This window comes from Haloprofundus halophilus (genome assembly GCF_003439925.1).
GTDB classification, from domain to species: domain Archaea; phylum Halobacteriota; class Halobacteria; order Halobacteriales; family Haloferacaceae; genus Haloprofundus; species Haloprofundus halophilus.
In genome coordinates this window covers 778,510-834,603 of sequence record NZ_QQRR01000001.1, presented here as the reverse complement: position 1 = coordinate 834,603, position 56,094 = coordinate 778,510, and the positions used below count along the sequence as shown (strand labels likewise).

Below are 56,094 nucleotides of genomic sequence, written 5' to 3'. Positions count from 1 at the left end.
TGGCCTCCTGGACGATTTCGGCGTGTCGCATCGCGTCCGAGGAGAAGGACTGCGCGATGAACGTCGCGCCCGCCGCCAGCGCCAGCGCCATCGGGTTGACCGGCGGCTGTTTCGGGCCTTCCGGCGTCGTGGACGTCTCGAAGTCTTCGCGCGAGGTCGGCGAGGCCTGCCCTTTGGTGAGGCCGTAGATGCGGTTGTCCATGACGACGTACGTCATGTCGACGTTCCGACGGACGGCGTGGACGAAATGGCCCGCGCCGATGGAGTAGCCGTCGCCGTCACCGCCCGCGACCATCACTTCGAGGTCGGGGTTGGCCATCTTCACGCCCGCGCCGACCGGGAGCGCGCGGCCGTGGACGCCGTGCATCGCGTAGCTGTGCATGTAGGTGCCTATCTTACCGGAACAGCCGATGCCGGCGACGACGAACGTGTTGTCGGGGTCGTTACCCGTGTTCGCCAGCGCCTTCATCATGCCGTTCATCGTGCCAAAGTCGCCGCACCCGGGGCACCACGTCGGCTGTTTGTCGGACTTGAAGTCGGTGAATCGAACGTCTGAGCTCATGCGGTAATCTCCTGTGAGAGCGTCTCTTTGATGTCTTCGGCCAGTTCGTCGGCTTTGAAGCGGACGCCGTTGTACTTGTTCACGCGCTTGACGCGGGTAAGCGCGTCGTGTTCGAGGATGTCCGCGAACTGCCCGGTGTTGTTACACTCGACGACGATGACGTCGTCGGCGTCCTTTATGACCTCCGAGAGGTCCGGACGCGGGAAGATGTACGGCACCGAGATGAAGCGGACGTCGACGCCGTCCTCTTCGAGGAACTCGATGGCCTCGACCATCGCGCCCTCGTTGGAACCCCACGAGATGACGAGGTTTCCAGAATCTGTATCGCCGAACTCGCGGTACTCCCACGGTTCGCGTTCCTGTGCCGTCTCGACCTTCCGGTTGCGCTTGTCGACCTGCTCGACGCGCATGTCGGTGTCCTCGGTCCGGCGACCGAGTTCGTCGTGTTCGAGGCCCGTCGACATGTGCGCGCCGCCGGTCGTCCCGGGGAACGAGCGCGGACTGACGCCGTCCTCGGTGAGCGCGTGGGGTCTGAACTGCCCTTTCTCGTTCTGCCACTCGCCGATGGTGTCGTCGTCGACGACCTTGCCGCGGTCGATCTCGACGGCGTCCATGTCGAACTCCTCGGGCGCAAACGTCTGCTCGGTGACCGCCATCGCGAGGTCGGCGGCGAGGTACACCGGAGTTTGGTACTTCTCGGCGAGGTTGAACGCCTCGACGGTCTTGTGGAAACACTCGGCGACGGTGGTCGGCGCGAGCGTGAAGCGCGGAATCTCGCCGTGACCGCCGTACACCATCTGGTTCAGGTCGCCCTGCTCCTGTTTGGTTGGCATCCCCGTCGAGGGACCCGAGCGCATCACGTCGACGATGACCAGCGGCGTCTCGCTCGTCGCGATGAGGCCGAACGTCTCGGTCATCAGGTCGATACCCGGACCGGACGTCGCGGTCATCGCGCGGGCGCCGGCGCGTGCGCCGCCGAGCGCGAGGTTGATAGCGGCGAGTTCGTCCTCCGCTTGGACGACGTGACCGCCGTACTGCTCGATGCGACCCGTCAGATACTCCATCACGTCGGTCGCGGGCGTGATGGGGTAGCCGGCGTAGAAGCGGCAACCGGCGGCGATGGCACCCATACCGATGGCCTCGTCGCCGTTGAGGAGAACGTAGTCGTTGTCGGTGGTCTCAAGGTCGTAGTCGAACTCGTGGTCGAAGTTCTCGTGGACGTAGTCGCGTCCGGCGCGGGCGGCCTCGCGGTTGTTGTCGACGATGGCCTGTCCCTTACCGCCGAAACGCTTCTCCAGCGAACTGTCGAGATGTTCGATGGGGAAGTCGGCGACGGCGCACGCCGCGCCGAGCGCGACGACGTTGCGCATGATTGCGCCGCCTTTCTCCTCGGCGATGCTCTGGAGGGGAACGTCCAGCCCGACCATTCCCTCCGGAATCTCGACGCCCTGCATCGTGGTGCGCTCGCCGTCGTAGACGATGACGCTCCCCTCGTGCAGTTCGTCGAGGTTCTCTTCGATGGTTCGCGGTGTGAGCGCGATGAGTACGTCGAGTCGGTCCACGACACTCTGCACTTGGTCGACCGAAGTCCGGACCTTGTACGCCGTGTATCCGCCGCGGATACGCGAAGCGAAGTCCTTCGAGGTGAACACGTGCCGGCCAGCCCGTGAGAGCGCCTGGGCGAAAATCTTCCCCGTGGAGTCGATGCCATCGCCAGCCTCTCCGCCGATGGCCCAGTTGAAGTCCGCAGGCATGCTAACCGGTGGTTCCCTCGGACGAATCAAAAGCCTTCTGAAAGGAGCGGGGTGTCTCCCTCTCGCATTCGGGCGTTTTTTCGCTCCTGAGCCCTCCAAAAGCCCTACTTTCGATGTGACTCTGTGACGGGTTTGCAATCGACCCCGCTCGAACTGTAAACCGTCTTATCTCACTCGCGTCTCATCGTGGTCTCGCACGCGCCGACGAGAGTGGGAAGCGACTTTGCGATGGCCTCCGAAACGGCCGCACATGGACGCAACCGTCGCCGTCACCGACGTCAGCTCGGTCGGCCCAAACACGGTCGCTATCGTTCTCGAATCGCCCGACGGGTTCGACGCACGCCCGGGGCAGTTCGTCAAACTCTCGGCCACCGTCGACGGCGAGGAGTACGCGCGCTTCTACACGCTCTCTTCGCCCGACGCCCACGACACGTTCGAGATAACCGTCGGCGTCGACCCCGAGGAGGCCGGACCGTTCAGCCGCCACCTCCTGGAGTTGGAGTCGGGCGACGAACTCGACATCTCCGGACCGTTCGGGAACGAGTACTACGAGGACGAAACCGCCGTCGTCGTCCTCGCCGGCGGACCGGGCGTCGGCGCGGCCGTCGGCCTCGGCGAGCGCGCACTCCGCGACGGCGGGTCGGTCGCACTCGTCTACAAGGACGATGCGCCCGCGCACGAGGAACGACTCGCGGACCTCCGCGAGCGCGGCGCGACGGTCGTCGTCACCGACGGCGAGCTCGGCGACCACGTCGCAGACGTCCACGACGGCGATGCGCAGGTGTTCGTCTACGGCTTCGCCGACTTCGTCCAGGAGGCCAGCGACGCCGTCGAGGCTGCCGGCGGCGACCCCGCGGACGCGAAGGTCGAGAACTTCGGATAGCCGGATTTCGTCGCGACTGTCGGGACAGATTCGACGACAGTTCGACGTCCCGCAACGAAAAAATACCACAGCGTACTATTGCGGACGATGGAAGAGGCCAATCACGAGTCCGCCGCGCGGGACGCGTCCGCGGAAGGTCGCGTCTCGACGGGCGTCGACGGGCTCGACAAGGTACTGGGCGGCGGCTTCGTTCCGAACCGAACCTACATGGTTCGGGGCGAACCCGGCGCCGGCAAGAGTATTCTCGGTATGCACTTTCTGCGTGCGGGGCTCGACGCGGGCGAGTCCGTCCTGTACATCAATCTCGAGGAATCGACCAAGAACGTCAAACAGAACGCGGCGTCGCTCGGAGTGGAGTTGGACGGTGTCGACTTCCTCGACCTGAGTCCCGACTCGGAGTACTTCGCGCAGAACCTCTCCTACGACATCTTCAGCCCCGACGAAGTCGAGGGCGGGTCGGTGACAGAGGAGATAACCTCGCGCGTCGAAGAACTGAACCCCGACCGTCTGTTCATCGACCCGCTGACGCAACTCCGGTATCTCGCGCCCGACGACTACCAGTTCCGCAAGCAGATCCTCTCGCTGATGCGGTTTTTCAACGTCCAGGGGTCGACCGTGTTGTTCACCGCGCAGGCGACCGAGTCCCGCCCGGACGACGACCTGCAGTTCATCTGCGACGGGACGCTCAACCTCGAACGGACCGACGAGCGGCGCGCGGTGACGGTGACGAAGTTCCGCGGGTCGGACTTCCAGAGCGGCCCGCACACGCTCACCATCGACCGGGGCGGCATCGAGGTGTTCTCCAACCGACTCCCGCAGGCGTCGGAGTACGAGTTCGAGTCCGAGACCATCTCGTCGGGCGTGCCCGAACTCGACCAGTTGCTCAACGGCGGCATCGAGCGGGGGACGGTGACGATAATCACCGGGCCGACCGGCGTCGGGAAGACGACGACGGGCATCCAGTTCATGAAAGAGGCCGCCGGACGCGGCGAGCGGTCCGTCGTCTACCTGTTCGAGGAGAACGAACGGACGCTCAGAGAGCGCAGCAACGCGGTCAACATTCCCATCGAGCAGATGCTCGACCGGGACGTGCTCTCGATAAACGAGACGGAGTCGCTGTCGCTGAGCGTCGACGAGTTCAACCAGCGGGTGCGCGAGGAGGTCGAAGAGAAGGGCGCGGAGATCGTGATGATAGACGGCATCGTCGGCTACAAGTTCGCGCTCCTCGGGGAGAACGACGAGCTCACGCACAACCTCCACACGCTCTGTAAGTACCTCCAGAACCGCGGCATTTCGGTCATCCTCATCAACGAGGTGCAGGATATCACCGGCGACTTCCAGGTGACCGACGAGGGTGGCTTAAGCTATCTGGCGGATAATATTTTGTTCCTCCAGCATCTCGAACTGAACGGAGAGATGCGGAAGGCGGTCGGTGTGCTGAAGAAGCGGACGAGCGACTTCGAGCGCCAGCTTCGGGAGTTCCGCATCACCGAGTACGGCGTGAAGATCGGCGAACCGCTGACCGGGCTCAGCGGCATCCTCAGCGGCCGTCCGGAGACGCCGAACGACGGTCCCGAACCATGAGACGGAAACGAAACCGGAGACGCGCGGGGCGGAGTAGGTCATGACCGACCGACTTCTCGTCGGACGGTCCGCGAGCGGTGCGACCCGACAGCAGGGGGCGCGGATTCTGCTCGCGGTCAGTCGCGACGAGAACCGGTCACTGCTCGCCGAGACGCTCGACTCGGACCACGAAATCGTCGACGCTCGGCCCGAGGACGTGCCGCCCGAGGAGGTCGACCTCTGTATCCTCGACCCGCAGGCGCTGGCGAGAGACGGCGAGGCGCTCGGCGCGTTGAAAGACCGGGCCGGACCGCTGCACCTGCCGTTTCTGCTCGTCGTCCCCGAGCGGAATCTGAACGGCGGCGACGTGTGGCGACAGATCACCGCACAGTTTCCGCCCGGCGTCGACGACCTGATTCGGACGCCGGTGTCGAAAGCGGAACTGCGCGGCCGCTTGCAGTCGCTGCTACGCGTGCGACGGCAGTCCGCCTCGCTGGGGGAACAGCGAGAGCGTCTCGACCGGCTCAACCGCGTCAACTCCGTCATCCGGGAGGCCAACGCCGCGCTGGTCGGCGCGAAGAGTCGCGACGAGGTCGAAGAGCGCGTCTGCACGCGGCTCTCGAACGCCGGGCCGTACTGTTACGTCCGCATCTGTGAGCCGCGTGCGACGCGCGACGCGCTCACCGTCAGCACGAAAGTCGGCGACCTCGTCGACCCGCCGGACCCGCAGCCGACGACGAACGGCGACCGGTCGCAGGCGACCGCCGCGTGGCGCTCGTTCACCGACCGGAAGACGCTCTCGACCGGACTGAATCCCGGAGACGGCACGGAGTTCGACGACGAGACCGCCGCGGCGTGGCGAGAGTGGGCCGACAGCGGCAGCGTCCGCGGTTTCGCTTGCGTGCCGATCAGGTATCGCGACACGGTGTACGGCGTGTTGGAGGTGTACACCCGCGAGACCGACGCCTTCGACGAGGAAGAACAGTCGGTGCTCGACGAACTCGGACAGACGATCGGTCACACCATCAACGCCGTCGAGAGCAAACGCCTACTGCTGACGAACGGAGCGACGGAGATCGAACTCCGAATCGCCGACGCCGACGATGCACTGCTCGGACTGGCCGCGGCAGCCGACGCCGAACTGCGACTGGAGGGGGTCACCGGGAGCGACCCGTCCGTCGAGTACTTCACGGTCCTCGACGGCGACGGGGACGACGTCGTCGAACGCGCGGCCGACTCGTCGGCGGTCGTCCGACAGCGGATCGTCCGAGAGGGCGACGACGGAACGCTGGTTCAGTTGGCGTTCGAGACGGAGTCCGTCGCCGAGGCGCTGACGGACCTCGGGACGACCGTCGACACGCTCGTCGTCGACGAACGCGGCGCGACCGCCGTCGCACTGCTACCGCGGGACGGCGACGTGGGGTCGTGCATGCGCGGGCTCCGCGAACGCTACGACGACGTGCAGCTCCGCTCGCGGCGGCAGGTCGAGCGCCGACCGCTGACCGACGAGGACTTCGTCACCGCCGTCGAATCGGATCTGACGGACCGACAGCGCAACGTCCTGAAGGCGGCGTACCTCGCCGGCTACTTCGACCAACCGCGGGAGAGTTCGGGCAAGGACGTGGCGACCTCGCTCGGAATCTCGTCGGCGACGTTTCACCAACACATCCGCGCGGGAGAGATGAAACTCGTCTCCAAACTGTTCGACAAAATTACGGTTGGCAGTACTACCTGATTATTTGGGTAGTCGTACTTTATATATCCCTCTCGTCGGTATAGGCCATGAGCTCACAAGACGTCGTAGCAGACGCCGCAACGCCCGAAACCGAAGAGACCGGAGCGTTGCTCGACGCGCTGACGAGTCCTCGTCGCCGGCACCTGATTCACGCGCTCTCGGCGCAACCGGGTCCGGTCGCGGTCGGGGAACTGGCCGAGGAGATTCACCGACGCGAAGCCGAGGCGGGAGAGACGACGCACCCCGACCAGATCGCCATCTCGCTGCACCACCTCCACCTCCCGAAGCTCGCAGCCCGAGAGTTCCTCGAGTACAACCCCTCGCGCAAGGAGGTCACGCCGACTTACGGGACGGACGAGGCGAGCTACGCGCTCGTATCCGCCGGATTCGCCGAGTAAAATCGAAGCCGTACGACTGCCGATTCTGAGAACCGCCCGAACCGTGAGAGCCGTCTGCGGTGACGAGGAGGCGGCCGAAAACTACTGTCCGACGGTGAGCGCCAGCAGCGCGAACGCGCCGCCGACGCTGGCAACGGTGACGCCGAGCGCTTTCACGAGCGCCGCGTCCGACGAGAGCGGCGGGGAGTCGGGATTTCGGTGCCGGGCGGGAAACAGGAGCGCGCGGAGCGAGGCGATACGAGTCGGTGCGACGGTGGCGACCGCTCCCAGACAGAGGAGCGTGAGGCCGAGTGAGACGTCCAACGTGGCGAGTTGCATCGTCGTCCGGCGAGGGGCCGCTGTCCGTTATAGGTCTTCTCGATTCGGTCCTCCGAGACCCGAATCCTTAGTAAGCTATCACGGCGTGAATGCCGTGACATTCAGCGTGGACTCCCGTTCTAACTGCTCAAGACAGTAGGCGAGTATTCGCCGTTCACGTTCATCACCCCGCTGTTCAAGCGCACGCCTACGGGTGCGCCTCCGCGGTCAGACTTTTGCCGATCGCGGAGATACTTCAGACCGATATTCTTTGCGGCGTTGTAGTCCGCGTGAACATCGTACCCACACTTCAGACACACGAACTCATCCTGCCCATTCGTCTTTGGCCTATTGTCCTCGTGGGTGAAGCCACACTTCGAGCACCGCTGACTCGTGTATGCAGGGTTAATCTGCTCAACTTCGAGACCCTCAGATTCGGCCTTGTACACAACGTTCTCGAACAACCTGTAAAACGCCCACTTCTGGACTGCTTTCGCATGCGGCAGACGCTCTCGAATACCTCTCAACTGCTCGAACACGATGTGAGTACACTTGTTCTTGAGAGCTTCTTCGACGAGTTGGCTAGAGACGGTGTGAAGAAACTGCTCAAACCGCCCAGTTTGCTTACGACCGACTCGCTGAACATTGATGTGCGCCCATCGAGTCCCAGTTTGTTGGAGTGAGCCACGGCGTTTCTCGTATTCGCGGTGCCAGTGAGTGAGTTCGCTACCGCTCCAAAACGTACCAGTTGAAGTGACTGCGAGGTTTGTAATGCCGAGGTCAACACCAAGGACGGAGACGTGCTTGGTGTCACCTTTATCAGCATTATCGTTCTCGACACACGGTTTTGTCCGCACATGAAGGTAGAAACAGTCCTCAACCGAATCGTAATGGAGTGTGGCTCCTTTCACATCGTAGTCGTCGTTGAACAAATACGCCGAGTGTGGCGTGTCACGAGACTCGTCTGGCAAGACAAACTTTGCGGCGACTCGCCCATCGATAGTAGCGAGTGTTGCGTGGTTGTCGTTGACGGTGACAGTTCGAGCGTCGTAGCTGGCGAACCGTGAGGTGAAGCGTGGCTTGGAGGCTTTCTTGCCTTCTTTCCACCGTTCGACACAGCCGTTGACTGCTTCTGCAGCACGGTTCCGTGCGGCTTGCACGAGGTTTGCCGGAAGCGGTGAGTCCTCGCGTACGTTGGAGTAGGTGAGGTTGTGAAGTTCCCTTTTACTCGTAATCTTCCAGTCTGGTTTCCACGCTACGTTTACGACGTAATTGGCGGCGTCGAGGAAGTGGTTCAGAGTCTGGTGGAGGAGGTCCGCGTCATTCTCGGCCACATCGAGTTTGATAGGTACGGTCCGAGTGGCTGAGTTCTCTTCCATCGACATCTCACATATGTGGTCGTTTACATATAACACATTGGAGTTGTCTCAGGAATAGTATTCAGATTAGGATTGCCGACTTGACTAGCCAAAGACGACTCAAAAGACCTGAGTCGCTAGAGTTGGAGGTAGCTTTGGAGGTGTTCCCACTTTCGGTGACTCATCTGAACACCGCCAATCTCGGGGGTCAGCCTGCTATCGATGGTGGTCTGACTCGGAGTTGCCGACTTCTGCTCACACCTGAAGGTGCGAGTTTCCACCTCGTAGCCTTTATGAATAATCGGGCAAATTTTACGCCATGTACGACGACGACGACCTCGCCGAGATACGGGAGGCGCACGAGGAGTGGGCCGAAGAGACCCGCGACCACGTGGTCGACCGGTTCGGCGAGCGCAAAGACCGGTTCGCGACCGTCTCGAACCTCGAAATCGACGACATCTACACGCCCGAGGACGTCGCGGACCTCGACTACGCCGAGGACCTCGGGTTCCCGGGCGAGAAGCCCTACACCCGCGGCGTCTACCCGACGATGTACCGCGGTCGGACGTGGACGATGCGGCAGTTCGCCGGTTTCGGCACCGCCGAGGAGACGAACGAGCGCTTCCACTACCTCATCGAGAACGGTCAGACCGGCCTGTCGACGGCGTTCGACATGCCCTCGTTGATGGGTAAGGACTCCGACGACCCGCTGTCGGACGGCGAGGTCGGAAAGGAGGGCGTCGCCGTCGACACGCTGCGCGACATGGAGGTGCTGTTCGACGGTATCGACATCGGCGAGGTCACCACGTCGTTCACCATCAACCCCTCCGCGCCCGTCGTCTACGCGATGTACGTCGCGCTCGCGGACGAACGCGGCGTCCCCCGCGACCAGATCGGGGGGACGTTCCAGAACGACATGCTCAAGGAGTTCATCGCGCAGAAGGAGTGGGTCATCCCGCCGGAGCCCTCCCTGGACCTCGTCACCGACACCGTCGAGTTCGCTGCCGAGGAGACGCCCCGCATCCGACCCATCTCCATCTCGGGCTACCACATCCGCGAGGCCGGGTCGACAGCCGTGCAGGAACTCGCGTTCACGCTCGCCGACGGCTTCGCCTACGTCGAAGCGGCGGTCGAGCGCGGCCTCGACGTCGACGAGTTCGCGCCGCAACTGTCGTTCTTCTTCAACTCGCACAACTCCATCTTCGAGGAAGTCGCGAAGTTCCGCGCCGCGCGCCGAATCTATGCACACGTGATGGAGGAGTGGTACGACGCCGAAGACGAGAAATCCAAACAGCTGAAGTTCCACACGCAGACGGCCGGGCAGTCGCTGACCGCCCAGCAGCCGCTGAACAACATCGTCCGCGTGACGATTCAGGCGCTCGCGGGCGTGATGGGCGGCACGCAGAGCCTCCACACCAACAGTTTCGACGAGGCGCTGGCGCTGCCCTCCGAGGAGGCGGTTCGCGTGGCGCTGCGCACTCAGCAGATAATCGCCGAGGAGTCCGGCGCGGCCGACAGCATCGACCCGCTCGCGGGGAGTTTCATGGTCGAGTCGCTCACCGACGAAGTCGAGGAGAAGGCGATGGCGTACATCGAGGAGATTCGGGAGATGGGCGACGGCTCCGTCCGCGACGGCGTGCTCCGCGGCATCGACGAGGGGTTCTTCCACCGCGAGATTCAGGACGCCTCCTACGAGTATCAGTCGCGCGTCGAAGACGGCGAGGAGGTCGTCGTCGGCGTCAACAAGTACGAAATGGAAGAGGACACGACGCTCGAACTGCTGCACGTCTCCGACGAGGTGCAGGAGCGACAGCTCAGTCGACTCGAAGAAGTGAAAGCCGAACGCGACGACGACGCCGTCGAGGAGGCGCTGGCGGAGCTCGAACGCGCCGTCGACGACGGCGAGAACGTGATGCCCGTGCTCGTCGACGCCGTGAAGGCGTACGTGACGATGGGCGAAATCATGCAGTTGTTCGAGTCGAAGTACGGCAGCTATCAGGAGAAAGTCGGACTGGCGTGACGAGCCGACAAGAGACGACGTGACGCCCGACCACGAACCGACGGCGTGACGAGCCGACAAGAGACGACGTGACGCCCGACCACGAACCGACGGCGTGACGAGCCGACAGGAGACGAAGTGACGCCCGACCACGAACCGACGGCGGAACCGGTTCCCGAGGGATGCTCGAACGCGCTCGTCTTCGCGCCGTCGCGGATTCTTTTTACGTTGTCACGTCCCGCTCGAAACGAGCGAAACCGACAGCAGTCGGTGACCTCACAGACTGCGTTCGGTGGTAACTCTTATGCCGATGCTGTGGGATGGTGACAGTGGACTATGACAGAAGACAATGTAGAACTCGAAGCGCGTCTCGCCGAGCAGGAGGAGTTCGAGCCGCCGGAGTCGTTCGTCGAGCAGGCGAACGTCTCCGACCCGGGAATCTACGAGGAGTTCGAGGAGAACTGGCCGGAGTGCTGGGAGGGCGCCGCCGACCTCGTCGAGTGGTACGAACAGTACGACCAGGTGCTCGACGACTCGAACGAACCGTTCTACAAGTGGTTCACCGACGGGAAACTGAACGCCTCCTACAACTGCGTGGACCGCCACGTCGAGGACGGCCGCGGCGACGAGGCCGCCCTCGAATGGATCGGCGAACCGACCGACGAGGAGAACCGGACCTACACCTACGCGGAACTCCAAAATGAAGTAAACGAGTTCGCCGCGGCGCTGCGCGAGGAGGGCGTCGGCGAGGACGACGTCGTCACTATCTACATGCCGATGATTCCGGAGGCGCCCATCGCGATGCTGGCGTGTGCCCGCATCGGCGCGCCGCACTCGGTCGTCTTCGCCGGCTTCTCCGCGGACGCGCTGGCGACGCGGATGAACGCCGCCGAATCCGAGTATCTCGTCACCTGCGACGGCTACTACCGCCGCGGCGACCCCCTCGACCACCTCGACAAGGCCAACCAAGGTCTCTCCGGCGTCGACCACGACACCACGACCGTCGTCGTCGAACGCCTCCGCGACGGCGACGGCTTCGGTCACGACCTCGACGAGGACCAGCACGCCTACGCCGACCTCGTGAGCGAGCAAGAGGGCGCAGAGGTCGACCCCGTCCGGCGCGACGCCGAGGACATGCTGTTCCTGATGTACACCTCCGGCACGACGGGACAGCCGAAGGGTGTCAAACACACCACGGGCGGCTATCTCGCGTGGGCGGCGTGGACCTCGCAGGCGGTGCTCGACATCAAACCCGAAGACACCTACTTCTGCTCTGCGGACATCGGCTGGATCACCGGCCACTCCTACATCGTCTACGGGCCGCTCACGCTCGGGACCACCTCCGTGATGTACGAGGGGACGCCCGACTACCCCGACCGCGACCGCCTCTGGGAGATAATCGAGGAGTACGAGTGCGACCAGCTGTACACCGCGCCGACGGCGATTCGAGCGTTCATGAAGTGGGGCAGCCAGTACCCCGAGGAGCACGATCTCTCCTCGCTGCGACTCCTCGGGACGGTGGGCGAACCCATCAACCCGCGCGCGTGGAAGTGGTACTACAAACACATCGGCGGCGAGGAGTGCCCCGTCGTCGACACGTGGTGGCAGACCGAGACCGGCGGGATGATGGTGACGACGCTGCCCGGCGTCAAGAAGATGAAACCCGGTTCCGCGGGACCGGCGCTGCCGGGCGTCGACGTGCGCATCGTCGACGCCGAGGGCGACCAAGTCGACGCCGGGAACGCGGGTTACCTCACGGTCCAGAAGCCGTGGCCGGGGATGCTCCGGACGCTGTACAACAACGACGACCGGTTCGTCAGCGAGTACTGGGAGGCGTACTCCGACCCCGACGAGGACCACTGGGTGTACTTCCCCGAAGACGGCGCGAAGATAGACGAGGACGATTACATCACCGTGCTCGGCCGCGTCGACGACGTCATCAACGTCTCGGGGCACCGGCTCGGGACGATGGAGATCGAGTCGGCCATCGTCGGCGTCGAGGGCGTCGCAGAGTCCGCTGTCGTCGGCGGGAGCCACGACGTGAAGGGCGAGGCCGTCTACGCCTACGTCATCACCGAGGACGGCTACGAGGAGAACGACGAGCTCCGAAGCCGAATCATCGAGGGCGTCGAGGACGCCATCGGCCCCATCGCGCGACCCGAACAGGTCGTCTTCACGCCGGAGCTGCCGAAGACGCGTTCGGGCAAGATAATGCGCCGCCTGCTGGAGAACATCGCCAACGGAGACGAACTCGGGGACACGTCGACGCTGCGTAACCCCGAAATCGTCGGCGACATCGAGGCCAAGGTCAGCGACGACTGAGCGGACCGTTCGGCGATCCGACCGCCGAACTTCAGTTCAATCCGTCCACTCTAGTTATGTGTTAATTCTCTCGAATCAGATAGTAGTGGCAACGACTTCGTGAGACAAAGCAACTATAACGAATGATAACGACAGAGCATCCGATGGTAGAGAGAAACACGCAAGATTCGTCCGTCGAGACCGACGGTGGGGCGGTCAGACAGGCCGCGCGGAGCCACCGAGAGACGAACTATCTCGACAGAGAAGTGAATCTCTTGAAGCCGAGTACGCCGTTCATGCGCGAACACCTGCGCGTCGTCTGGACCGGCTTCGTCCTGTGGGCGCTCATCGTCTTCGGGCCGGTGACGCTGACGTACGTCGCACCCGGCGTCATGACCACGCAGATGCCGGTGCTCGGCTTCCCGCTGCACTACTTCCTCGTCGCGATCGGCGCGCCGACGGGTGCGTTGCTGCTGTCGTTTTGGTACGCGCGAAAGCGTGACGCGCTCGACGCGAAGTACGGCATCGACCACTCCGTAGCGGAGACCGACGACGGCGATGCGACCGTCGCCGCCGACGGAGGGACGGACGAATGATTTCGGGGGTCGTACTCCAGAGCGGTCTGCTCCCGGAGGGGCTGAACGTCTCGTTCAAATTCGCGCCGGCGGTTCTCGTCGCCGCGATGCTGGCGCTGTTTCTGGGAATCGGCTACGCGTTCCGCGTCGCCGACACCGAGGAGATGTGGGTCGCCGGCCGGTCTATCGGGAACGTCGAAAACGGGATGGCTATCGGTGCGAACTGGATGTCCGCGGCGTCGTATCTCGGGATGGCGGCGCTCATCGCGCTGTCCGGGTTCTACGGCCTCGCGTTCGTCGTCGGCTGGTCGACCGGCTACTTCATCCTCCTCATCTTCCTGGCCGCGCAGATGCGCCGGTTCGGGAAGTACACCGCTCCCGACTTCGTCGGCGACCGCTTCAACTCCGACACCGCCCGCGCTATCGCGGCGGTGACGACGTTCCTCATCGGGTTCGTCTACGCTATCGGACAGGCCCGCGGGATGGGGCTGGTCGGGCTGTACATCTTCGGTGACATCGGCCTCCCCGGACTGAGCGGCTATCAGTCGATGGTCGTCCTGATGATGGCGATAACCGTGGGCTATCTGACGCTCTCGGGGATGCTCGGCGCGACGAAGAACATGGCCGTCCAGTACGTCATCCTCATCGTCGCGTTCCTCGCGGGGCTGTACGCCGTCGGCTTCTCGCAGGGCTACTCGACGGTGCTCCCGCAGATAGAGTACGGGACGATGATTGCCGAACTGAGTTCGGAGTTCAGCGAACCGTTCGTCAACGAGAGCTACTACCTGTGGATCGCGACGGCCTTTTCGCTCGTCGTCGGGACCTGCGGCCTGCCGCACGTCCTCGTCAGGTTCTACACGGTCGAAAACGAGCGAACCGCCCGCTGGTCGACGGTGTGGGGGCTGTTCTTCATCTGCCTGCTGTACCTGTCGGCTCCGGCGTTCGCGGCGTTCGGCACCGACATCTACGCGAACAACATCGGCCCGGTGTACGGCGACCCCGGGATGACGAGCGCCGCGGGCGACGTCATCGTCGTGTTGGCGGCGCAGTTGGCCGAGTTCCCGCAGTGGTTCGTCGGCTTCGTCGCCGCGGGCGGCATCGCCGCCGCAATCGCGACTACGGCCGGCCTGTTCATCGCCGGCTCGTCGGCCATCTCCCACGACATCTACGCGAACATCATCAACGAGGACGCGAGTCAGCGCCAGCAGGTGCTCGTCGGTCGACTGAGCATCGTCGCGCTCGGCGTCATCACGACGCTCGCGGCGCTGGACCCGGCGGCACCCATCGCCGCGCTGGTCTCGTACGCGTTCTCGCTGGCGGGTGCGGTGTTGTTCCCGATGTTCTTCCTCGGACTCTGGTGGGAGAACACGAACCGACAGGGCGCGCTCGCCGGGATGACGACCGGACTCGTCATCTGGCTGATTCCGATGATAAACGAGGTGCTGCCGACGTACATCGGCAACGGCGAGCCGTACTCGGCGACGCTGGCGGCGACGGTGCCCGCCATCGGGTCGGCGCTCGTCGCCGTCCCCATCGTGTTCGCCGTCACCATCGGCGTCTCGCTGGCGACGGACGAACCCGACCTGGCGACCAAGCGGATGGTCCGGCAGTGCCACAGCCCCGAACCGATGTCGCGGATGCAGTCCGCCGAGGACGTCGCCGCGACCGACGGCGGCGAACCCGTCTCGGAGGACTGAGCGTGTACGAACGCATCCTCGTCCCGACGGACGGAAGCGCCGTCGCGGAACTGGCGGTGAGCCACGCCGTCGACCTCGCCGAGCGCTACGGTGCCGAACTCCACGCGCTGTACGTCGTCGACATCGACGCGGTGAACCTCGGACTCGGCACCGAGCAGGTCGACCGGATTCGGCAAGGACACTTCAGCGAGATGGGGGAACTCGAGTCCAGAGCGACGGAGTCGACCGGCGTCGTCGCGGCCGCCGCCGGTGACCGCGGCATCGACGTCGTCGAAGAGATTCGCGTCGGTCGGCCGCACAAGGTCATCGCCAACTACGCCGAGAAGGAGGACGTCGACCTCGTCGTGATGGGAAGTCACGGACGCGCTGGCGTCAGCCGCGCGCTGCTCGGCAGCGTCACCGAACGAGTGCTCCGGTCGACGCACGTGCCCGTGCTCGTCGTCGACAGACAGGGTGCGGAGTGAGCCGTGGAGGTCGACCGTTCCCCCGCCGCGTCGCCGACGGGTCCGGAGGTGCCGCGTCGATGAGCCGACTCGAAGCCATCGGCGAACACGTCCAACAGCACCGTCGCGGCATGTTCGTCGACCTCGTCTTCGCCATGGCGTGGGTGACGGTCGTCACGCTTCTGTTCGACTTCCTGCAGGCCCCGCAGTGGGCGTACTACCTCGCCATGCTCTGCGGCGTGCTCGCCTACTACGGCTTCTTCTGGTCGCTCGAGGCCGCCAGAGAGACGTCGTAGCGCGGCGGCCGACGAGGTCGTCCCCCCGCTACGTCTCTTCGACCCACTCGCGAAGGCAACACTCGTCGCAGAGATACCGCCGAACGGCGTCGCCGAAGTCGTCTTCGACGAGCGTGACGAGCACGTGACGTTCGTGCAGCGACAGCGTCGACTCGCAGTTTGCGCAGGGTTCCGAGCGGGTTCCGTTCGGTTGCCAGTGGTGGTGTCGGACCGCTCGACCGATTCGAACTCCGCCGCTCGCGTCGCGCGGGTGGCGGCCGGTGTACTCAGAGAGCGTCATCGTCGAGAGCAAGCCGCCGACGGATAAACCACTTTTGTGGGTAGAGCTATAGAGCGATATTTAATCGCGAGAGACCGACGGTCCGGTCCCGAGACCACTCTGGCGCGAAGAAAGTCGCACGCGTCCGCTCGCGGAGCGATTTGAACGCGCCTCGAATCACCCGACCGCGCGGGCGGCGAACGTTTCCGCGCCCGTAATTTATATCATAATTGTTCACGAACGTCGAGCCACATGGAGAAACCACTGCTGGCGACGGATTTCTTGGACCGCGCCCGGCGACACTACGGCGACGAGGAGGCCGTCGTGGCGACGACCGGAGAGAGATACACGTACGCCGAACTCGGCGACCTCGCAGACGGGTGGGCGGCGGCGCTGCAGGCCAGAGGAGTCGAGAAGGGCGACCGAGTCGCCGTGCTGGACCCGAACACCCACTATCACCTGGCGGCGGCCTACGGGTCGATGCAGGTCGGCGCGATCCACACGCCGCTGAACTACCGGCTCGTCCCGGCGGACTTCGAGTACATCCTGAACGACGCGGGCGTGAAAGCCGTCTTCGCCGACCACGCGTACGCCGAGAACATCGAGGCCGTCCGCGACTCGGTTCCGACGGAGCTGTTCGTCACCGACGACCCCGACGCGGTGGAGGGACAGTGGGAGTCGTTCGACGAACTCGTCGGCGAGTCGACCGAGTACGACCGCCCCGAGATGGACGAGTCCGATATCGTCACCATCAACTACACCTCGGGGACGACGGGCGACCCGAAGGGCGTCTGCCGAACCCACCGAACCGAGACGCTGCACGCGTACCTCGTCTCGATTCACCAGGAGCTCCGCGACGACGACGTCTACCTGTGGACGCTGCCGATGTTCCACGTCAACGGCTGGGGTCACATCTTCTCGGTGACGGGGATGGGCGCGAAACACGTCTGCACGCGCGGCGTCGACGCCGGCGGCATCTTCGACGCCATCCACGACGAGGGCGTCTCGTACTTCTGCGCCGCGCCGACGGTGCTCAACATGCTCCAGGAGCACTACGCCGAACACGAACCGGAGACGACCGCCGGGCGACCCGTCCGAGTGGCGACGGCGGGGGCCGCGCCGCCGGAGGCGACGATTCGAACGGTCGAAGACGAGTTCGGCTGGTACCTCAAACACGTCTACGGCGCGACGGAGACCGGGCCGCTCATCACCACCTCCGACGCCCGGCGGTTCTTCGACCAGGACTCCGCCGAGCGGTTCGCCGTCAAGAAGACGCAGGGCATCGGCTATCTCGGCACCGAGGTCCGCGTCGTCGACGAGGACGGCGAGGACGTGCCGCAGGACGGTCAGAGCATCGGCGAGATCGTCGTCCGCGGCAACCAGGTGATGGACGGCTACTGGGAGAAGCCCGACGCGACGGATGAGGCGTTCACCGACCGCGTCGAGGGCTACTACCACATGGGCGACCTCGCGACGGTCGACGAGAACGGCTTCGTGAGCATCCAGGACCGGAAGAAAGACATCATCATCTCCGGCGGCGAGAACATCTCCAGCATCGAACTGGAAGACGCGCTGTTCGACCACGACGCCGTCGCCGACGTGGCGGTCATCCCGGCGCCGAGCGAGAAGTGGGGCGAGACGCCGAAGGCGTTCGTCGTCCCCGCCAACGGCGATCCGGAGCGTCCGGGGACGACGAGCGACGAGATGGTCGCGTTCCTGCGCGAGCGCATCGCGACGTACAAAGTCCCCGGCGAGATCGAGTTCGTCGCCGAGTTGCCGACGACGGCGACCGGGAAGGTCCAGAAGTACGAACTCCGCGAACGCGAGTGGGAGGAGGAAGACCGGATGGTCGGCGAGGGGTAGTCCGCTGGCGGCCGAGTCGGTCGAAAAGTAGCCGGATAATCAGCCAAATCGGTCGAAGGGAGTCGAGTACGTCGACTCCCGACGCTGTCGGTTGAGCGTCTGCTCGTTTTGCCACGGGGGCGAGATACTACTTGTTGGACGACGTACCCCCGCTGTGACCGACACAGACCCCGAATCAGTCGTCCGAGAGTACTACGACCTCGTCGACGCCGAACGCTACGACGACCTCGTCGCGCTCTTCGGCGAGGACGTCCGCTACGAACGACCCGGACAGGACGCCATCGAGGGACGAGACGCGCTGCTGGAGTTCTACGAGGAGGGCAGGCCGCTGGAGGACGGCGGCCACGAGGTGCACGACGTGGTCGTCGACGGCGACACCGCCGCCGTCCGCGGGACGTTCAGCGGCCTCCAGAACGGTGAGGCCGTCGAGTTCGGCTTCGCCGACTTCCACGAGTTCGAGGACGGCGAAATCGCCCGCCGGTACACGTACACTGACCGCGACGAAGTCTGAGCGGGTCGCTCGCGTCCGCGCTCCATCCGTCGCGCGGCCGTGGGCGCGTGTTCGATAGCTACGCGGTTCTCGACCCCTCTCGCCGAATCGAGACCTATCTCACTTGTCAGCGGAATCACGATACGCTGTACTGTTAAATCCGTTCGGGTTGTACGTAGCCGCAAATGGCATCTCCGACGGACCTCGCGACCATCCGGATTCGAACCGCCGCTCCCTGCGCCGTCGCTGTCGGTCCGGCACGGCGGATGAACGACGGTGGCGGAGCGACACGACCCGAATAATGGAGTACACCCGTCGACAGACGCTCGGCGCGACAGCCGGAATACTGGCGTTGCTGTCGTACGAGAACACGACAGAGATACTCGAACACGGTATGTTACCACCACAGAGCACAGTCGTCACGTCGAGAACCGAACTCGAACGCGCGTTCGCCGACCTCAGTCCCGGAGAGACGGTTTGGATCAGCCCGAAGAACGCCCCGTATCGGACGACGGAGTGGTTAGACATCGACGTCAGCGGGGTGACCGTACTCGGGCCGGGGTTGCCGACGCTTATCAAACCCGCCGACGGTGCGAACGTCGGCGGCATACGAATCGGTCACAACAGCAGTTGTCGAAACGTCCGCGTCGAGGGCGTCGGTTACCACGGAAATCCGAAAAATCAGGACGACGGCGCGAAGAAACTCCACGGAATCATCGTCCGAGACGTCGACGACGTCACGCTTCGGGGCAACACCGTCGCCCACACGCATCCGTTCGGCGAACACGGCAGCGGGGGCAGCGGTATCAGCGCCGGGCGAGCGAGCAAGAACGTCCGGATTCTGGACAACCGAATCCACCACTTCGGCGACCGCGGCATCCAGTTGGGCGGGCAGAACACCGTCGTCTCGGGCAACGTCGTGACAGACGGAATCGACCGAACGATCGCCTGCGACCTGTGGACGCCCGACGGCGAGAACGACGTCGCGAACACCGTCATCATCTCCGAGAACATCCTCGGTAACTGTCGTGAGGGCAGTCTGACGGGCGTCGCCAGCGGTCCCGAAGGCGTCGCAACCGGCAGTTCACACATCATCGTCTCGAACAACATCGGCTTCGGTTTCCACAAGAGCTTCTGTCACGTCCGCGGACCGACGAACATCACGAACGTCTCTATCAGGGGGAACGTGAGCACGCAGGTGACCGAGGGCCTCTGGACGAACAAAACCGAGAAGTTCGCCGGCATCGCCGTCGACCCCTCCGGGGCGACGAACATCACTATCGGCGACAACGAACTCAGCGGCTACAGCCGCCACGGCATCAACGTCCTCGGAGACATCTCGAACCTGAAAATCGCGGGCAACATCGTCCTCGATGCCGGGGAAGCGGGCATCCGAGTCCAGAACGCGAGCGACGGAACCATCGTCGACAACACGATCGAGCGAACCGGCGACCACGGAATTCTGCTGAAGGACACCACGTCGTTCGCCGTGACGAACAACCACCTGCGCGACCTCGCGCTCTCCGGCATCGCGTTGCACAACTCCGGCGAGGCGCATCACATCGTCGGCTCGAACCACATCAGACAGCCGAACGAGAACAGGGAGAATGCGGTCGCGTCGATACACGTCGACAGTTCGGCGGTCGTCGTGCAGGGTAACACTATCACGCAGGCGACGGACGTCCCGTCGATAAGCGACTCGGCGGCGGCCGAGAGCAACATCTATCGGGGCAACCACGGGAGCGAAGGCGCTCGGTGGGCTATCGGGAGCCCCTCGTCGGTCGTCAGAGACAACGTGCCTCCGTTCGACTCGCACTCCGGCGTGAGAGCGTCGAACAACCGAGCGGAGATACGGTTCGAGAAAGCGTACGACGAGCCGCCGAAGCTCACGTTCGCCAGACGGGGCGGCGGCATCCGAAACGTCGAGTACAGAGAGCGGAACGGCGCGTTCGTCGGTGCGTCGATCGAGACGGCGGCCGCCGACGGCGTCGTCGACGTCGCCGTCGACAGTTTCGGCTAGTCGACGAAACTCGCCGACGGTTCCGTTTTCGGGAGTCGGGAGTCGCGGACGATTCGGCCGGGAGAGTCGACAAGGAAGCCGGTCGAGTCGCTAAGTGAGTTCGTCCGATATCGTGCGTCGGGTAGGATAGCTTGTTTCGGAGCCGGTACTATCCGTCTGGCTTGACGGTGATTTCGCTCGAGAGATGGCCGCCGCGCCAATCCATAGTGAAGTTCATCGTCGCCTCCTCGTCGGAGGGGTCGGCGTAGGGGGTGTACGAGTACGTCCACGTTGCAGACTCAGCGCTCTTCAACTCGAGTGCGATACTGGTTACAGGGGTGTACGCCACCGAAGGTCCACTCCGGTTGAGCGCTCCGATGAACGTCCCAGAGACGTCACCCACGTTTTCGACCACGAGCGTCACGGTGACTGTCTCCCCAGAGGGGACCGATTTAGGAGTGAAGAACTCGGTCACCTCGAACTCTGTCGGTGGTCGACCGAGTTTCCGCACGGTGTCCTCGTTTAAAACGTGGCTCCCGCCAGGCCACTGCACTGTGGCCTCGTTCGCTTCGATCGGTTTCGGAACCGTGAACAGAACAGTCTCCTCGGCACTCGCTCGGAAGCGGGTACCATTGGCCCAGAGATATTCTCTGTTCGTTATCTCTCCCAGTTCCGCGGGTTGGTAGGTCGCTCCTCCACCTGCGAGTTCGACCGACTCGTGGCGAGCGGACGACCGACCGAGACCCGCTACTGCTGCGACGACGAACTGTTCGTCAGACTCGCCGTATGTTCCGATGGAGTCCGGAGAATTCGGTATCACCAGCGTCGGCGTCGAGACGATATCCCGGACGGCTAAATCAACCGTGCTCGTGGTACGGTCGAGCGTTTCCGCACTATCGCCCGACATCGAAGTGTTCGTCGGGCCCTCGCCGGTGGAGTTCGGTTCGGCGGGAGAACCCGTTGCAGAGTCGGTGGAAGCGCTCAAACAACCCGCTTGCGAGACGAGAGCGAGTCCACCCAGACGTAGTACATCACGCCGTAGTCGATTGGAGGACATTGTTCAACGGCACTGGACTGTATCGAATGATAAGCTTTCTGCGCGGCTACGACCGCAGAATACGCGCTCCGAGTCGCCTCGAACGGCACTGAACGGGTGTCCGTCATCTCACTCAACCCGACGAAGCGCCCGAAACGGTGAGGTGGTCGCTACGGTGCTTTCAGAACCTCGATTAGCCATCTGCGTTTCGCGAGAACTGATGCAGAGCGCCGGATTTCGTATCGCATCTAACGGTATATGACGGATGCGTCGCTCGGTCGTAACGGCGGTCGACGGACGGGCGAGAAGAGCGGTCGGAGAACGAAGCGCGGAGAACTACAGGTACGCCGAGTCCCAGCGGGCGGATTTGCTCTGGTTGCCGCACTCGTTGCACTGGATGCGTTCCATCGAGTCCATCGCGGTCTCGAAACTCTCGCAGTTGCCGCAGAAGTAGCCGTAGCGTTCCTCTCTGCCCTCGTCGGTGTAGGTGACGTAGAACGGCGCTTTCCGGGCGCGCTGGCTCTCGTCGTAGGCGACGAACAGCGTCTGTCCGTCCGAGTCCGTTCGCTCTTCGACCGGGACGAACTCCTCGGCGGACTCGGAGGCGGTCTTGCGGAAGGCGCGTTCGGTGAACTCCTCGTCGCCGATTTTCACCGCCCGGGTCTCGCCGGCGTCGTAGCCGGCGTTCTCGTAGAACTTCGCACCGCCCTCGTTGACGGTCAACACTTTCCCTTCGAGGCGCGACGCGCCGCGGTCCATCAGCTCCGTCTCGACGCGCTTGAGCAGCTGCTTTCCGAGGCCCTTCCCGCGCGAGTCGGGGTCGACGTGGAGCCAATCGATCTGGCCGACCGTCCCGTCGGCCTCGACGAGGTAGCTCTGGACGAAGGCGACCACGTCGTCGCCGTCGACGGCGACGGTCCACACCGCCTGCGGGTCGTCGAGATTCGCCCCGACCTCGTCGTCGTCGTACCACCTCCCGACGGCGTCGTCGATGACGTCCTCGGAGAGTTCGGGACTGTACGAAGCCAGAAGCGACTCGCGTGCGACGGTTCGAATCCCTTCCGCGTCTGCGGGTTCGGCGTCTCGAAGGTCCATACGCTGTGCTACGCCGTACCACCACAAAACAGTCCCGGCCACTCGCAGACACAGAAGCGCGTCCCGGCGGCCGGTTTGTCGGTTCTCCGACCGCTCGCGTCGGTCGGACGCCTCGGCCGGTCGCCGGGCGGCCGTCGAAGGCGCAACGGCTATCAACCGTCTCGGCCCGTACATCGAGACGATGAACCGCACCGACCGAGACGGACGCCAGCGGCGCACTCCGGAGAGACGACGATGACGGGCGAGCCGGACATCGACGATGTGCTGGCCCGTCTCACCGACGGCGGCGTCGTCCGCGAGGGCGACGACGGGTCGCTCACGACGACCGGGGCGTTCGAATCGACGCGAGCGGAGTACAGTCGACAGTATCGGACTGCCGACCGCGAGACGTTCGTCGACGCGGTCGCCGAGGCGTTCGACCTCGCTCCCGAGACGGCGGCGAGAGAGATAGACGCGAACGGCGTGACGCGCGCGCAGTTGGCGGCCTATCTCGCCGTGGAGTCGTTTCTGGACACGTCGCCGACGGCGGAGACGAAAGCCGTGATGGCGCATCTGGTCTGCGAGGTGTCGCCGCCGTCGCCGGTTCCCCGGGCGGTCGCCCCGCTCGACGACTCCTACGAGGCGTTTCTCGACGACCATCCCGACGCCGTCGTGACCGTCTGGAAGCACGACTGCGACCCGTGCGAACGGCTCGAAGCCGACCTCCCGGCGCTGCTCGACGCGGTACCGGAGCGAGTCGCCGTCGGCGGTGTCGACGGCGCGTCGGCCTCGGGCTTTCGGCTTCGACACGCGGTCAACACCGCACCGGCGGTCGTCTTCTTCGCCGGCGGCGACCACGTCGAGACGCGCGAGGGATACGTCTCGCCGTCGGCGTTCGCGGCCGTCGTCGAGGACGTTTTCTGAACTGCGGCGCTACGTCTCGCCGACGACGCCGGCGACCAGCACCGGTCGGTTCGAACTCAGGATGACCGACTGGCTGACGCTGCCGAAAATGGCTTTTCCGGCCGGCGAACGCTTCCGCCCGGCGACGACGATGAGGTCGGCGTTCTCCCGATTGGCGGCGTCGAGAATCGACTGTGCGGGGTCGCCGCCGGATTCGAGTAGTTCGTACGCGACGCCATTGTCGTCGAGATAGTCGGCGGCGGCGCGAACCGCCTCGACGTCGGTGGCGGACGCGTCGCCCGGGTCCTCGTCGAACGCGTGCAGGAGCGTGACCGTCATCTCGCCGGCGCTCCCGGGGAGATTGGCAACTTCACGTGCGCACGTTCGGGCACGCTCTACGTCGTCGTCGACACCAACGAGCACGTGGTACATACCGAGAGATACGGCGGTGCGTGCTTATCAGTTCTGGGCGGCGTCGTCGTCGATGTTCCTCGAGACGTACGCGACGAGCAGCAGCGGGACGCCGAGCACCAGCGCGACGGTCAGCGCGCCGTAGGCGGCGAAGCCGAGTTGCGTCGGTGGAAACGGGATGAGAAAGAGGAATCTCGGCGACCGGAGTCCGGAGACGAACGTCGCCGTCAGAAACCCGGCGAGCCCCGAGATCGCGACGAGCAGTACGTAGAGGATGAGGACGAACCGCGGACCTTCGAGTCGTATCGTGCTCACGACCGGGGCTTCGGACGCGAGTCGATTAGCGCTTTCGACGCCGCCTGCGCCCGCTTCCGGGGTCAGATAACGAGGATGATGCCGGTCGCAAACATCATGAGCGCGACGGCCCCGAGGATGATGCCGAGGAGGTCTTTGTCGGACATACCTATCGCTCGGGGGGCGAACGACAAAGGCACGTCGGTGTTCGGTGCGCACCGACGCGTCGAATCGACCGTCGACCGAGCGAAGCGTCAGCTCGGCGGGTGAAAAACGAAAGCGGGAGGCCGCGTTATTCGTCGGAGTCGCGTTCGTCCGCAGACTCGCCGCCGACGACACGGCCGTCACGGCGCTCTGCTTGCGACGAAGTGTCGTTCACGTCGTTCACGACACCGCCGTCCGTCACTGGCTCTTCCTCGCCGCCGTCGCTTCACTCCGTTTGCGACGAGGCATCGTTCGCTTCGCTCTCGACACCGCCGTCGGCGATCTTCGTCTGCAGTTTTCGGTCGAACCAGTCCCACTCGACGGTGCGGAGGTTCGACTCCTCGAGGTTCCACGGGTCGCCGTCTTCGACGACGGGGCCCTCCAGGTACGACTGCACCATGTTCCACACGAAGATGATGCCGCCCAGCAGCAGCATGTACGCGCCGAGCGTCGCGATCTGGTGCAGCGACGCGAACTGCGGCAGGTAGGTCGCGTACCGGCGCGGCATGCCGCCGTAGCCGAGCAGAATCATCGCGAGGAACGTGACGTTCGTCCCGATCATCCACAGCCAGAAGTGCCATTTCGCGAGGCTCCGCTGGTACATCCGACCCGTGACGAGCGGGTACCAGTAGTAGATGCCCGCCATCCCCGCGAAGGTGATGGCCCCCATCACGATGTAGTGGAAGTGACCGACGACGTAGTACGTGTCGTGCAGTATGAGGTCGACGGGAACGGAGGCGAGGAACACGCCCGTCACGCCGCCGATGATGAAGTTGGAGACGAAGCCGATGCAGTACAGCATCGGCGCGGTGAGTCTGATGTTGCCGTTCCACATCGTGGTGATCCAGTTGAACGTCTTGACGGCGCTGGGGATGGCGATAGCCATCGAGACGGCCATGAACGAGGCGCGCAGACGCGGGTCCATGCCGGTCGAGAACATGTGGTGCGCCCAGACGCCGAACGAGAGCACGCCGATGGCGAGCGTCGAGTAGACGACGAACTTGAACCCGAACAGCCGACGGCCCGCGAAGCGCGGGAGGATGTAGCTGACCAGTCCCATCGGCGGCAGCACGAGGATGTACACCTCGGGGTGGCCGAAGAACCAGAACAGGTGTTGCCAGAGCATCGACCCGCCGCCTTCGCCGACGGCGTAGAACGCCGTCCCGAAGTTGCGGTCGGCGACGAGCATGAGCATCGCGCTGCCGAGAAGCGGGAACGCGAAGAGGATGAGCCCCGACTGCGTGAGGATGGTCCACGAGAAGATGTCGAGGTTCGCCCACGTCACCTCCTCGGCGCGCTCGGTGAAGATAGTCGCGATGAAGTTTATCGCGCCCATCGTCGCCGAGACGCCCGAGAGGTGGAGTCCGAGCAGCATCAGGTCGACGCCGGCGTTCGCCTGATTACCCTGTCCGACACCCGCCGACAGCGGGGTGTACATCGTCCACGCCGTCTGCGCGGGAATGAGGTTCGGAATGGGGAAGAAGCCGGCCCAGATAAGGAGCGCCGCGGGCGGGAGCAACCAGAACGCGATGGCGTTGATTCGCGGGAACGCCATGTCGTCGGCACCGATGATGAGCGGGATGAAGTAGTTCGAGAAGGCCGCGATGATGGGCGTCCCAAAGAGGAACAGCATCGTGATGCCGTGGCTCGTCATGAGCGAGTTGTAGAAGCCCGGTTGGACGAGCACCGTCTCCGGCGTCGCGAGTTCGGTTCGCATCAACACGACCATGAGGCCGCCGACGACGAACGCGAAGATGCCGTAGGCACCGTACATCAGGCCGATATCTTTGTGGTCGACCGTCGTCAACCACCGGACGATTCCTGCGGGTTTCTCCTCGGAGACGTACCCGGATTCTTGGCCGACTGCGCCGCCGCTGCTGAGTGGGGTGTAACCGCTCCAGTTTTCCACCCGCGTCAGCCAGACGAAGACGCCCACGAGGAAGACCCCCATGAGGACCGTCAGCGCTAACTGTCCGTTCAACTGCATGGTGACTGCTCGGAATCGCAGGGTAAAGAAAGGTTCGGGTGGCGTCCGTCACTCGGTCCGCTGTCGGTCGGTCGTGTCAGATTCGTCGGACTCGGACTCGCCGACGTTCGCCTCGTCGGCGGTGGTGTCGTCGGCTTCGTCGGCGGTGTCGTTATCCGTCTCGCCGGTGGTGTCGTTATCCGTCTCGCCGGTGGTGTCGTTATCCGTCTCGCCGGTGGTGTCGTCGTCTGTCTCGCTGAGGGTGTCGTCGTCTGTTTCGCCGGTGGTGTCGTCATCCGTCTCGTCGCCGGCGGTTAGCTCGCTGTCGCGGTCGGTCCCGGATTCGATTGCTTGCGTGTCGGCGCGGCCGTCCTGGTTCGTCTCGCCGTGTTCGGCCTCCGCGCCCGGCATCCCCGCCTGTCCCGGGTAGTACACCGTCGAGGATTTCTCGGCGCTGGCGACGGCCTTCCCGGAGAAGTACGTCAGGATAGCGAGCAGGACGAACGGGACGGCGTGCAGACCGACCATGATGGCAGTGGGGAAGAGGTCGCCGCCCCACGGTTGGACGAGCAGGAAGAGGACGACGAAGAACAGGAGGATGAACAGCGGGATGATGTTCACCGTCAGGTCGAGAAGCGTCTCCCTGTCGAAGACTTTGTTCGAGTTCGTGTTCGCCATGGTGACCTGTTACGGACGCCGGTCAAATAGATTGTTGGTTCCGCTCGGTTAGACAGCGAACTCCTCGTCGTCGACGAACACCTCGCCGAGTACGCCGACGAGGAGGAGGATGACGCCCGCGACGAGAACGGCGTAGCCGCGCTCTGCGAGCTGTACGGCTTCGGCTGCGACCTGCGTATCCGCGTACAGCAACAGGGCCCCGAGCCCGAAGACGAGCACTGCCGAGGCGACGAGTGCCCGCCACGGCCGGTCAACGTAGCCCGCCTCCTGCATCATGCCCGCACAACAGCCGAAGAACAGCAGCAGACCGCCGACGGCGACGGCGAAGAGGTTGAACAGGATGCCGGCCTCCGCGAGCGGGATACTGAGCGCGATGAAGAACGGCCACGGACTGGCCGTCCGGTACTGTTCGGAGAGCCCCGGATTTTCGTCCATGTCGGTTCTTACGCCCCGACCGTAAGAAGCGCTTCGATGAGCGTGCGAACCGCTACGGGAGCGTGATGCCGTGGCGGCTCAGATACTCGCTCGCGGCTTTGATCTCGACCGGACTCCCGATGATGCGACAGCGCGTGTTCTCCCGCGAGAAAATCGTCACGGTGAACTGCGACTCCAACTCCTCTCGGAGACCGTCCAGCGAGGCGCACGGCAGGACGATTTCGGTGCTGTCTCGGAGTTTCACCGGGTCCGGCATCGCTCGTCGAATGGTTGCCGTAATGTCGTATAACGGTACCGAAATCAGCGACAGTCTCGCGTGCGCTCCGCGCGCGCGAAGGACGACACAGGCGAGTGCTTCCATAGGTGAGTGACACAGGCGAGTGCTTCCATAGGTGAGTGACACAGGCGAGTGCTTCCATAGGTGAGTGACACAGGCGAGTGCTTCCATAGGTGAGTGCTCCGGCCGAGGTCCGTCCCTCGCCGCCGCCGTCGAAGGAAAGGGTTTTTCGACACACGCGGCGGAAGCTACGACGATGGGACTGGAGGAGGAGATCGACGCGATCGAAGAGGAGATCGCCAGCACTCCGTACAACAAGTCGACGGAGGCGCACATCGGTCGACTGAAGGCGAAACTCTCGGAGAAGAAGGAGAAACTCGAAAACCAGTCCTCCGCGGGCGGCGGGCAAGGCTACGCCGTCGAGAAAACCGGCGACGCGACCATCGCGCTCGTCGGTTTCCCGAGCGTCGGCAAGTCGACGCTCATCAACGCGCTCACCAACGCCGAGAGCGAGACGGGAGCCTACGAGTTCACGACGCTCGACGTCAACCCCGGGATGCTGCAGTACCGCGGGGCGAACATCCAGGTGCTGGACGTCCCGGGACTCATCGAGGGCGCAGCGGGCGGACGCGGCGGCGGCCGCGAGGTGCTGTCGGTCGTCCGGACCGCTGACCTCGTCGTGTTCGTCCTCTCGGTGTTCGAGGTCGACCAGTACGAGCGACTCAGCCAGGAGCTGTACTACAACAAGATTCGCCTCGACACCGAACCGCCGAGTCTCACCATCTCCAAGCAGATCAAAGGCGGCATCAACGTCACGAAGAGCGACTCGGTCGAACTCGACGAGCAGACCATCAAGGACGTCCTCCGCGAGTACGGCTACGTCAACGCCGAGGTCACCGTCCGGGGCGACCCCTCCATCGACGAACTCATCGACGGCATCATGGACAACCGGGTGTATCTGCCCTCCATCGTCTCGGTGAACAAAGCCGACCTCATCGACCGCGACTACCTGCCGACGGTGTACGAGAACCTGGAGGAGATCGGACTCGACCCCGAGGAGGTGACGTTCATCAGCGCCGAGAAGGAGAAGGGTCTCGACGGCCTCAAAGACGAGATATGGGAGGCGCTCGGTCTCATCCGCGTGTACATGGACAAACCGGGCCGCGGCACCGACTACGAGGAACCGCTCGTCATCCGGCGCGGGATGACCGTCGGCGACGCCTGCCGGAAACTCGGGGCGAACCTCGAAGACCGGTTCAAGTTCGCCCGCGTCTCCGGGCCGAGCGCCAAACACGACGAACAGCAGGTCGGCAAGGACCACGAACTCGCAGACGAGGACGTGCTGCGCATCGTCGCGCGGAAGTAGCGGATGGCGGCCACCACGGACGGACGCGACCCACGCCGCACCTCGACGCCGCGGACGCTCCTGTTTCTGCTCTCGCTGTGGCTCGTTCCGTGGAGCGTGCTCCTCGTCGACGGCCGTCCGGCGACGCTCGTCTTTCCGTGGGGGCTGTTCGACCCCGGTTCCGGCCGCCTCGTCTCGCTGTACAGCTACCTGTTCGAGTTCACCGGCGGGTTCGGGTCGCTACCGAGGTATCTCCGCGCGTGGCCGACGAGCGTCGTGGCGTTTCTCCTGGCGACGGCGAGCGCGGGCGGCGGCGCGCTGGTCGGCCGCGAGGACTCGCGCGTGACCGCCCTCTTGCTGGTTCTGGCCGGACTCGGACAGCTCTCGTTCGCCTGGGGCTTCGCACAATCCGGTGGGCGACTCGCGCTCCCCGTCGGTACCGTCGCGCTGTGGGCCGCCGCGTGGCTCTATTACCGTTGACTCTGTCCGAATTCGGCCGTTGCGTGGCTCTCCGTCTCGGTTCGGTGTGGACTCGTTCCGGTTCGTCGTGGACTCGCCGCGAATTCGTCGTGGCTCCTCTCGCGTTCGTTGTGAGTCAGCTGTAAGTCAGTTGTCGAATCGTGTGCTTGCAAGTGCGACACAACACCTTTGACCCTCTGGGGTGGCATAGCATAACATGGCAGCAGAATTCGGCGCACTGTCACTCGTACCGCCGTTGTTAGCCATCGTACTCGCAATCGTCACGCGGAAACCGATACTGGCGCTGTTTCTCGGCGTCTGGTCCGGCGGCGTCATCTACTCCGGCGGGTTGGGCGTCGTCCAGACGTTCACCTGGGTCGCCGAGTCGATCGGGGACGACGTGTTCCACGCCCAGATTCTCATCTTCACGCTCCTGCTCGGTGCGGGCGTGACGTTCATCTGGCGAACCGGCGGGTCGCTCGCTATCACGCAGTTCGCGACGAAGCGACTCGACAGCCAGCGAAAGGCCGGGTTGATGGCGTGGCTGCTCGGTCTCGTCTGGTTCTTCGACGACTACGCCAACACGGCCGTCGTCGGCAGTTCGATGCGCGACATCACCGACGAACTGCGCATCTCCCGCGAGAAACTCTCCTACATCGTCGACTCGACGGCCGCGCCCGTCGCCACGTTCGGCATCTCCAGTTGGGTCGCCTACCAGATCAGCATGGTGCAGGAGGGGTACTCGCAGATCGGCGTCACTGGCGGCGAGGAGGTTCCGACGGCGTTCATCGCCTTCCTGCAGAGCATCCCGTTCAACATGTACTGCCTGTTCGCCATCGCCATGGTGTTCATCGTCGTCGTCACCGGACGGGACTTCGGCGAGATGCTCGACGCCGAACACCGCTCGTGGGAGACCGGGAACGTGCTCCGCGAGGACGCAGTTCCGCTGCAGAGCATCGAGGAGAACCTCGGCGAACCCAACGGCGACAATCCGCAGTTGCGGATGTTCGTCGTCCCGGTACTCGTGCTCGTCGTCGTCGCCATCGCTGGCGCGGTGTGGACGGGATACGCCCCCGACCGGGGAATCGTCCAGATCGCCGGCAACGCCGACTTCGCCTCGGCGCTCGTCTGGGGGTCGTTCTTCATGGTCGTCTCGGCGATGCTGCTCGCGCTGGTCTCGGGCGCGCTCACGCTCGACGAGTGCATGGACTCGCTCGTCGACGGCTTCTCCATCATGCTGACGGCGGTCACCATCCTCGTACTGGCCTGGTCTATCAGCCTCACCACGGGCGCGCTCGGCACCGGCGAGTTCGTCACCGGCATCGCCCAGGGAATCGTCACGCCGACGCTGCTCCCGCTCGTCGTCCTCTTTGCGTCCGCGTTCATCGCCTTCTCGACCGGTACCTCGTGGGGGACGATGGCCATCGTGACGCCCGTGGCGATTCCGCTGGCGTGGGGTATCGGCGGGCAGTCGCCGGAACTCATCCCCGTCGCCGTCGGGACGGTGTTCAGCGGCGCTATCTTCGGCGACCACACCTCGCCCATCTCCGACACGACCATCCTCTCGTCGACGTTCACCGGCGCGGACCACATCGACCACGTGCGCACGCAACTGTACTACGCGGTCACCGTGGTGCTCGTCGCGTCTGTAATGCTTCTCATCTACGGCATGACCGGCCTCACGCCGCTGGTGTTGCTCCCCGTGGGCCTCGGACTGCTGGTCGCGCTGGTGTACGGCCTCTCGGAGTTCGACGCGCGGCGGAAGGGGCTCACCCCGAAGGCGTCGCGGCGACCCCGACAGGAGCGCGACGTCGCCGACGACTGAGCGACGTTCGAATATCGCACGAAAAAGAGTGCGGACTTTTTTTGATACACACTCAACGTCGGACTCACCCCACCGATGGGTCCAACTGAGCGAACCAGACTTCCCTTATCGATTAGAGAACGAAATCATCACGGAACGTTTCATACTCGCCGCGGCGCTCGCACAGCAGACGAGAGCGCCGTTCGACTCCGGAGAAGACCCCGACGAGAGTTCATAATCGGTGTTTTCCTCCGCAAGAAGCGGTTACACCCGGTTTCGAGAGTCGAGTATGAGCACTCGGCAGCATCGATGGAAAATACGACAGCGTTCGCAGCGCGCCCGTTAAGCGGGAGTACGACCCGTCGTTCGATTATCGCGACAGAGCGTGTGGCGTACATCACCGCACCCGATATCAAAATCGAGAGACGCAAGCCGATTATGAAGATTTTCACGGCGAATCGAGCGGCGAGTCAATAGTGAGGGTCGACTGCATCAGCACGCTAAACGCTCGTCTCCACGCTTTGGGTGCGCTCTTTCGGTGCGTTGGCGGTGATTGGGACATGCCGTCGGGCGCCTCCTAGTGGGAGTGAAACGGTCAGTATCAGTCTTCTTGCGGGGATTTGCGCCGAATATGAACCGCACTCGAAGCAACTGATGACCACGAGAACTCCTTTACTCGACGCTGAACGGTCTTCGTCGAGTATGAACTTCGGTGAATGTCGGAGAAGGCCGACTGCATTCTCTGTGAGCTCCCCCGCCTTACTCACTTACTTTGCTCGCTTCGCTCGCTGAGAATGGGACTTCGCCCCTCCTTCAACTAAAGAGAGGACAGCCATTCGCGGACGACTAGTGGTCGACACGGCGAGACGGTTCCGCCTCCGGTATTCTTTTCGACGCGCCGACCCATTACTCGTCTATGTCCGGAGTACTCGACCACACGATGATTCGCGTCGGCGACCTGGAGGAGTCGCTGGAGTGGTACAAGACGAACCTGAACTACGAGGAGAAAGACCGCTGGGAGGCCGACACCTTCACCAACGTCTACGTCGGGCCCGAGGAGATGCACGAGGAGGGTGCGATGCTCGAACTGACCGAGAACCACGACACCGACGAGTACGACGTCGGCGACGCGTGGGGCCACATCGCCGTGCGCGTGCCCGAGGGCGAACTGGAGGAGGCGTATCAGGAGCTGATGGACAACGGCGTCGAGGACTACCGGGACCCCGAGTCCTGCGGCGGTCGGTACGCCTTCGTGAAGGACCCCGACGGCCACGAGATCGAGATCGTCAAGCGCGACCCCGACCTCGGCGCGCGCTGGAGTCTCGACCACACGATGATCCGCGTCGAGGACGCCGACGAGGCGCTGGGCTTCTGGACGCGGAAGTTCGAGTACCAGCACACCGGCCGCTGGGAGTCCGACACCTTCGCCAACTACTTCGTGAAGCCCGAGGGAAGCGCGGAAGAAGCGATGGCCGTCGAACTCACCTACAACTACGACGGCCGGAGCTACGAGTTGGGCGACGCGTGGGGACACCTCGCCGTCCGCGCCGACGACCTCTCCGAGTACTGGGAGACGCTGATGGAGCGCGAGGCCGACGACTACCGCGACCCCGCCTCGTGCGACGACAAGTACGCGTTCACGAAGGACCCTGACGGCCACGAGATAGAGGTGCTCGAACGCGACTTCGACGCCGACTCGCTGTTCCCGGCGTAGTCCCGACGCTCACGCGGACGACCGAACGCCCGTTCTCCAAGTTTTCGCGGTACTGACCGAGCAGTCGCTCGCAACGGACAGTTTCGGCGTTGGAAGACGGCCCCACTCCCCCGTGAATCATACGCGAACGAGGCGAACCCCGAATGTCCCTTCGTGCTGAATCGACCTCTGCCTGAGAGTGAAATTTAGTTCTACTGGCTATTTTTAGCGACAGGAGAGTCCGCTCGTCGGGTTTCACCACCGAAGTCGAAAACGCTTGATTTCCGAACGTCAGTCGGTAAAACCTCGGATTTCAGTTATCAGCGACTGGAGTAGTCAGACACAAAATACTTAACCCCGTATCAGCAGGAGAACGCTTCTGTCCCTCGAATTCGGTCGTGTCACTGGATGACAAATCCCCCGATTTACCACAAAGCATTTATAATGAGAGGCTAAGGTTTTGAGCGTACCCCTACCCATGGTAGCATCGACGAGTATCCCCCGCCAAGTCCGGCACTCCGCTGGGCGTTTCGGTATCCAGGCACGGGCGAAAGTAGGTGTTGCCGACAACAGCACAAAACCATGACACAAACAACACAGAAGTTCCGTGCAGTGTTCCTTGCTGCGCTGATGGTGTTCTCCGTTTTCGCGGGCACCGTCGCGTTTGCAGGTACGGCTGCTGCGGCTAACGCTGCTGACGCTGACGACACCCTTACCTCAGGGTCGTTGTTCTATCAGGGTCAGGAGCTCTATGTAGAGACCGGCGCATCGACCGAAGCTGATTACCAGATTCGTACTGTCGAAGACAATAGTCTTGGTACGACCGTCTACTCGTTCACTACGGACGCTGACGGCTCGGCCATCATTGACACCAGTTCCCTCGGTTCTGGTTCGTACGCCCTTGTTGAGGCTAACGACCGGAATACGGCACTCTCCGTGACTGAGTCCGGAACTAGTGATGCATCGGACCCGAACAGTGGCTCCTTCGACATTACGGAGCAGGACATCTCTGCGTCCTTCGAGGACGAGACAGTTAACCAGGGCGGCGATACGACACTCAACGTTGACTCCGCCGTTCGCTCCGAGTTCGACCTTGTCGTCGAAGCAGAGGACCTGAGCAACGATGAAATCGAAGCCCTTTTCGAGGATAACGTGGCCGACAATCCTGGTGCAGAGGATTTCCAGATTGGAGAGACTGACGACGGTGATGTTGTCCTTGAGAACTTCAACAAGGGCGGCGACTATACGGCTGACTTCTCCGATGTCAGCCCTGGCCAGTACAACTTCACATTCTCTGTTGCGGACACGACCGCAGAGGACTCCACGTCAATCGATGTTGAGGAAGTTGACCAGGCTGTCTCGCTCCCGAATAGCGTGAACGTCGAATCTGGAGACACTACGACCTTCCAGGTTGAGATGGAAGACACGACGGAAGCCGACATCCTCATCGGTAGCAACGACGACGGCTACGTTGTCAACGCTACCGTCAACGACGAAGACGAGGACGGAGTCGCGAACGTCACCATCAACACGTACAACCCGACTGAAGCGAACAACTACGGTCTTTCGGGCGACGAGGACTCGTCCGTAACGGCCTTCGACAACGCGAGCAACATCGGTGTCTCCGGCGTCCTCGACGCAGCTAACTACGACATCGAAGTTGGTCCGTCTGGTTTCGCTGACGACAGCGAAATTGACTCGACGGACGTCAGCACGCTTGCTGTGACGGAGAGCTCCATTCAGGATGCTCAGTCATGGACTGCACCCGCTGGTGCTGTTGACAGCGATACTTCGCGTGAGGATGTCCTCGAAGCGATCGAGGATGGCGAAATCACGCAGGACAGCACCGTTGCTGAGGGCGACATCGCTGTCGTCCAGATTCAGGGCTCCGGCTTCTTCGGCGCTCTTGAACGTGACGACGCAAGCGACCTTACCCTCACCGTTGAGGAGATGAACCCCGGTGCGAACCGTGAGGCTGCATCGACTGAACTAACTGCAGAGAACGTTGTTCTCGACGATGAGAACAACAACCTCTTCGTTGTTGTTGACACGGACTCTGAAGAGCTCGAACGTCCGAACGGTGACACTGTTGCGTTCGACAGTGGTAAAGAATTCAACGTCTCGATGACTGCGAGCGGTGACCTTGTCGAAGATGACGACGTCACTGTTGGTTCGACCTTCGAGGTCGTTGACCGCGAGGCTTCCCTCGAGACTAACGACGACGATGTCGTTGAGGTTGCTGCCTCCGAGAACGGTTCGGTTGAGGGCGAATCCTCGATCGCGCCTGGCTCCGAGATTCGCGTCCGCGCGCAGAGTGAGTCCGGTGCAACCAACACGTTCGTCGAAACGCAGACCGTGACTGTCAGTCAGAACGGAACGTTCAACGCCTCCTTCGACTTCGCTGACCTCGAAGCAGGTACGAACTTCACGCTGTCGCTCAACGACCAGACTGGCTCTGGCTTCGAGGGCGACACTGAGTACTCGGCAGTCATCGTGAACGGCACGAGCGGTGGCGACGACGGTAACGTCACCACCACCGAGACGAACAACACCACCACGGAAACCACCACGGATGAGCCTACGGAGACCACCGAGGACACTCCTGAGGAAACCACCGAGGAAACCACCGATGGTGGCAACGGTGACGGCGAGACCGAAACGGACACGCCCGGCTTCGGTGTCATCGTCGCTCTCGTCGCGCTCATCGCCGCTGCGCTCCTCGCGGTCCGCCGCGACAACTAAGTAGACTCTGACGAGTCTGCTTTCGAGCGCTAACGCAGAACCACCGGGACCGTTCCCGGCCCTACTTCCTTTATCGAACTCACACCGACGAGCGACAGCGACGTCGGTCGGCGTTCGAGACAGTCGATTCTCCTGACCGCTCGTGCGCTCGCCCCACAACAGACGACAAGGGATTTACCCCCGCACGCGAAGCATAGCGGTATGCCCGGCGTCGTCCCCTCCGACCCGCTCGCGTGGGTCGCCATCGCGTTGTTCGCCGGCGGTGCGCTGTTCGAACGCTCGAATCGGCGCGTCGCTCGGTACGTGATGGTGAGCGCGTGGGTCGCTTTCGCGCTCTTCTGGCTCAACCTGTTCCCGCACTTCGCCTTCGAGCACAAATCCTACATCGAGGGCGTCCTCAGCCTCGCGGCGGTCCCGCTCAGCCTCTACGCGGGGCTGTTGCTGTACCGCGGCCGCGACACTCTGTTCGTGCTCTCGCGCGCCGTCGCCGTGATGGGCATCGTCTACCTCCCGTTCGAGACGATCCCCGCGATAACGGTCGGCGCGACGACCATCCCCTCGCCCCGAGAGGTGTTGGTCGAGGTCGTCGCGTCCCAGACCGGCGACCTTATCAACCTGCTCGGCTACGACCCGACGCCCATCGTCGGTCCGGAGGGCTACGACAACACGTTCAGGTTCGTCCACACCGACGGCCACAGTCTCGTCTTCTCGGTCGTCCTCGCCTGCACCGGCATCGGGAGCATGGCCATCTTCGCGGGGCTCATCGCCGCGGTCCGCGCGCCGCTGGGTCGGAAACTCCGCGCGCTCGCCATCGCCATCCCCATCATCTACGCGCTGAACTTGCTTCGGACGACGTTCATCGGCATCGTCTTCGGCAAGCAGTACATGCAGTGGTTCGTCGACGAGGTGCTGTTTTTGTTCGGCTCCTCGGACCCCTACATGGTGTCCTTTTTCCTCTCGGACCGCGTCATCAGCCAACTGCTCGCCGTCGTCGCGCTCATGGGCATCACCTACCTCGTCGTCCGCGAACTGCCCGAACTGCTCACCGTCATCGAGGACGTGCTGTACATGTTGACCCGCGAGGAGTACGACCTCCACAGCGCGCTCGACGTCCAGCAAGCAGGTGGTCGCGGACAGGCGCGCCCCGACGGCGGACGCGTCGGCGTCGAGAGCGGTGCTGAGATAGAACAGAGCGGCAACGGCGACGACTAACACCGTCACCTCGCTGGTTTCTCGTCGGCTCCTGCGCTACACGGTGTTCTCGTCGACGACCTCGGCGGGCGCACCGCCGAACGCCGAGAGCGCCTCCGCCTCCAGGTCGTGCAGCGACGCGGGGATGACGAGCATGTGCAGCGGGTCGCCGAACTCGCGCTCGGCGAGCGCCGAGAGTCGGTCGGCGGCGACGACCGGTTCCGGACTGCCCGCGCGGGCGACAACGACACCCAGCGCGTCGCCGTCCCAGTCGCGGGCGAACTCGCCCGCCGCGAAGTCGGCGGTCATGTACTCGTCGTCGGCGTCAACGCCCGCGCGCTCGTAGCCGACCTTGATGTCGAGGTAGACGAGCGTGTGGAGGCCGCGCTCGCGGTTGTCCTCGACGGTGTCGACGACGCTCTGGGGGGTTCCGTCGGCACCGTGGGCGTACGGGAACGGGAGCGTCGTCGCCTTTCCGAACCTGTAGTTCTGCAGGCCGGTGAGTCCGCTCGCCGCCGACTGTGCGGTGACGCCGTGGACGACGTTCGTCTCGATGCCGCGCTCGTGGGCCCGGAGGCGCAGGTCGACGTGCGTCGTCGATATCATCGTGTCCCCGGCGGTGAGAAACGCGGCGTCGCCGTCTTCGGCGGCGTCGAGAATCTCGTCCGCATCCCGCTCGACCCCCGCGCGGTCTCTGACGTCGATGTCGACGCCGTGGTGGTCGGCGAGCGCCTCGACCGTCGTCCCGATGAGTTTGCTGGTGTAGAACTCCGCGAAGGCGCGGTCGGCGCTCCGAAGCGCCTCCCGACCCTCGACGGTTATCGACCGCTCGTCGTAGAGACCGAGTCCGATGAACGTGAGCATCGTGTGGTCGGAGTCGGCGACACGCCCGCATAAACCGTCTGCATCGGCGCGGCGCGCGGCTGGCCGACAAACGAACGTCGAAGGGTCGAAGGGTCGAGACGTCGAAGTTCGGGGAGGGTCGAAGTTCGGAGGGACGAAGTTCGGAGGGACGGAGCGAACGGGTAGACGGTCGAGACGCCCGGAAACGAGATTTTGAGGGGTCCGAGAACGAAAGTTCGGTCGGGCAGACGTGGAGAGCGATAAAAGTCCTGTACCAATGTAGGTAGTGGTTGATTGTTCCGAGCGTAGTAGTTCTCGAACGGATGGTATTCTCGCAAAGCTACAGGAGACGGTCCGGGGGCGTCAGTCGGTGACCGAACACGACTGGAGCGCTACGACACTCGACTGTCTCTTTCGTACGTTGAGCCACCAGTCGCGTCGACGCATCCTCGTTTTTCTAGCGCGGGAGTACGGCGCCGACGAGGCCGTCGAACTGGAACGGTTCGCCGCCGAACTGGCCGAGGCGGGCGTCGCCCCCGAGAACCTCTACCACGTTCACCTGCCGCAGCTCAACGAAGCGGGGTTCGTCGACTGGGACCAAGAACGCGCGACGATACGACGCGGTCCGTTGCTCGAGGAGGCGACACCGCTGCTCGAACTCCTCGACGAACACCGAGAGGAACTCCCGGCCGGGTGGCCCTGACGACTCCGGCTGCGAACCCGCGCCTCGCAACCCCCCGATAGCTGGTACAGCGCACCCTCGTCCGAACGGTGCGTACCGAAGCGAACGTCTCAGAGCCGCGTCGGTCCGCGAACGGTCGACTGTCACGGCAGTTCCCGGACCGTCCTCCGTCCCGAGCGGCGAGTTCGTCGCTCGTGGGGCGTCGCGTGTCAGCGGTGTACGGAGCGGTGCTAAGCACTCGTCAATTTTTTCCTAAGTAAGATTTATTTTCGCTAAGTAGGAAAAAACCACGCATGACGGCGACTACGCCTCACCGGGAGCCGAGCCGCACAAAAAACCATCCCCGACGACCGAGTAAAGAGCTCAAACTCGGAAACCCGCCACAGACCGCGGTCGAAGACGGAATCAGCGACGAACAGATCGAGTGGCTTCGGCGGTTAGTCGCCGCCAGACGGACAGACCGCGAGCCCCAACGGAAGCCGCCCGAGTGAGCGTTTTCGAGCCGAGAGCTACTCGTCCGAGTAGCAGAACGAGTTCGTCAGCGGTGTCGCTACGCGGTCGATTTCTCGGAGTTCGGCCCGGAAGCCTCGGACAGAGAGATCTGGCGCTCGAAAATGGCCTCGCCCGAGCCGTGAAGCTGCACGTTCCATCCGTTCGTGGTGAACTGGACGTGGAGATCGTTCGACGGGGAGTTGAACAGCGTGTTCAGCGAATCGGTCTCGATGTCGTCGAACATCGGATCGAGGTCCAGCGGGTCGCGTCCTTCGATGGCCGCGATCGACATGATGATCGCCGTGGAGACGTCCTCGCCGGCCATCGCTTCCGTGATATCTATCGCGTACGTCGGGACGCTGATGCCGGGCGACGTAATCTGTTGTGGAATTTTACCCGTAGTAGGCACATAAGATTGTAATACGTAAGTTGTAATAAATTATCTGGTGGTCACGTTAGCGACGAGCACACCGGTCGGAGCCGGGTCGAAAGGGGGACCATCGCCCGACCGGACGTTTTCGGTGTCGAACCCTTTCGTGTCTCACCGAACCCGACCGTCTACGGGGAAACGAAGCGAGTGTCTCTGGGTCGTTTGGAAGACGGGCGCTTTCGGCGAGCGTCAGTCACGTACGCAGACCTCGTGAGCGAACCTCGTGAGCGCCGATTCGCTCGGTGGCGAGACCCGAGAGTGGTTCGAGCGGCTTCGGCCTCGGGAAGACATGCTGCCCGGACCGAATCACCGCTCAAACTATAGGTTATTCGATAAGTGCTTATACTCCGGGCATGGTCTCATAAGTGGCGACTCCGAGAAAGGGGTCTGCCCCGTAGTAGGCACACGGACAGACTTCTTTCGACGGTCGCCACTATCTGTCGGCCACGACGTCCGCGACGAAACTTGGCTAAACAGAGGACTCACCGGAGGATGTTCGGCGGACAGAGACGCGATACCGTGGACAGACGCAAACCGGTGCGCGGACCCGGGGGCGCGGTCGGTGCGTCGCTCGGCACCGATTCGAGTCGCTCGCGGTTCGCTTCGCTCTGCACGGGGTTCGTCGCAGAAAAAGCCGGTGGAGGGATTTGAACCCTCGGCCTATTCCTTACGAAGGAATCGCTCTGCCAGCTGAGCTACACCGGCGCGGTATCGCGCATCTCAACGTACCGCCATCGGGCCAATAAGGGTTCCGAAACGAGTCGCGGCGTGCGACGGCGAGGCGCAGGTACCCCCTCTCACCGGGACAGCCGAACGTCGAGACAGACGTTGTACTCGTGAGGCGCGTACGACCGGACGACGCGCTCGTTCAGCACGGTCACTTCGTACTCGGGCTCGGCGGCGGCGCGAATCGCCCGCTCGCCGGGGCCGAACGGGTCGTCCTCGTGCTGGATGTCGTAGTAGTGAACCACGCAGTCGTCGCCCGCGACGGCGACGGCCGTGTCCAGGAACTCGCCGGCGCTGTGCGGGAGGTTCATCACGATGCGGTCGGCCCAGTTTTCGTACTCGCTTCCCGCTTCGGTCACGTCTCCCTGAATCGCCGTGAGTCGCTCTTCGACGCCGTTTCGGCGTGCGTTCTCGCGGAGGTACTCGACGGCAGCCTCGTTCAGGTCGACGGCGACGACCTCCGCGCCTTCTCCGGCGCAGGGAATCGCGAACGGGCCCACCCCGGCAAACATGTCGAACACGCGTTCGCCCGGTTCGACCTGGGCGACGACGCGGTGGCGCTCGGTCGCCAGCCGCGGCGAGAAGTACACGGTCGAGATGTCGAGGAGGAACTCGTAGCCGTACTCGCGGTGGACGGTCTCGGTGTCGCTCCCCACGAGCAGCTCCCAGTCGCGGACGCGGAGCTCGCCCCGAATCTTCGAGTCGCGGTTGACGACCGTCTTCGCGCGGACGTCGGAGTCCATCACCGCGTCGGCTATCTCGCGGGCGCGCTCGGGGTCGTCCTCGTCGAGGATGACGATGTCGCCGAGTCGCTCGTAGGAGGGCTCGAAACCCAACACGTCGGCGGGCGTCCGCTGCTGTCGTCGGGTCGGGACGTCGCGGTCGACCACCTCGTAGTCGGCAGGGACGCCCGTCGAGTCGGTCACGGGAATGTAGAGGACGCCGTCGTCGGCGACGATGTCGTGACCGTGGTCGACGACGCCCGCCTCGACGAGCGCCTGTCGGGTCTCCTCGCCCGCGGAGGCGGGCACGCGTACGCAGGGCACCGTCATGTCTGTCCGGAGCGTCGCTCCCGCGGCGAGTAAGGCTGACGCTTCGCGCGTCGTAGTGGTCCCTCGCAGTATGTGCACCCTCGCAGTGTGTACACCCTCGCAGTGTGTGCATCGCGTGTCGGTTATATCGGTCGCGCACGAACTGCGACCGTGGCCGACGACTTCGAGTTCCCCGACCCGCAACCGGGACCGTCCGCGAGACGCCTCGCCGTCCGACTCGGCTGTACGACCGTGCTCTCGTTTCTGCTCGTCGTCCTGCTCTGGGAGTTCGTCGTTCAGTGGATTCCGCTGCTGTGGCCGCCGACGGAGCCGTACTCGCGCTGGCTGAGCATCGCCGCGGTCTTTCTCGGGTCGCTGTTTCTGCTCCCCGGCATCGTCGGCTCGGTCGTCGGCGACGCGCTCTACGACCGCTGGTCGGAGAAGCGAGACGGCGACGAGGACTGGGAGGACTGAGCGGACCGGGTGGCGTCCGTCGCGTCTCGGCTCTCGTCGGCCGCGGCGGCGACTGCGCCGACGACGCGACTCGGCGAGACCACCGTCGCCCGCGCTCGGAGTTCGGCGTACGTCTCGGCGACCGCGGGGCCGGCGTAGTTTCGCTCCGCGAACGGCCGTTCCTCGACGAGCACGACCGACGACGCGGGACGAACTGCTTCGAGATTCGCCCGGTTCCCCTCGCCGACCTCGACGTCGGCGACGACGGTCACGTCCGCCTCGCGGATGCGGGATTCGACCGCCGCGCACGCCTCGTCGTCGACGGCGGCAAACGGCGGCACCGTCACCGCGTCCAGCCCCAGACTGCGGGCCGTCTCGGTGTCGGAGTCGCCCTCGTTGAGCGCGCCGACCGACACGTCGTAACCCGCGGCGTCGAGGAGGTAGAGGAGGCGGGCGGCGCTCCCGCCGCCGCCGACGACGTGGACGCGGCCCTCGTCGCCGCGGTCGCGTCGGGGGTCGTCGGGCAGCGCCGTCACGTACACCGAACCCGTCACCGGGTGCCGGGAGACGACGGCGTTCGCGCCGAAGGCCGTCTCCAGATTCGCCTCGGTGAGCACCGACTGCGGGTCGCCCGCCGCCAGCATTCGCCCGTCGCCCAAGAGAAGCAGTTCGTCGCAGTAGTGCGCCGCGAGGTTGAGGTCGTGGATGGCCGCGACGACGGTCTTCCCGCTCGCGACGAGGTCGCGGACGAGTTCGAGCGTCCGTACCTGGTGGTTGATGTCGAGGCTGGCGGTCGGTTCGTCGAGCAGGAGCACGGGCGCGTCCTGCGCCAGCGCTCGCGCCAGGAGCACTCGCTGGCGCTCGCCGCCGCTGACCGCCGTCACCGATCGGTCGGCGAACTGCGTGACTTCCGTTCTCTCCATCGCGTCGTCGACGGCGCGTTCGTCCTCGGGGCCGAACCGCTCGAACCGACCGAGATGCGGCGAGCGACCCATGGCGACCGTCTCGCGCACGTCGAAGTCGAACGACAGCGAGGTGTCCTGGGGAACCGTCGCCACGAGCCGACTCACCTCCTTCGACGACCGACCCGCGATGGGGACGCCGTCGACGGCGACCGACCCCCGGTCGGGTCGGATCAGCCCCGACAGCGAGCGGAGCAGCGTCGTTTTCCCCGCGCCGTTCGGTCCCACGAGGCCGACGAACGCGCCGCGTTCGACCGTCGCGTCTACGCCGTCGAGGACGGAGACGCCGCCGAGTTCGACAGCGAGGTCGTCGACGCGGATGGCCGCGTCGGGGGTTTCGGCGTCGGTGATGTCAGCGTCGGTGATGTCGGCGTCGGTGGTTTCGGCGTCGGTGGTTTCGGCGTCACCCTCGCCGTTTCGGTCACCCTCGCCGTTTCGGTCACCCTCGCCGTTTCGGTCGCTCACAGCGAGCGCACCTCCTGAGTCCGCAGCAGGTAGAGGAAGAAGGGCGCGCCCAGCGCCGCGGTGACGACGCCGACCGGCAACTCCGCGGTGCCGGAGCGCGCGAGCGTGTCGGTGGCGACGAGGAACGCCGCGCCCGCGAGCGCGCTCGTCGGCAACAGAATCCGATGGTCGGGGCCGACGACGAGTCGCATCACGTGCGGGACGATGAGGCCGACGAAGCCGATGACCCCCGAGACGGCGACGGCCGCCGCGGTGACGAGACTCGACACCGCCAATAGTACGCGCTTGGTGCGCTCGACTTCGATGCCGAGGCTGTGGGCGTCTTCCTCGCCGAGGAGGAGGACGTTCAGGTCGCGGCCGTAGGCGAGCAGCAGGAGAAACAGCGGCGGGACGACGAGCGCCGCGACGCCGACGTCGCCCCACGAGGCGTTGTCGAGGTGGCCCATCAGCCAGTAGACGACCTGTCGGAGGCTCTCGCCGCTGTGCAGGAGCATGAAGGAGATGACCGCGCCCAGAAACGTCTGGACCGCGACGCCCGCGAGGAGGAGGGTCGCGACGGGCGTCTTGCCGTTCTCGCTGGCGATGAGGTAGACACCGAACGCCGTGCAGAGCGCGCCGAGAAACGCCGCCCCCTGCAGGCCGAGGCCGAACGGGAGCGCGAACGGCGCGACGAGGAAGGCGACGGCACCGACGGCCGCGCCGGAGGAGACGCCGATGATGGAGGGGTCGGCCATCGGGTTCCGGAAAAAGCCCTGCATGACGACGCCCGCCGTCGCCAGCGCGAAGCCGACGACGGCCCCGAGCAGGATTCGCGGGAGTCGAATCGTCGTCACGATGACCTGGTGAGGCTCCTCGACGGGAAACGAGAAGGGATGGACGTAGCCGATATCGGGCGTCGGGACGACGACACCGCCGACCGTCGACTGCCCGAGGGAGAGCGCCCCGGGGACGGCGACGGCGTTGAGCGTCGCTTTCGCGACCGTCGTCGGCGCGATAGCGACCGGCCCGATACCGGCGCTCACGAGGACGACGACCGCGAGAACACAGGAGAGCGCGCCGGACCAGACGCCCGCGCGTGTCGAAGTACGCATCTGTTACGAAAGCCTGCTTGCATTAGGTAAATACTTATTGGATTAGTGGTTCGGACAGCGTACGATGCGACAGACAGTATCCGCGATTCTCACGGCGCTCGTCGTCCTTTCGCTCGTCGCACCCGCGGCGGCGGCTCCTGTGACGGGCGTCGAGAGCGCAGGCGCTCACCAGAACGTCTCGCCGGCGGTACAGGCCGACTGTGCGTTCCCGTTCACCGCGACCGACGCGACGGGGACCGAAGTGACCGTAGAGCAACGACCCGAACGCGTGACGACGCTCAACCCGAGCGCCGCCCAGACGATGTGGGAGATCGGCGGCGAAGAGCAGGTCGTCGGCGTCTCGCAGTTCGCGTCCTACCTCGACGGCGCGGAGGACCGGACGAACGTCTCGGCGTCCGGCTTCGGCGTGAACAACGAGAAGGTCGTCGGTACGAACCCCGACCTCGTGCTCGCGCCGAACGCGACGCCCGTCGAGACGGTCGAGTCGCTGCGAAACTCCGGGCTGACGGTGTTCCACATGTCCGAGGCGACGACTGTCGGGGACGTCCGCGAGAAGACGACGCTCGTCGGCCAACTCACCGGTAACTGCGAGGGCGCGGCCGAGGCTAACGCCTGGATGACCCAGAACGTCGACGCCGCGGAGAACGCGACGGCCGACACCGAGCGCCCGTCCGTCCTCTACCCGCTCGGCGGCGGCTACGTCGCCGGCGGCGACACGTTCATCAGCGCGATGATAAACGCCTCCGGCGGGTCGAACGTCGCCGCCGAGCGCGGACTGAGCGGCTACCCGCAGGTGAGCGACGAGGTCGTCGTCGAGGCGAATCCCGAGATACTGCTCGTCCAGACGGAAGCCGACGGCCAGCGGTACGTGACGACCGAGCCGTACGCCAGCACCGCCGCCGGCGAGGACGAGCGGTACGTCGTCGTCGAGCAGAACTACCTCAACCAGCCCGCACCCCGGAGCGTCGTCTACGCGGTGCAGAACATGACTGAGGGCTTCCACCCCGACGCCGACGCGGCGTTCGTCTCCCGCGCGGAGTTCGAGGCGAACGCGACGTCGAACGCGAGTGCGGACACCGGTCCCGAGAACGGTTCGTCGGAGTCGACGGACGGTACCGAGACCGCGGAGACGACCGACAGTGACGACGGCGCGACCGACGCCGACTCGACCGAGACGACCGGACCCGGCTTCGGCGTCACAGCCGCCGTCGCCGCCCTTCTCCTCGTCGCGCTGTCGGCGCGGCGTCTCTAACCAACTCAACCGACCCGACGCCCAACTGACCTAACCGACTCGACGCCTAACCGACCTAACCGACTCGACGAGGTGCTGGCCTAACCGACCCGACGCCCGCTCGTCAGACCGCGCCCGGCGACCACAACCGTCTTTTTCCCGGCGCGTTCACTCCGACCATGGTCGAAAACGTCATCTGGCCCGCCTATCTCGACGCCGAGAAGACTCGTTCGGAGGGGCGACGCGTCCCGCTGAAAGCGGCCGTCGAAGACCCGACAGTCGACGAAATCGCCAAAGCCGTCCAGCAGGTCGGCTACGACGCCATCATCGAGCGCGACAAGTCGTACTCCCGGGAGTACGAGACCCGCGGCTGCGTCCTCGTCCAGGGTGCCGACGACGCCACCAAGAACGACCTCGTGCAAGCCGTCGCCGCCTACGTCGGCATCCTCCGCGACTGATGCAGCGCGTCGGCACCGTCTCCCGGACGGCACAAGGGTTGGCAATCGTCCGCTGGGAGGGCGACGAGGACCCGCGAATCGGCACGAGCGTCGTCGACGAGAGCCTCTCCGCGGCGGGTCGCATCGTCGACGTGTTCGGCCCCGTCGACGCCCCCTACGTCGCGGTGACGCCGAAGGACCGGTCGAAGCTTCCGTCGATGGTCGGCACGAAACTGTACGCGCGGTGATAGCCTCCTTCGACACACCTCGCTCGTCGCCAAGCGGAACCACCAAACCATCTGCGTGCTAACCGGTCGTCGATGGACCCTCGCATGTTCCGCGGCACCCTCTTGGCCGCGCTCATCTTCCTCCTCGTCCAGCTCGGGGCGCTCGCGCTCGTCCCGACGTTCGACGCGGCCGGCTATCAGGCCGTGGAGGACCCCTCCGACCCGACGAACAGCCTCGTCTACGTCGGCGCGATTCTCGTCGCCACCGCCGCGATGCTCGCCGCCTTCCGCTACGACGCCGCGTGGACCGTCCGCGCGCTCGTCCTCCTCAGCAGCGGCATGCTCTCGTGGTACGTGTTCAGCGCCGTCGTCCCGCCGACGCTCGCCGTCCAGACGGGTGGGGGCTACCTCGACCTCCCGACGCTGGCGCTCGCCGCGGGCGTCTCGTTGGCGCTCTATCTCTACCCGGAGTGGTACGTCGTCGACGCCGCCGGCGTGGTGATGGGCGCGGGCGCGGCTGGGCTCTTCGGCATCAGTTTCGGTGTCCTCCCGGCCATCGTCCTCCTCTCGGTGTTGGCCGTCTACGACGCCGTCAGCGTCTACGGCACCGAGCACATGCTCAGCCTCGCCGAAGGCGTGATGGACCTCCGGGTGCCGGTCGTGCTGGTCATCCCGCTCTCGCTTTCGTACTCGCTTCTGGAGGACGACTTCTCGGGCGCGAGCGGCGTTCACGAGGGCGAAGGGCCGGAAGAAGAAGAAGAGTCGACCGCGGTCGCCGACGAGGATAGTGAAGGCGAATCGGAATCGGAATCGGAAACGGGCGAACCCGACGCCGGGCGCGACGCGTTCTTTATCGGCCTCGGCGACGCCGTGATGCCGACGGTGCTCGTCGCCAGCGCGGCCTTCTTCTCGCCCGCGGCGGCGCTCGGGTTCGGAGCGATTCCCGCGCTGAACCTCCCGGCACTACTGGCGATGGTCGGGACGTTCCTCGGACTCGGCGTGTTGATGTGGGCCGTCGCCAAGGGTCGCGCCCACGCCGGCCTTCCGCTTTTGAACGGCGGCGCGATAGGCGGATATCTGGTTGGGTCGCTGCTCGCGGGCGTCTCGCTCGTGCAGGCGCTCGGCCTCGCGCCGTATCTCTGAGGGGGTCCTATCGAAACCCTCCTTCGCTAACAGGTGATGTGTGCTGAATACAGATGGTGCATGCAACAAAAGATGAACGTGTCGGCAGAGTACGTGGAAACGTTTACCCGGTAGTATTTTCTACCAAATAGTATGGCGACCTCGGTGAAGATGGACGACGACACCAAGTCGCGTCTCGAACGGTTACAGGCCGAGATACGACTGGAGACGGGGACACGAGTAACTCAACAGGAGATCCTCGCTCGGCTCGTCGAGCGTGCTATCGAGTCGAAAGCCGACCTCATCGACTCGTTCCGTGAGGAACGGGTTCCGCTGGCTGACTCCGACCGTGAGAGATTTCACGATGGGATGGTCTCGTCGGGCGTCACGACGACCGAAGACGATATCGACGACGTGCTGTACGGATGAGCGTCTTCGTCGATACCGGCGTGTTCTTCGCGCACCACGACACGGATGCGGCTCGACACGACCACGCCGTCGATGCGTTCGACTCGTTGCTCGATGGTGAGTACGGACAGCCGTACACGAACGACTACGTCTTCGACGAAACGGTGACGCTTACGCGTGCTCGGACGGGGTCGTTCGAGGCCGCGAACGCCGTCGCCAGTCGAATCCTCGGTGAAGAGCCGTTCCCTCGCGTCTTCGAGCTACTTCACCTCCAACCGGACGACGTTCGCGCGTCCCTGGACGCGTTTCGCCGATACGACGACCACGAACTCAGTTTCACCGACGCGTCGATCGTCGCGCTGTGCGAGTCACGTGGTATCGATGCGATACTGAGCTTCGACACGGATTTCGATGGACTCATCGACCGCATCGAACCGGGAACCTGAGCGGTGTCTCGGTCGGGGTGGTGTCTCCAACGGTCACCAATCTGTTGGAAGTGGGATGTATTCAGCAAGCCGCCGTTTTTTGTTTTATACTAGATGAGTTGAACAGACCGATAGGTAGAGCGCACCTATTTACAAGCGACCGTTTCCCACCCGGTCGAGGGAATCGAGTCCGACGAATCCCCGGGTGCGCGAACGGCGAAGTCATCCGTGACGTAATACCACCCGTAGAACTCCTCGCTCCCGGCAACTGGCGTGCTGCCGCTTTCCTTCGTGAAGTCTACGCTCACCCACACTCGGACGACAAACCCCGCTTTCGTCCTCTGCATGACCTCGGTGTCCCACCCATCGAAGCCGCTGAAGGTGACCTCCCACTCTTTCTCCACGGTTGCCGAAGAGTACGCCTTCTCAAATTCAAGAGAATAGCTCTCCACACTTGATTCCGAAACCGAGGAAGGCAGAGATGGATAGGTTGCGTCAGGTAGCTCACTAATCTCGCAGTTACTGGTTGGGTTTGGGACGTTCGGAAGGGGATCGGGTGTCGGAGAGGCTGTCGGGGTGACTCCATCTGCTCCTTCGCTGGCCGAGGACTCCGTTGCAGTAGGGGAAGAACTCGTGGTCGTGGAACAGCCTGCGGAGATACTAAATGCCAGAGCAGTAGTTGTACCGAGAAAGAACTGTCGTCTATCCATGACTTTGAGGAACTGTCGCATCGGTAAATATTTTGTCTGTATCTCCCAATCCGATTCCTCGCCAGACCACTACTGACAAGTGGCCGATTCGCGCTCTGTATGCAGCACGCCAAATTCCATCTATCACCGACTGAGGGTTTCAACAGCGCCTCTGATGTCTACGCCTCGCCCGCGCCGCTTCGCACTTTCACGGCCATCCCCGACTCGAAGTCGAGCATCGCCGACGCGGACAGTTCCGCGCGGCCGACGGCCAGCACTCCCCCGTCTTCGTGGACGACGGCCACCTCGTCGCCCTGTCGAATCTCCTCGCCGACTTCCTGGACGAATTTCGCGAACACGTTCTTGCCGTCGCGGACGAACGGCTCGCTCTCGTCGCCGACGACGACCCGACAGGCGGGTGCGTCGAGCGTCTCGATGAGGCGGCGGCCGCCCGCGACGCCGAGGCGGAACCGGCCGTCGACGCCGTAGGAGACGACTCGGTCGTCGCCGTCGTACACCTGTCGAGGGCGGCCGCTCTTGGTCCGCCGGAGTTCGAAGTCGCCCGTCTCGGGGAACAAGGCGTCGCCCGCGCCCGCGCCGAACTGGTAGTCGGCGACGACGCGCAAATCAGCTACGTCCGCAGCATCGCTCATACTCGCTTCTGAGCGGGGGACGGCGAAAACGCTTCGACTTCGGGGTCCGTGCTCGTCGGGTCGTCGCGCTCAGAGCAGGAACGTCTCCTGTCGCTCCGAGAGGTCCAAAAACGAGTCCGCCGCCTCGATGAGTTCCTCGGCGGTCGACTGCTTGAACGCCATCACTTCGGCGCGGACGCCCTCGTGACGCAGGTGCGAGCAGAGCCGGGAGAAGTCGCCGTCGCCGGTGCAGAGCACGATGGTGTCGACGTGGCTCGCCAGCGTCACGGCGTCTAAGCTCATCCCGACGTCCCAGTCGGCCTTCTTCGAGCCGTCGCCGAACGTCTTGATGTCCTTTATCTTCGTCTCGAAGCCGATGTCGACGAGCGCCTCGAAGAAGCGTTCCTCGTCGGGCGCGTCCGCGCGGATGACGTACGAGATGGCGCGGGTGAGTTCCCGGTCTTGAACGCTCTTTTCGAGGAGCGAGGAGTAGTCGATGTTTCGAGAGTAGAGACTCTGTGCCGTGTGGTAGAGGTTCTGCGCGTCGACCAAGACGGCGACGCGCTGGTTCGGGTGGATCTCGGTCATGATTCCATACTCGAAGTGACTCCGTTTAATGCCTTGTTTTCAGCCGAGAGTGATGCGACCCTCCCGGGAGCGCCCGCGGTCGGCAGCATTGGCGGACGACGTAAGCTATAAATCTCGTAGACTCCCTTGGTCGGAACGTGACTCACTCGGCCGTCGCGTTCGGGACACGCCCCGCGACAGCGACGCGGCCGACTTTTCTGAAAAAACGCGCGTACTGATCGCTCGCGGCGGGGGTGGCGACCCCGTCTCGGGCGAACTCCGACGCGCACCGATATCTCACCGTCTCTCTCGACCAACCACACAGCACCAATGACAACCACCCAGTTCCGCGGGGTGTACCCGGCGATGACGACGCCGTTCACCTCGGAAGGACGCATCGACTTCGAACAACTGCGGACCGACGCCCGACGCCTCGAAGCCGCCGGGGTCGCCGGCCTCGTCCCCGTCGGCTCGACGGGCGAGAGCGCGACGCTCAGCCACGACGAACACGTCGACGTGGTTGAAGCCGTCGTCGACGCCGTCGACGTTCCCGTTATCGCCGGGTCGGGGTCGAACTCCACCCGCGAAGCGCTCGAACTCTCCCGACGCTCGGCCGACGCCGGCGCGGACGCCCTCCTCCTCATCTCGCCGTACTACAACAAGCCCGAACCCGCCGGGATGGTCGACCACTACCGCACCATCGCCGACGAGGTGGACGTGCCGCAAATCGTCTACAACGTCCCCTCGCGAACCGGCCGGAACATGACCGTCGACACCGTCGCCGAACTCGCATCTCACGAGAACGTCGCGGGCTACAAGGCCGCCAGCGGCGACCTGAACCAGATTTCGGAAGTCGTCGAGCGCACCCAAGAGGAAGAATTCTCGGTGCTCTCGGGCGACGACGGCCTCACGTTACCCGTCCTCTCCGTGGGCGGCGCCGGAACCATCAGCGTCGTCGCCAACGTCGAACCCGAGCGGACGGTCGAACTCGTCTCGGCGGCGCTCGACGGCGACTACGCCCGCGCCCGCGGGATTCACCACGAACTCGGACCGCTCACCCGCCAGCTGTTCGTCGAGACGAACCCCATCCCGGTGAAGGAGGCGATGGCGATGCGCGGCTACGGTCCCGCCGACCTGCGCGCGCCGCTGACGCGGCTCTCCGAAGAGCACCGCCAGCGCCTGCGGGAACTGCTGGACGACCTCCAACCCGAAGCACGGGAAGCGGAGGCGACGAGCGGATGAGCGCGGGCGACGACGTACGGGGTCGGCCAATCAGAATCGCCATCACCGGCGCAACTGGTCGGATGGGCGGCGAACTTCGGGAACTGGCCGCCGACCGCGACGACCTCAACGTCGTCCTCGCAGTCGCCCGCAGCGGCCAGGGTGAAGAAATCGAAGACGCAGCCGACCTGCCGTCGCTGCTCGCGGAACGGGACCCCGACGTGCTCGTCGACTTCACCGGCCCGGAATCCAGCGTCGAGTACGCCGCCGCGTGCGTCGAAGCCGGGGTTCCCGTCGTCGTCGGCACGACCGGCTTCTCCGAGGAACAGCAGTCGGCGCTCGAAGACGCCGGCGAATCGATTCCGCTGCTGAAGGCGGCGAACTTCTCGCGCGGCATCGCCGGACTCCGACGCGCCGTCCGCGAGGCGGTGGCGGCGCTCCCGGACTACGACATCGAGGTGACCGAGACCCACCACAACGGGAAGCGCGACGCGCCCAGTGGAACGGCCAACACGATTCTCGACGACATCGAAGCCGAGCGCGAGACGACGGGGCGCGTTCACGGCCGCGAGGGCGACCAACCGAGAGAGGCCGGCGAAATCGGCGTCCACGCGCGCCGCGCCGGCGACGTGACCGGGGAGCACGAAGTCCTTCTCGCCGGCAACCACGAGGTGCTTTCGCTCACCCACCGCGCCGGCTCTCGCGGCGTCTTCGCCGCGGGAGCGCTCGACGCGGCGGTGTGGCTCGCCGGCCGCGAGGCCGGTCGGTACGACTTTTCCGACGTAATCGGAGGTTCTGACGAACGATGACGACACTCGAATCCGACATTGACGACCTGTGGCAGCGCTACGACGACGACGAGATAGACGCCGAGACGGCGGGCAGCGACGAGTTGGACGCGCTCGACGCGTTTCTCGACGCGCTCGAATCGGGCGAGGCGAGGGCGGCCGAGAAGACCGGCTCGTCGCTCGACTCGTGGGAGGCCAACGAGTGGGTCAAGCGGGGCATCCTGCTCAACTTCGGCCTGCGCGCGACCCAACCGCGAGAGTACGGCGGCGTGACGTACCACGACGTGTTGCCGCTGCGCGAGACCGACGATTTGGCCGAGCGAGGCACGCGGAACACACCCGACGGCACCGTCCTGCGTCGGGGGGCGCACCTCGGCGACGACTGCATCGTCATGAGCCCCGCGTTCCTCAACATCGGCGCGCACGTCGGCGACGGCACGCTCGTCGACTCCTGCGACACCGTCGGCTCGTGCGCCCAAATCGGCGCGAACGTCAAGTTGGGCGCGAACACGCTCATCGGCGGCGTGCTCGAACCCGTCGAGGATGCGCCGGTCGTCGTCGAGGACGGCGTCTCGCTCGGCGCCGGCTGCCGAGTCACCTCCGGTTTCGTCGTCGGCGAGGACAGTATCGTCGGCGAGAACACCCTGTTGACGCCGCGGATTCCCGTCTACGACCTCGTGGAGGAGGAGGTCGTCTACGGCCACCTGCCGCCGGAGCGCCGCGCGTTCACGCGCTTCGTCGAATCCTCGCTCGGCGACCACGACCTCTTTGCGGGCGGCGCGTTCAAGCCCGCCGTCGTCGCGCTCGACGTCGAAGACGACACCCTCGACGCGACCCGTCGGGAGGAGGCGCTCCGGGAATGAGCGAGTCAGCCGACGGGGTATCGCGCGACGACCGACCCAATCCCGCGGTCCGACGACTCGCCGACTGGGACGCCGCACGACTCGAAGTCCTCGCCGACGAGTACGGCACGCCGCTGTACGTCACCGACCTCGATAGAGTGAGGGAGAACTGCGCTCGCCTGCGCGACGCGTTCCCCGACGCGGAGGTTCGCTACGCGGTCAAGGCGCACACCGGCCGGGCGGTGCTCGAAACCGTTCGCGACGCCGGCCTCCCCGCCGAGTGCGCGTCGGCGGGCGAGGTCCACCGGGCGCTCGGCGCGGGCTTCTCGGGCGACGAGATTCAGTACACCGCCGTTCACCCGCCCGCCGAGGACCTCGACTACGTCGTCGACGCGTGGCGTGAACACCCCGGCCTCACCGTCACGGTCGGCGCGGCCGATACCGCGGAACGACTCGCAGAGCGAGGGTTCGACGGCCGCCTCTGCGTCCGCGTCAACCCGGGCGTCGGCGCGGGCCACCACGAGAAGGTCAGAACCGGCGCGAACGCGAAGTTCGGCGTCCCGTACGACCGCGCCGCCGACCTCGTCGAGTCCGCGAGCGAGGCGTTCGACCTCGTCGGCGTCCACGCCCACGCTGGAAGCGGCATCTCCGGCGACGACCTCGAAAACCACCGCGAACTCGTGCGCCGGATGGGCGACCTCGCCCGCGACGTTTCGGCCACGGGCGTCGACCTCGAATTCGTCGACGTGGGCGGCGGCTTCGGCGTCCCCTACGGAGAAGACGAACCGGTGCTCGACCTGCCCGCCGTCGCCGAGGCGACGCGCGAGGCCATCGGGGATATCGACGCGACGCTCGCGGTCGAACCCGGTCGCTACGTCGTCGCCGACGCGGGCGTGCTCCTCACGCGGGTCAACACCGTCAAGGAGACGCCCGAGACGGTCGTCACCGGCGTCGACGCCGGGATGACGACGCTGCTTCGGCCCGCGCTGTACGACGCGTACCACGCGATTCGGAATCTCGACGGTGAGGGGAGAGAGACTGTCGGCGCGACCGTCGTCGGCCCCATCTGCGAGAGTTCGGACGTGTTCTGCGAGAACCGCCCCCTGCCGCGCCCCGAACGGGGCGACCTGCTCGCCGTCGGCAACGCGGGGGCGTACGGCTACGAGATGGCGAGCACCTACAACTCCCGGCCGCGACCCGCCGAGGTCGCACTCGGAGGCGAAGCTGACGACGAGAGCGGAGAAAACGCCGCGTTGGTCCGGCGGCGCGAGACCCTGACGGACCTCACGGAGGTAGAATCACGATGAGCCCAGCACTCGACCACACCGTATCGTTCGAAAAGTACCACGGGACCGGCAACGACTTCGTCGTCGTCGACGCGACCGACTCGGTTCCGTACCGCGGTCGGTTCGCCGAGGCGCACTGCGACCGCGACACCGGCGTCGTCGACGAGAGCGGCGTCCACGACCGACGCGGCGCGGACGGCGTCCTCTTCTTGGCGCTCGAAGACCGGTTCCATCCGCCCAGAATCGTGATGACGCTCGTCCAGCCCGATGGCTCCGTCGCCGCGATGTGCGGCAACGGCGCGCGCTGTGCGGCGGCGTGGGCGGCCGCCCGCACCGACGCCTCGGAGTTCATGATCGACACCCAGTCGGGCACCAAGCGCGCCGTCGTCCGCGACGGCCCGGGCGACGACTCGGCCGACATCACCGTCGAGATGGGACGCCCGACGTTCGACCCGCGGGACGTGCCGCTGGCGGCCGACCGCGACGGCGAACTCGTCGCCGAGGAGGTCGAGGGTCTCGAAGTCACGGCGGTGAACACCGGCGTTCCGCACGCCGTCGCGTTCGTCGAGGACGTGGCTGACGTGGACCTCGAAGCCGTCGCGCCCGCGGTCCGTCACGCCGACGCCTTCCCCGAGGGCGCGAACGTGACGCTGGCCTCCCGCGACGAGGACGGCGGTTTCAGCCAGCGCACCTTCGAACGGGGCGTCGAGGGCGAGACGCGCTCCTGCGGGACGGGTGCGGTCGCCGTCGTCGCTGCCGCGAAGCGTCTCGGTCTCGTCGAGGGCGACGACCCGATTCGCGTCTCGCCGCCGAGCGGCGACCTCGAAATCACGGTGCCCGACCGCGGCGGCGCGACGCTCCGCGGTCCCGTCGAGGCGGAGTACGAGGGCCGACTCGCCGCGCTTCCGGAGCGGTGAGCGGCGCCGATTCGGAGAGTCGGGCGTTCGACCCGGTCGACTTCCTCGACCGGGCGGTCCGCACCGACTCTCACGAAGACGTAACGGCGATGCGCGAGTTGCTCGTCGAGACCATCGAGGCGCAGGGTGTCGACGCGACGGTCGACGACGCCGGGAACACGCTCGCCTCGCGCGGCGAGGGCGCGCCACACGTCGTCCTGAACACGCACATCGACACCGTCTCCCCACACGTCGAGTACGAACGCGAGGGAACGGGCGACGCCGAGGTGATTCGCGGCCGCGGGTCGTGCGACGCGAAAGGCCCGCTCGCGGCGTTGCTCGCGGGGTTCTTCGCCGCCGACGTCGGCACTGGTGGCGAGGGCGGCGACGGAGGTGACAACAGCGACAACAGCGACAACGGCGACGGAGGCAACGGAGGGAAACTGACGCTCGCGGTCACGCCCGACGAGGAGACGCTGTCGAAGGGCGCGCACGCGCTCGACCTCGACGGCGACCTGTACATCGTCGGCGAACCGACCGGCTTGGACGTGTGTACGGCCGCGAAAGGTCGGTTCGAGGGCGCGGTTCACCTCTCGGGCGAGAACGCCCACGCCGCCGAATCAGCGTCGGGGGTCAACGCCGTCGCCGCCGCGGAGGGGGCGCTCGAAGCGATTCGAACGTACGACGACGTCGTCGACGCGTCGCCGCCGACGCACGACCAACTCGGCGCGCCGTCGCTGACGCCGACGGTCATCTCCGGCGGCGAGGCGACGAACCAGGTTCCCGCCGACTGTTCGATTACCGTCGACCGCCGCAGCGTCCCCCCGGAGACGGCCGACGAGTTCCGGGAGGCGCTCGAAGCGCACGTCGGGTCGCACACTCCCGACGACGTCGGCGTCGCGTTCGCGCTCGCCGACCGCGAGACGCCGTTTCTGGAGGCGTTCTCGACCGACCCCGGCCACGAACTCGTGGCGACGCTCGCCGACGCGTCGAGCGGCGAGATTCGTCCGTTCACCGCCGCGACGGAGGCGTCGTACTTCTCGCCCGCGCCGACGGTCGTCTTCGGACCGGGCGTGCTGGCCGACGACGAGGGACCGGTGGCGCACGCCAACCGGGAGTACGTTCGAGTCAGCGAGGTTCGGGCGGCCGCAGACGCCGTGACCG

55 protein-coding genes and 1 tRNA gene (2 of these 56 cut by a window edge) are annotated in these 56,094 nt (G+C 64.8%); 34 read left to right on the top strand and 22 right to left on the bottom strand.

All coding sequences use genetic code 11. From position 1 onward, the window contains the following. A protein-coding gene (locus DV709_RS04195) for a 2-oxoacid:ferredoxin oxidoreductase subunit beta (protein ID WP_117592006.1) crosses the window boundary here: on the bottom strand, positions 1–562 show its 5' portion. The gene continues 305 nt to the left of window position 1, outside the view; 562 of the gene's 867 nt are visible here — the first part of the coding sequence; its start codon is at positions 560–562; its stop codon lies beyond the left edge, outside the window. After that, complete coding sequence (locus tag DV709_RS04190; RefSeq protein WP_117592004.1) at positions 559–2,316, bottom strand: 2-oxoacid:acceptor oxidoreductase subunit alpha; 1,758 nt, start codon at positions 2,314–2,316, stop codon at positions 559–561. The genes DV709_RS04195 and DV709_RS04190 overlap by 4 nt, the downstream gene beginning before the upstream one ends. A gap of 250 nt (positions 2,317–2,566) precedes the next feature. Between DV709_RS04190 and DV709_RS04185 the strand changes: the two genes are divergently transcribed. From DV709_RS04185 to DV709_RS04170, 4 genes are all read left to right on the top strand, one after another. Further along, positions 2,567–3,199, top strand: coding sequence for an FAD-dependent oxidoreductase (locus DV709_RS04185; protein WP_117592002.1), 633 nt, complete (start codon positions 2,567–2,569; stop codon positions 3,197–3,199). A gap of 87 nt (positions 3,200–3,286) precedes the next feature. Beyond that, a complete protein-coding gene (locus tag DV709_RS04180) occupies positions 3,287–4,783 on the top strand; it encodes an ATPase domain-containing protein (RefSeq protein ID WP_117592001.1) in 1,497 nt (498 codons plus the stop codon). 40 nt (positions 4,784–4,823) lie between these two features. Beyond that, positions 4,824–6,497: a bacterio-opsin activator domain-containing protein gene (locus DV709_RS04175; protein ID WP_117591999.1), complete on the top strand. Its 1,674-nt coding sequence runs from the start codon at positions 4,824–4,826 to the stop codon at positions 6,495–6,497. A 47-nt stretch (positions 6,498–6,544) separates the two neighbouring features. Beyond that, positions 6,545–6,895 (top strand): DUF7344 domain-containing protein, encoded by a 351-nt coding sequence (locus DV709_RS04170; protein ID WP_117591997.1) that lies wholly within the window; start codon positions 6,545–6,547, stop codon positions 6,893–6,895. Positions 6,896–6,976: 81 nt separating this feature from the next. Here DV709_RS04170 and DV709_RS04165 read toward each other — a convergent pair whose 3' ends face one another. Together DV709_RS04165 and DV709_RS04160 are read right to left on the bottom strand one after the other, a co-directional pair. Next, a complete protein-coding gene (locus DV709_RS04165) occupies positions 6,977–7,213 on the bottom strand; it encodes a hypothetical protein (RefSeq protein ID WP_117591995.1) in 237 nt (78 codons plus the stop codon). 119 nt (positions 7,214–7,332) lie between these two features. Further along, a complete protein-coding gene (locus tag DV709_RS04160) occupies positions 7,333–8,571 on the bottom strand; it encodes an RNA-guided endonuclease InsQ/TnpB family protein (protein WP_117594096.1) in 1,239 nt (412 codons plus the stop codon). A 298-nt stretch (positions 8,572–8,869) separates the two neighbouring features. Here DV709_RS04160 and DV709_RS04155 point away from each other — a divergent pair, with 298 nt between their 5' ends. From DV709_RS04155 to DV709_RS04130, 6 genes are all read left to right on the top strand, one after another. Beyond that, a complete protein-coding gene (locus DV709_RS04155; RefSeq protein WP_117591994.1) occupies positions 8,870–10,570 on the top strand; it encodes an acyl-CoA mutase large subunit family protein in 1,701 nt (566 codons plus the stop codon). A 315-nt stretch (positions 10,571–10,885) separates the two neighbouring features. Then, positions 10,886–12,871, top strand: a complete 1,986-nt coding sequence (acs, locus tag DV709_RS04150; protein ID WP_117591992.1) for an acetate--CoA ligase — start codon at positions 10,886–10,888, stop codon at positions 12,869–12,871. A 143-nt stretch (positions 12,872–13,014) separates the two neighbouring features. Beyond that, positions 13,015–13,446: a DUF4212 domain-containing protein gene (locus tag DV709_RS04145; protein ID WP_117591991.1), complete on the top strand. Its 432-nt coding sequence runs from the start codon at positions 13,015–13,017 to the stop codon at positions 13,444–13,446. Next, positions 13,443–15,122: a VC_2705 family sodium/solute symporter gene (locus DV709_RS04140; RefSeq protein WP_198665645.1), complete on the top strand. Its 1,680-nt coding sequence runs from the start codon at positions 13,443–13,445 to the stop codon at positions 15,120–15,122. The genes DV709_RS04145 and DV709_RS04140 overlap by 4 nt, the downstream gene beginning before the upstream one ends. Before the next feature lie 2 nt (positions 15,123–15,124). Further along, a complete protein-coding gene (locus DV709_RS04135) occupies positions 15,125–15,586 on the top strand; it encodes a universal stress protein (protein ID WP_117591989.1) in 462 nt (153 codons plus the stop codon). Positions 15,587–15,645: 59 nt separating this feature from the next. Continuing rightward, a complete protein-coding gene (locus DV709_RS04130; RefSeq protein ID WP_117591987.1) occupies positions 15,646–15,861 on the top strand; it encodes a hypothetical protein in 216 nt (71 codons plus the stop codon). A gap of 28 nt (positions 15,862–15,889) precedes the next feature. Here the strand turns inward: DV709_RS04130 and DV709_RS04125 are convergent, their stop codons facing one another. Continuing rightward, complete coding sequence (locus tag DV709_RS04125; protein ID WP_117591985.1) at positions 15,890–16,141, bottom strand: DUF7576 family protein; 252 nt, start codon at positions 16,139–16,141, stop codon at positions 15,890–15,892. 231 nt (positions 16,142–16,372) lie between these two features. Between DV709_RS04125 and DV709_RS04120 the strand changes: the two genes are divergently transcribed. The 3 genes from DV709_RS04120 to DV709_RS04110 all read left to right on the top strand — a co-directional run bounded on the left by DV709_RS04120 (position 16,373) and on the right by DV709_RS04110 (position 20,493). After that, positions 16,373–17,983: a long-chain-fatty-acid--CoA ligase gene (locus tag DV709_RS04120; RefSeq protein WP_117591984.1), complete on the top strand. Its 1,611-nt coding sequence runs from the start codon at positions 16,373–16,375 to the stop codon at positions 17,981–17,983. Between the two features lie 154 nt (positions 17,984–18,137). Next, positions 18,138–18,494, top strand: a complete 357-nt coding sequence (locus tag DV709_RS04115) for a nuclear transport factor 2 family protein (RefSeq protein ID WP_117591982.1) — start codon at positions 18,138–18,140, stop codon at positions 18,492–18,494. 280 nt (positions 18,495–18,774) lie between these two features. Further along, positions 18,775–20,493 (top strand): right-handed parallel beta-helix repeat-containing protein, encoded by a 1,719-nt coding sequence (locus DV709_RS04110; protein WP_117591981.1) that lies wholly within the window; start codon positions 18,775–18,777, stop codon positions 20,491–20,493. A gap of 148 nt (positions 20,494–20,641) precedes the next feature. On the opposite strand, the gene DV709_RS04105 is transcribed toward DV709_RS04110, so the two are convergent. Together DV709_RS04105 and DV709_RS04100 are read right to left on the bottom strand one after the other, a co-directional pair. Continuing rightward, complete coding sequence (locus tag DV709_RS04105; RefSeq protein ID WP_117591979.1) at positions 20,642–21,379, bottom strand: hypothetical protein; 738 nt, start codon at positions 21,377–21,379, stop codon at positions 20,642–20,644. Positions 21,380–21,844: 465 nt separating this feature from the next. Further along, a complete protein-coding gene (locus DV709_RS04100; RefSeq protein WP_117591978.1) occupies positions 21,845–22,603 on the bottom strand; it encodes a GNAT family N-acetyltransferase in 759 nt (252 codons plus the stop codon). Between the two features lie 234 nt (positions 22,604–22,837). On the opposite strand from DV709_RS04100, the gene DV709_RS04095 reads away from it, so the two are divergent. Further along, positions 22,838–23,506 (top strand): thioredoxin family protein, encoded by a 669-nt coding sequence (locus DV709_RS04095; RefSeq protein ID WP_117591976.1) that lies wholly within the window; start codon positions 22,838–22,840, stop codon positions 23,504–23,506. 9 nt (positions 23,507–23,515) lie between these two features. Here the strand turns inward: DV709_RS04095 and DV709_RS04090 are convergent, their stop codons facing one another. The 6 genes from DV709_RS04090 to DV709_RS04065 all read right to left on the bottom strand — a co-directional run bounded on the left by DV709_RS04090 (position 23,516) and on the right by DV709_RS04065 (position 27,729). Further along, positions 23,516–23,917: a universal stress protein gene (locus tag DV709_RS04090; RefSeq protein WP_117591974.1), complete on the bottom strand. Its 402-nt coding sequence runs from the start codon at positions 23,915–23,917 to the stop codon at positions 23,516–23,518. A 27-nt stretch (positions 23,918–23,944) separates the two neighbouring features. Beyond that, positions 23,945–24,211, bottom strand: a complete 267-nt coding sequence (locus DV709_RS04085) for a DUF7520 family protein (protein ID WP_117591972.1) — start codon at positions 24,209–24,211, stop codon at positions 23,945–23,947. 409 nt (positions 24,212–24,620) lie between these two features. Further along, positions 24,621–26,381: a cbb3-type cytochrome c oxidase subunit I gene (locus tag DV709_RS04080; protein WP_117591971.1), complete on the bottom strand. Its 1,761-nt coding sequence runs from the start codon at positions 26,379–26,381 to the stop codon at positions 24,621–24,623. A 48-nt stretch (positions 26,382–26,429) separates the two neighbouring features. Further along, on the bottom strand, positions 26,430–27,038 hold the full coding sequence (locus tag DV709_RS18170) for a DUF6684 family protein (RefSeq protein ID WP_232819692.1): 609 nt from the start codon (positions 27,036–27,038) through the stop codon (positions 26,430–26,432). Between the two features lie 48 nt (positions 27,039–27,086). Further along, on the bottom strand, positions 27,087–27,473 hold the full coding sequence (locus tag DV709_RS04070; protein ID WP_117591969.1) for a DUF7541 family protein: 387 nt from the start codon (positions 27,471–27,473) through the stop codon (positions 27,087–27,089). 52 nt (positions 27,474–27,525) lie between these two features. Beyond that, entirely contained in the window at positions 27,526–27,729 is a 204-nt protein-coding gene (locus DV709_RS04065; protein WP_117594090.1) for a VNG_1110C family protein, read from the bottom strand. Between the two features lie 277 nt (positions 27,730–28,006). Here DV709_RS04065 and DV709_RS04060 point away from each other — a divergent pair, with 277 nt between their 5' ends. The 6 genes from DV709_RS04060 to artA all read left to right on the top strand — a co-directional run bounded on the left by DV709_RS04060 (position 28,007) and on the right by artA (position 37,005). Further along, the gene (locus DV709_RS04060) at positions 28,007–29,116 is read left to right on the top strand and encodes an OBG GTPase family GTP-binding protein (protein WP_117591967.1); all 1,110 of its coding nucleotides are present in this window, start codon (positions 28,007–28,009) and stop codon (positions 29,114–29,116) included. Positions 29,117–29,119: 3 nt separating this feature from the next. Further along, entirely contained in the window at positions 29,120–29,575 is a 456-nt protein-coding gene (locus tag DV709_RS04055) for a TIGR04206 family protein (protein ID WP_117591966.1), read from the top strand. 196 nt (positions 29,576–29,771) lie between these two features. After that, positions 29,772–31,379 (top strand): Na+/H+ antiporter NhaC family protein, encoded by a 1,608-nt coding sequence (locus tag DV709_RS04050; protein WP_117591964.1) that lies wholly within the window; start codon positions 29,772–29,774, stop codon positions 31,377–31,379. An 895-nt stretch (positions 31,380–32,274) separates the two neighbouring features. After that, positions 32,275–33,072 (top strand): VOC family protein, encoded by a 798-nt coding sequence (locus tag DV709_RS04045; RefSeq protein ID WP_117591962.1) that lies wholly within the window; start codon positions 32,275–32,277, stop codon positions 33,070–33,072. A 561-nt stretch (positions 33,073–33,633) separates the two neighbouring features. Further along, positions 33,634–35,793 carry a BGTF surface domain-containing protein gene (locus DV709_RS04040; protein WP_117591961.1) on the top strand — a complete coding sequence of 720 codons (2,160 nt, stop codon included), beginning with the start codon at positions 33,634–33,636 and terminating at the stop codon, positions 35,791–35,793. A 201-nt stretch (positions 35,794–35,994) separates the two neighbouring features. Continuing rightward, positions 35,995–37,005 carry an archaeosortase A gene (gene artA / locus DV709_RS04035; protein ID WP_117591959.1) on the top strand — a complete coding sequence of 337 codons (1,011 nt, stop codon included), beginning with the start codon at positions 35,995–35,997 and terminating at the stop codon, positions 37,003–37,005. Between the two features lie 36 nt (positions 37,006–37,041). Here artA and dph5 read toward each other — a convergent pair whose 3' ends face one another. Then, complete coding sequence (gene dph5 / locus DV709_RS04030; RefSeq protein ID WP_117591957.1) at positions 37,042–37,848, bottom strand: diphthine synthase; 807 nt, start codon at positions 37,846–37,848, stop codon at positions 37,042–37,044. Positions 37,849–38,248: 400 nt separating this feature from the next. Here dph5 and DV709_RS04025 point away from each other — a divergent pair, with 400 nt between their 5' ends. Then, positions 38,249–38,530: a DUF7344 domain-containing protein gene (locus DV709_RS04025; RefSeq protein ID WP_157972639.1), complete on the top strand. Its 282-nt coding sequence runs from the start codon at positions 38,249–38,251 to the stop codon at positions 38,528–38,530. A 529-nt stretch (positions 38,531–39,059) separates the two neighbouring features. On the opposite strand, the gene DV709_RS04015 is transcribed toward DV709_RS04025, so the two are convergent. The 3 genes from DV709_RS04015 to DV709_RS04005 form a co-directional block, all read right to left on the bottom strand. Further along, positions 39,060–39,326 (bottom strand): HalOD1 output domain-containing protein, encoded by a 267-nt coding sequence (locus DV709_RS04015; RefSeq protein ID WP_117591951.1) that lies wholly within the window; start codon positions 39,324–39,326, stop codon positions 39,060–39,062. Between the two features lie 737 nt (positions 39,327–40,063). Beyond that, positions 40,064–40,136 (bottom strand) — tRNA-Thr (locus DV709_RS04010). A gap of 92 nt (positions 40,137–40,228) precedes the next feature. Further along, positions 40,229–41,209: a class I SAM-dependent methyltransferase gene (locus DV709_RS04005; RefSeq protein ID WP_117591950.1), complete on the bottom strand. Its 981-nt coding sequence runs from the start codon at positions 41,207–41,209 to the stop codon at positions 40,229–40,231. A 150-nt stretch (positions 41,210–41,359) separates the two neighbouring features. On the opposite strand from DV709_RS04005, the gene DV709_RS04000 reads away from it, so the two are divergent. Then, entirely contained in the window at positions 41,360–41,662 is a 303-nt protein-coding gene (locus DV709_RS04000) for a hypothetical protein (RefSeq protein WP_117591948.1), read from the top strand. Here DV709_RS04000 and DV709_RS03995 read toward each other — a convergent pair. Together DV709_RS03995 and btuC are read right to left on the bottom strand one after the other, a co-directional pair. Then, complete coding sequence (locus DV709_RS03995; RefSeq protein ID WP_449272241.1) at positions 41,611–43,068, bottom strand: heme ABC transporter ATP-binding protein; 1,458 nt, start codon at positions 43,066–43,068, stop codon at positions 41,611–41,613. The genes DV709_RS04000 and DV709_RS03995 overlap by 52 nt on opposite strands. Beyond that, positions 43,065–44,159 (bottom strand): vitamin B12 ABC transporter permease BtuC, encoded by a 1,095-nt coding sequence (gene btuC, locus DV709_RS03990; RefSeq protein ID WP_117591946.1) that lies wholly within the window; start codon positions 44,157–44,159, stop codon positions 43,065–43,067. The genes DV709_RS03995 and btuC overlap by 4 nt, the downstream gene beginning before the upstream one ends. A gap of 64 nt (positions 44,160–44,223) precedes the next feature. Between btuC and DV709_RS03985 the strand changes: the two genes are divergently transcribed. The 6 genes from DV709_RS03985 (at position 44,224) to DV709_RS03960 (ending at position 48,030) form a co-directional block, all read left to right on the top strand. After that, the gene (locus DV709_RS03985; RefSeq protein WP_117591944.1) at positions 44,224–45,411 is read left to right on the top strand and encodes a PGF-CTERM-anchored ABC transporter substrate-binding protein; all 1,188 of its coding nucleotides are present in this window, start codon (positions 44,224–44,226) and stop codon (positions 45,409–45,411) included. Positions 45,412–45,569: 158 nt separating this feature from the next. After that, positions 45,570–45,848 (top strand): signal recognition particle subunit SRP19, encoded by a 279-nt coding sequence (srp19, locus tag DV709_RS03980; protein ID WP_117591943.1) that lies wholly within the window; start codon positions 45,570–45,572, stop codon positions 45,846–45,848. Next, entirely contained in the window at positions 45,848–46,075 is a 228-nt protein-coding gene (locus DV709_RS03975) for an H/ACA ribonucleoprotein complex subunit GAR1 (RefSeq protein ID WP_232819691.1), read from the top strand. Before srp19 ends, DV709_RS03975 begins: the two co-directional genes overlap by 1 nt. 72 nt (positions 46,076–46,147) lie before the next feature. Continuing rightward, positions 46,148–47,197 carry a presenilin family intramembrane aspartyl protease PSH gene (locus DV709_RS03970; RefSeq protein WP_117591939.1) on the top strand — a complete coding sequence of 350 codons (1,050 nt, stop codon included), beginning with the start codon at positions 46,148–46,150 and terminating at the stop codon, positions 47,195–47,197. 132 nt (positions 47,198–47,329) lie between these two features. Further along, the gene (locus DV709_RS03965; RefSeq protein ID WP_198665644.1) at positions 47,330–47,605 is read left to right on the top strand and encodes a hypothetical protein; all 276 of its coding nucleotides are present in this window, start codon (positions 47,330–47,332) and stop codon (positions 47,603–47,605) included. Next, positions 47,602–48,030 (top strand): type II toxin-antitoxin system VapC family toxin, encoded by a 429-nt coding sequence (locus DV709_RS03960; RefSeq protein WP_117591938.1) that lies wholly within the window; start codon positions 47,602–47,604, stop codon positions 48,028–48,030. Before DV709_RS03965 ends, DV709_RS03960 begins: the two co-directional genes overlap by 4 nt. Positions 48,031–48,155: 125 nt before the next feature. Here DV709_RS03960 and DV709_RS17595 read toward each other — a convergent pair whose 3' ends face one another. The 3 genes from DV709_RS17595 to DV709_RS03945 all read right to left on the bottom strand — a co-directional run bounded on the left by DV709_RS17595 (position 48,156) and on the right by DV709_RS03945 (position 49,918). Continuing rightward, complete coding sequence (locus tag DV709_RS17595) at positions 48,156–48,719, bottom strand: hypothetical protein (protein ID WP_157972638.1); 564 nt, start codon at positions 48,717–48,719, stop codon at positions 48,156–48,158. A gap of 158 nt (positions 48,720–48,877) precedes the next feature. Next, on the bottom strand, positions 48,878–49,351 hold the full coding sequence (locus DV709_RS03950; protein ID WP_117591935.1) for a PUA domain-containing protein: 474 nt from the start codon (positions 49,349–49,351) through the stop codon (positions 48,878–48,880). A 69-nt stretch (positions 49,352–49,420) separates the two neighbouring features. Further along, positions 49,421–49,918 (bottom strand): LabA-like NYN domain-containing protein, encoded by a 498-nt coding sequence (locus DV709_RS03945; protein ID WP_117591934.1) that lies wholly within the window; start codon positions 49,916–49,918, stop codon positions 49,421–49,423. A gap of 309 nt (positions 49,919–50,227) precedes the next feature. Here DV709_RS03945 and dapA point away from each other — a divergent pair, with 309 nt between their 5' ends. The 6 genes in view from dapA to DV709_RS03915 are tightly spaced (each overlapping or abutting the next) and all read left to right on the top strand, a layout consistent with a single transcriptional unit that may run on beyond the window. Continuing rightward, positions 50,228–51,139 (top strand): 4-hydroxy-tetrahydrodipicolinate synthase, encoded by a 912-nt coding sequence (dapA, locus tag DV709_RS03940; RefSeq protein ID WP_117591932.1) that lies wholly within the window; start codon positions 50,228–50,230, stop codon positions 51,137–51,139. Further along, positions 51,136–51,927, top strand: coding sequence for a 4-hydroxy-tetrahydrodipicolinate reductase (gene dapB / locus DV709_RS03935; protein WP_117591930.1), 792 nt, complete (start codon positions 51,136–51,138; stop codon positions 51,925–51,927). The genes dapA and dapB overlap by 4 nt, the downstream gene beginning before the upstream one ends. Beyond that, positions 51,924–52,769: a 2,3,4,5-tetrahydropyridine-2,6-dicarboxylate N-succinyltransferase gene (locus tag DV709_RS03930; RefSeq protein WP_117591929.1), complete on the top strand. Its 846-nt coding sequence runs from the start codon at positions 51,924–51,926 to the stop codon at positions 52,767–52,769. The genes dapB and DV709_RS03930 overlap by 4 nt, the downstream gene beginning before the upstream one ends. Next, on the top strand, positions 52,766–54,055 hold the full coding sequence (lysA, locus tag DV709_RS03925; RefSeq protein ID WP_117591927.1) for a diaminopimelate decarboxylase: 1,290 nt from the start codon (positions 52,766–52,768) through the stop codon (positions 54,053–54,055). Before DV709_RS03930 ends, lysA begins: the two co-directional genes overlap by 4 nt. After that, the gene (dapF, locus tag DV709_RS03920) at positions 54,052–54,951 is read left to right on the top strand and encodes a diaminopimelate epimerase (protein WP_117591926.1); all 900 of its coding nucleotides are present in this window, start codon (positions 54,052–54,054) and stop codon (positions 54,949–54,951) included. Before lysA ends, dapF begins: the two co-directional genes overlap by 4 nt. Continuing rightward, positions 54,948–56,094 carry the 5' portion of a M20 family metallopeptidase gene (locus DV709_RS03915; RefSeq protein ID WP_232819690.1) on the top strand. 35 nt of this gene lie beyond the right edge of the window, so only the first 1,147 of its 1,182 coding nucleotides appear in the window; its start codon is at positions 54,948–54,950; the stop codon falls past the right edge of the window. The genes dapF and DV709_RS03915 overlap by 4 nt, the downstream gene beginning before the upstream one ends.

Bases quoted from the DNA above. Each gene is read 5' to 3' on its own strand.
- DV709_RS03950 (WP_117591935.1), bottom strand. From the start codon at position 49,351: ATGAGCGATGCTGCGGACGTAGCTGATTTGCGCGTCGTCGCCGACTAC.
- DV709_RS04160 (WP_117594096.1), bottom strand. From the start codon at position 8,571: ATGGAAGAGAACTCAGCCACTCGGACCGTACCTATCAAACTCGATGTG.
- srp19 (WP_117591943.1), top strand. From the start codon at position 45,570: ATGGTCGAAAACGTCATCTGGCCCGCCTATCTCGACGCCGAGAAGACT.
- DV709_RS18170 (WP_232819692.1), bottom strand. From the start codon at position 27,038: ATGGCGAACACGAACTCGAACAAAGTCTTCGACAGGGAGACGCTTCTC.
- DV709_RS04015 (WP_117591951.1), bottom strand. From the start codon at position 39,326: ATGGCCGGCGAGGACGTCTCCACGGCGATCATCATGTCGATCGCGGCC.
- DV709_RS04080 (WP_117591971.1), bottom strand. From the start codon at position 26,381: ATGCAGTTGAACGGACAGTTAGCGCTGACGGTCCTCATGGGGGTCTTC.
- lysA (WP_117591927.1), top strand. From the start codon at position 52,766: ATGAGCGAGTCAGCCGACGGGGTATCGCGCGACGACCGACCCAATCCC.
- DV709_RS04175 (WP_117591999.1), top strand. From the start codon at position 4,824: ATGACCGACCGACTTCTCGTCGGACGGTCCGCGAGCGGTGCGACCCGA.
- DV709_RS04120 (WP_117591984.1), top strand. From the start codon at position 16,373: ATGGAGAAACCACTGCTGGCGACGGATTTCTTGGACCGCGCCCGGCGA.
- DV709_RS04165 (WP_117591995.1), bottom strand. From the start codon at position 7,213: ATGCAACTCGCCACGTTGGACGTCTCACTCGGCCTCACGCTCCTCTGT.
- DV709_RS04170 (WP_117591997.1), top strand. From the start codon at position 6,545: ATGAGCTCACAAGACGTCGTAGCAGACGCCGCAACGCCCGAAACCGAA.
- DV709_RS03970 (WP_117591939.1), top strand. From the start codon at position 46,148: ATGGACCCTCGCATGTTCCGCGGCACCCTCTTGGCCGCGCTCATCTTC.
- DV709_RS03985 (WP_117591944.1), top strand. From the start codon at position 44,224: ATGCGACAGACAGTATCCGCGATTCTCACGGCGCTCGTCGTCCTTTCG.
- acs (WP_117591992.1), top strand. From the start codon at position 10,886: ATGACAGAAGACAATGTAGAACTCGAAGCGCGTCTCGCCGAGCAGGAG.
- DV709_RS04130 (WP_117591987.1), top strand. From the start codon at position 15,646: ATGAGCCGACTCGAAGCCATCGGCGAACACGTCCAACAGCACCGTCGC.
- DV709_RS04140 (WP_198665645.1), top strand. From the start codon at position 13,443: ATGATTTCGGGGGTCGTACTCCAGAGCGGTCTGCTCCCGGAGGGGCTG.
- DV709_RS04045 (WP_117591962.1), top strand. From the start codon at position 32,275: ATGTCCGGAGTACTCGACCACACGATGATTCGCGTCGGCGACCTGGAG.
- dapF (WP_117591926.1), top strand. From the start codon at position 54,052: ATGAGCCCAGCACTCGACCACACCGTATCGTTCGAAAAGTACCACGGG.
- DV709_RS04055 (WP_117591966.1), top strand. From the start codon at position 29,120: ATGGCGGCCACCACGGACGGACGCGACCCACGCCGCACCTCGACGCCG.
- DV709_RS04185 (WP_117592002.1), top strand. From the start codon at position 2,567: ATGGACGCAACCGTCGCCGTCACCGACGTCAGCTCGGTCGGCCCAAAC.
- DV709_RS04105 (WP_117591979.1), bottom strand. From the start codon at position 21,379: ATGTCGGGCGATAGTGCGGAAACGCTCGACCGTACCACGAGCACGGTT.
- DV709_RS04190 (WP_117592004.1), bottom strand. From the start codon at position 2,316: ATGCCTGCGGACTTCAACTGGGCCATCGGCGGAGAGGCTGGCGATGGC.
- DV709_RS03960 (WP_117591938.1), top strand. From the start codon at position 47,602: ATGAGCGTCTTCGTCGATACCGGCGTGTTCTTCGCGCACCACGACACG.
- DV709_RS04155 (WP_117591994.1), top strand. From the start codon at position 8,870: ATGTACGACGACGACGACCTCGCCGAGATACGGGAGGCGCACGAGGAG.
- dapB (WP_117591930.1), top strand. From the start codon at position 51,136: ATGAGCGCGGGCGACGACGTACGGGGTCGGCCAATCAGAATCGCCATC.
- dph5 (WP_117591957.1), bottom strand. From the start codon at position 37,848: ATGCTCACGTTCATCGGACTCGGTCTCTACGACGAGCGGTCGATAACC.
- DV709_RS04100 (WP_117591978.1), bottom strand. From the start codon at position 22,603: ATGGACCTTCGAGACGCCGAACCCGCAGACGCGGAAGGGATTCGAACC.
- DV709_RS17595 (WP_157972638.1), bottom strand. From the start codon at position 48,719: ATGGATAGACGACAGTTCTTTCTCGGTACAACTACTGCTCTGGCATTT.
- DV709_RS04110 (WP_117591981.1), top strand. From the start codon at position 18,775: ATGGAGTACACCCGTCGACAGACGCTCGGCGCGACAGCCGGAATACTG.
- DV709_RS04060 (WP_117591967.1), top strand. From the start codon at position 28,007: ATGGGACTGGAGGAGGAGATCGACGCGATCGAAGAGGAGATCGCCAGC.
- DV709_RS04180 (WP_117592001.1), top strand. From the start codon at position 3,287: ATGGAAGAGGCCAATCACGAGTCCGCCGCGCGGGACGCGTCCGCGGAA.
- DV709_RS03965 (WP_198665644.1), top strand. From the start codon at position 47,330: ATGGCGACCTCGGTGAAGATGGACGACGACACCAAGTCGCGTCTCGAA.
- DV709_RS03945 (WP_117591934.1), bottom strand. From the start codon at position 49,918: ATGACCGAGATCCACCCGAACCAGCGCGTCGCCGTCTTGGTCGACGCG.
- btuC (WP_117591946.1), bottom strand. From the start codon at position 44,159: ATGCGTACTTCGACACGCGCGGGCGTCTGGTCCGGCGCGCTCTCCTGT.
- DV709_RS03930 (WP_117591929.1), top strand. From the start codon at position 51,924: ATGACGACACTCGAATCCGACATTGACGACCTGTGGCAGCGCTACGAC.
- DV709_RS04040 (WP_117591961.1), top strand. From the start codon at position 33,634: ATGACACAAACAACACAGAAGTTCCGTGCAGTGTTCCTTGCTGCGCTG.
- DV709_RS03975 (WP_232819691.1), top strand. From the start codon at position 45,848: ATGCAGCGCGTCGGCACCGTCTCCCGGACGGCACAAGGGTTGGCAATC.
- artA (WP_117591959.1), top strand. From the start codon at position 35,995: ATGCCCGGCGTCGTCCCCTCCGACCCGCTCGCGTGGGTCGCCATCGCG.
- DV709_RS04070 (WP_117591969.1), bottom strand. From the start codon at position 27,473: ATGGACGAAAATCCGGGGCTCTCCGAACAGTACCGGACGGCCAGTCCG.
- DV709_RS04050 (WP_117591964.1), top strand. From the start codon at position 29,772: ATGGCAGCAGAATTCGGCGCACTGTCACTCGTACCGCCGTTGTTAGCC.
- DV709_RS04005 (WP_117591950.1), bottom strand. From the start codon at position 41,209: ATGACGGTGCCCTGCGTACGCGTGCCCGCCTCCGCGGGCGAGGAGACC.
- DV709_RS04095 (WP_117591976.1), top strand. From the start codon at position 22,838: ATGACGGGCGAGCCGGACATCGACGATGTGCTGGCCCGTCTCACCGAC.
- dapA (WP_117591932.1), top strand. From the start codon at position 50,228: ATGACAACCACCCAGTTCCGCGGGGTGTACCCGGCGATGACGACGCCG.
- DV709_RS04125 (WP_117591985.1), bottom strand. From the start codon at position 16,141: ATGACGCTCTCTGAGTACACCGGCCGCCACCCGCGCGACGCGAGCGGC.
- DV709_RS04065 (WP_117594090.1), bottom strand. From the start codon at position 27,729: ATGCCGGACCCGGTGAAACTCCGAGACAGCACCGAAATCGTCCTGCCG.
- DV709_RS04145 (WP_117591991.1), top strand. From the start codon at position 13,015: ATGGTAGAGAGAAACACGCAAGATTCGTCCGTCGAGACCGACGGTGGG.
- DV709_RS04090 (WP_117591974.1), bottom strand. From the start codon at position 23,917: ATGTACCACGTGCTCGTTGGTGTCGACGACGACGTAGAGCGTGCCCGA.